We start from the raw sequence: 57,671 nt of genomic DNA, 5'->3' as shown, positions 1-57,671 counted from the left end.
ATTATTACTGTTTTACCTGAGTTATTGCGAAGCCCGTTTGAAGCTTCGATTATGAAACGTGCTATTGACAAGGGAATTGTCGAAGTTCATTTTCATAATTTACGCGATTATACAACCAATAAACAGAAGAGTGTTGATGATTATCCTTTTGGCGGTGGTGCTGGAATGGTTATGACGGTTCAGCCAATTGATGCTTGCATCACGCATTTAAAAAGCGAAAGAGAATACGACGAGATTATTTATATGTCGCCTGACGGGGAAACGCTAAACCAGAAAATGGCTAACACGATGTCGATGCTTGAAAACATTATTATTTTATGTGGTCATTATAAAGGTGTAGATCAGCGTGTGCGCGATCATTTTATTACTAAAGAAATTTCGATTGGCGATTATGTTTTATCTGGTGGCGAATTGGGGGCTTTGGTTTTATCTGATGCTTTGATTCGTTTGATTCCTGGTGTTTTAAGCGACGAGACTTCGGCTTTGACAGATAGTTTTCAGGATAATTTATTGTCTGGTCCTATATATACTCGTCCTGCCGATTATAAAGGTTGGAAAGTTCCTGATGTTTTAACCAGCGGTCACTTTGCTAAAATTGATAAATGGAGGGAAGATATGGCGTATGAACATACTAAAAACAGACGTCCTGATCTTCTTGAAGAGAAATAAGTTTTTAGTATTCAGTTTTTATTTAGTATTCAGTCTCAGTTTACAGTCAGTCAGTCTCAGTTTGCCGTTTACAGTTTACAAACTGGCGTATTAAGGATTGAGAGTAAAGACTATAAATTATATTTACGCCCAAATATTGAGAGTAAACACTACAAAATGAATACTGTAACTGTAAACTGCAACTAACTGACTGACTGCAAACTGAGACTGAATACTAAAAACTGAGACTGAACACTGTAACAGTAAACTTTAAAGAAGAAAAACTTTAAACTTTAAACATTTTTTCTATCTTTGCAGCCAAATTAGACTAACCTCTGGCGAAGTCCGTGTATGTTACTCTATTACAAAACCATAATTTAAAGATATCATGGCAGATTTAATGAAATTCGTTAAAGACGAATTTGTTACAAGAAAAGATTTTCCTGTTTTCGGAGCTGGAGATACTATCACAGTTTACTACGAAATTAGAGAGGGTGAAAAAACAAGAACTCAGTTTTTTAAAGGAGTTGTTATCCAAAGAAGAGGTTCTGCTAACACAGAGACTTTTACTATTCGTAAAATGTCTGGTGCTATTGGAGTTGAGCGTATTTTCCCAGTTAACTTACCAGCTTTACAAAAAGTTGAGGTTAACAAAAGAGGAGCTGTACGTAGAGCTAGAATTTTCTACTTCAGAGAACTTACTGGTAAAAAAGCTAAGATTAGAGACAAAAGAAGATAATTTTTTATCTCTTTACCATAAAGATCCCGATTCATTATTTGTGAATCGGGATTTTTTTTGTTCTAAACAAACTGATAAAACAGTAATTCTTTGGCTTGAAAACCATTGATTTGTTAATTATAACTCCTTAAAATGGCAATCTGTTAATTTAAGGAATTCTAATAAAAACGCAACCGTTTTCGGACTGTTTTTCTTATATTTGCTCCGCTCATTTTGAGACAACCATACCTTTTACATCGCCGTTCCTAGCGATACGATTATATTAAAAAAAAAAAAAATGACACAGAATTCAAAAATTGTTTACACCTTAACTGATGAGGCGCCTTTATTAGCGACTTATTCTTTCTTGCCTATTGTACAAGAATTTACTGCTACAGCGGGTATTGCTATTGAAACTAGAGACATTTCGTTGGTGTCTCGAATTTTATCTAATTTTCCGGAGTACTTGACCGATTCTCAAAAAACAGGGGACGCCTTGGCTGAGTTAGGGCAACTTGCTACTAAACCGGAGGCTAACATTATTAAGTTACCTAACATCTCAGCTTCGGTTCCGCAATTAAAAGCGGCTATTGCTGAGTTGCAAGCTCACGGGTATAAAATCCCTAATTTCCCTGAAGATCCTCAAAACGATACTGAAAAAGAAATTAAAGCTAAATATGCTAAAGTATTAGGTTCTGCTGTAAACCCTGTTTTACGTGAAGGTAACTCTGATCGTAGAGCTCCAAGAGCTGTGAAGAATTTTGCAAAAGCAAATCCTCACTCTATGGGTGCTTGGTCTGCTGACTCTAAAACTCACGTAGCATCTATGCCAAACGGTGATTTTTACGGAAGTGAAAAATCGCTTACTGTTGCAAATCCTACTGATGTAAAAATTGAGTTTGTTGCTAAAGACGGAACAACTACTGTTTTAAAAGAAAGCACTCCGCTTAAAGCTGGGGAAATTATTGACAGTGCTGTTTTAAACTTAAAAGCTTTAAAAAGCTTTGTGGCTGAAACTATTGAAGAAGCCAGAAAAGAAAACATTTTACTTTCGGTTCACCTGAAAGCTACTATGATGAAGGTTTCTGACCCAATTATCTTTGGTGCAATTGTAGAGGTTTACTTTAAAGATGTATTCGAAAAATACGCTACTTTATTTAGCGAATTAAATATTGATACTAGAAACGGATTGGGTGATGTTTATGCAAAAATTGCAGGAACTCCTCAACAAGCCGAAGTTGAAGCTGCTTTAGATGCTGCTATTGCTAACGGTCCTGCTCTAGCAATGGTAAACTCTGATAAAGGGATTACTAACTTACACGTTCCTTCGGATGTAATTGTAGATGCTTCTATGCCTGCTATGATTCGTACTTCTGGACAGATGTATAACAAAGAAGGAAAACAACAAGATACTGTTGCTATTATCCCGGATCGTTCTTATGCTGGTGTTTATACTGCAACTATCGATTTTTGTAAAAAACACGGTGCTTTTGACCCAACTACAATGGGAAGTGTACCAAACGTAGGTTTGATGGCTCAAAAAGCAGAAGAATACGGATCTCATGACAAAACTTTCCAAATAAAAGGTGATGGTGTTGTACGTGTGGTTGATGCTAACGGAACTGTTTTAATGGAACAGGCTGTTGAGGATAAAGATATCTTTAGAATGTGTCAGGCAAAAGACGCTCCTATTCAGGACTGGGTAAAACTAGCTGTAAACAGAGCTCGTTTATCTAGCACTCCTGCTATTTTCTGGTTAGACGAAAACAGAGCACACGATAGAGAATTAATCGAGAAAGTAAAAACTTACCTTAAAGATTATGACACTACTGGTTTAGATATTCGTATCATGAACCCAATTGATGCTACAAACTTTACTCTTGACAGAATCATTAAAGGATTAGATACTATCTCTGTAACTGGAAACGTATTACGTGATTACCTTACAGATTTGTTCCCAATTCTTGAAGTTGGTACTTCTGCCAAAATGTTATCTATCGTTCCTTTAATGAATGGTGGTGGATTGTTTGAAACTGGTGCTGGAGGTTCTGCTCCTAAACACGTTGAGCAATTTACTCAAGAAGGTTACTTACGTTGGGATTCATTAGGAGAATTCTTGGCTCTTGGTGCTTCATTAGAGCATTTAGGTCAAACATTAAACAACTCTAAAGCAATTGTTCTTGCTGAAACTCTTGATGAGGCAAATGACAAGTTCCTTGCTACAGATAAATCTCCAGCACGTAAAGTTGGACAAATTGATAACCGTGGTTCTCATTTTTACTTAGCATTCTATTGGGCTCAGGCTTTGGCTGCTCAAGATAAAGATGCTGAATTAAAAGCTATCTTCACTCCTATTGCAGCTGAGTTTGCTGAGAATGAAGATAAAATCAACGCTGAATTAATTGCTGCTCAAGGAAAACCTCAAGACATAGGTGGATACTACCAACCAAGTCCTGAATTAACTAGTAAAGCAATGCGTCCAAGCTCAACATTTAATACAATCTTGGCTAAAATAGCTAAAATATAATTTCTCATTATATTTCTCTCCTTAAAGGCAGCCCGAAACGGCTGCCTTTTTTTTAACGCATATTTAACATTAGTTTTGTAATATTTTCTATCTTCTACCGTCATACTAGGGAATTCAAAATTTAAACAATGATCACAAAAAAAGTTAGCTCGTTTCTTATTGTATTTCTCATTGCTTTTTCTTCTTTCGCACAAGAAAAATTTACCCTAAGCGGTACCATTTCTGACTCTAAAAATAATGAAACCTTAATCGGAGTCAACATTTACATCCCTTCATTAAAAATTGGCACTACAACAAACGAATATGGTTTTTACTCTATTACAGCTCCAAAAGGAGAGTATCAGGTAGAAATAAGTTATGTTGGGTATCAATCTTTTGAAAGCACCATTTCTTTGACAAAAAATGTTAAAAATAATTTCTCCTTAAAAGAAGGTGGCGAAGAACTCCAAGAGGTAGTTATTACCGATAATAGAGGAAGAGCAAATACTCGTACTCCCGAGATGAGTGTAAACAAACTTTCTATTTCGGCAATAAAGAAAATGCCTGTTGTTATGGGTGAAGTCGATGTTTTAAAATCTATTTTATTATTGCCTGGTGTTACTAATGCTGGCGAAGGTGCAGCAGGTTTTAATGTACGTGGTGGTGGTGCAGATCAGAACTTAATTCTTCTTGATGAAGCTACTATTTTTAATTCTTCTCACGTTTTTGGTTTCTTCTCTGTATTTAATCCTGATGCTATTAAAGATTTAAAATTATACAAAGGCGGAATTCCTGCTCGTTACGGTGGTAGAGCTTCTTCTGTTTTGGATATTTATCAAAAAGACGGGAATAGTAAAGATTTCCATATGAATGGTGGAATCGGATTAATCTCGAGTCGTCTTCTTGCCGAAGGTCCATTAGTAAAAGATAAAGGATCGTTCTTAATAGGTGGTAGAGCTTCTTATGCCCATTTGTTCTTAAAACTAACAGATGATATGAAAGACAATTCAGCATATTTTTATGATTTAAATGCTAAATTCAGTTATAAATTAAATGATAATAACAGTTTGTATTTATCTGGTTATTTTGGACGTGACGTTTTTAAAATAAGTAAAATATTTTCTAATACGTATGGTAACACTACTTTCAACCTGCGTTGGAATCATTTATACTCTGATAAATTATTCTCTAATCTATCTTTAATTTACAGTGATTATTATTACGGACTAGATTTAGATACAGCAGGATTTAAATGGGATTCTGGTATCAAGAATTACAACGTTAAGTATGATTTCAAAAATTATATTTCTGATAAATTCAAATTGAATTATGGTTTAAATGGTATTTACTATCAATTTAATCCAGGAACTATAAAACCAACAGATGTAACCTCTGGTGTTAACCCTGATCAATTAGATAAAAAATATGCTTTTGAACCTGCTATTTATATTGAAGCCGAAAATCAAATTGCTAAGAAATTAACCCTTTCATACGGACTTCGTTTTAGTTTGTTCTATCGTTTAGGAGCTTCGACTCTTAATCTTTACGAAAACAATAATCCTGTTCTTTTTAATCCTGCTCAACAAATTTATGAAAAAGCAACTCCTATAGGAACAGAATATTATGGCAAAAACAAATCAATGTTTAGTTATAATAATTTAGAACCTCGTTTTTCTATTGGATATCAAATCGACGAAGACCAAGCTGTAAAAGCTAGTTATAACAGAATGGCTCAGTATTTACAATTAATATCTAATACCTCATCTCCTACTCCTCTTGATGTATGGATGCCGAGTGATGAGTATATTAAACCACAACTTGCGGATCAGGTTGCTTTGGGTTATTTTAGAAACTTTAAGGATGGAGATTATTCTCTAGAAGTAGAAACGTATTATAAAAAAATTAAAAATAGACTGGACTATATTGATGGTGCAGATTTAATTGCAAATGATGCCATTGAACAAGTTATCTTAAACGGAAGAATGCGTTCTTATGGTTTAGAGTTAATGGTTAAAAAGAATGTCGGAAAACTTACTGGATGGGTTTCTTATACTTTATCTAAATCTGAACAACAAACTCCGGGAAGAACTCCAGACGAACCAGGAATTAATAACGGACAATGGTACAATTCAGCCTATGACAAACTACATAATCTAGCTGTAACAACTGCTTATACACTAAACGAGAAATGGTCATTTGGCGCTAACTTCGCATTACAATCTGGACAACCTGTAACTTACCCAACTGGGTATTATGAATATCGTGGTGTAAAAGTTCCGAGTTATGGTTTACGAAATGAAAACAGATTACCTGCTTACCATCACTTAGACATTTCGGCAACATTAACTCCTCGATCTAACAAAGACAGAAACTGGAAAGGCGAATGGGTATTTAGTATTTATAACTTATATAACAGACAAAATGCTGCCTCTATTAATTTTAGACAAAATAGTGATACAGGATACAATGAAGCTGTAAAAACTTCGATTTTCGGAATGGTTCCTGCTGTTAGTTATAATTTCAAATTTTAATTCACTTCTCTCTAAGAGAAATAAAAATATATCTATATGAAAAAAATAAGCCTATTAATTGTATTTTTCTCCGCATTATTTTTTACAAGCTGCGAAGAAGTTGTAGAAGTAGATTTAAAAACACAACCTCCTAAGTTAGTAGTTGAAGCTGATATTAGTTGGGTAAAAGGAACTACAGGAAATCAGCAAGTGATAAAATTAACCACTACAACTGGTTATTACAATCCCGTAATTCCTGTTGTTTCCGGAGCTACAATATCTATAAAAAACAGCACCAATAAAGTATTCAATTTTATAGAAATCCCTCAAACAGGAAAATATGTATGTACAAATTTTGAACCTGTACTTAACGAAACCTATGTCTTAACCGTTATTAGTGGCGGAAATACTTATGTTGCAACCGAAGTTTTAAAATCGGTATCTCCAATTACCCGAATAGTACAAACTAATGATGGTGGTTTTGCAAAAGATGAAATTGAGTTAAAAGCATACTACAATGATCCTGTAGATGAAACAAATTATTACTTATACCATTACACATATTCTAATCAGATACTATCCAGCTATTCAGCAGTTGATGATAAGTTTTTTAACGGAAACGAGTTTTTTAGTACTTCACACAGTGACGATTTAAAACCTGGAGATCAGGTTGAAATAAGCCACATCGGAATCTCTAAAAGTTATTATAATTACATGAATATATTAACTAGTATTTCTGGTGATAATAGTGGTGGACCTTTTCAATCTCCTCCAGCAACTTTAAGAGGAAATGTTATAAATATAACCAATGCAAATGACTACCCTTTAGGTTATTTCTCTCTTGGAGAGGTTGATACTAAAAAATATACGATTGAGTAATATCCTAAAAAGCTGCTTGATTTGTTAAATCCTTGCTACTTATAAGAAAGACAACCTAAAACGGTTGTCTTTTTTTATTTATTTATCTTTTAAAAACCATATTAGCTAATTCGTAATACCAATCATCTTTTAATATCATTTTGTAGTAATAATGACGTAATTTAGCCTAATTATGTAACTATAAACCTACAATATGGCTTCTAAAAAGATTAAAGCACTTATTATTGTAATTTTTACGACTTTCTCTTCCTACTCTCAAGAAAAAGTAACTTTAAGTGGCAGTATATTCGACATTAAAAACAACGAAATTTTAATAGGAGTCAACATCTACATTCCTGCATTAGACATCGCTACAACAACAAATGAATATGGTTTTTATTCATTAACTCTTCCAAAAGGAGAATATCAAGTAGAGATAAAATATGTAGGTTATCAATTCTTTGAAAAAACAATTGCAGTTACCCAAAATACAAAAACCAATTTCTCTCTAAAAGAAGCTGGCGAGGAACTCAAGGAAGTAGTTATTAACGACAATAGAAAAAGAGCCAATATCCGTACACCAGAAATGAGTGTAAATAAACTCTCTATCTCGACCATAAAAAAAATGCCTGTTGTAATGGGCGAAGTAGATGTATTGAAATCTATCTTGCTACTTCCCGGTGTTACTAATGCAGGCGAAGGAGCTTCAGGATTTAATGTTCGTGGTGGTGGAGCCGATCAAAACTTAATCTTGCTCGATGAAGCTATAATATTTAATTCATCTCACGTTTTTGGTTTTTTCTCGGTATTTAATCCAGATGCGTTAAAAGATCTAAAACTATACAAAGGCGGAATCCCTGCTCGTTACGGAGGCAGAGCATCGTCTGTGTTAGAAATTTATCAAAAAGATGGAAACAGCAAAAACTTTAGTGTAAACGGAGGAATCGGATTAATCTCTAGTCGTCTTCTTGCCGAAGGCCCAATAGTAAAAGACAAAGGCTCATTCCTGATAGCAGGAAGAAGTTCTTATGCACACTTATTCCTAAAACTTTCAGAAGAAGATAATAATAAAACAGCATATTTTTATGACCTGAATGCTAAACTGAGTTACAAATTAAATGATAATAACAACATTTATTTATCAGGGTATTATGGGCGTGACAAACTTCGTATTAACGATAGTTTTTCAAACACATACGGTAATACGACAGTAAACTTCCGTTGGAATCATTTATTTTCCAGCAACCTATTTTCTAATTTATCCCTGATTTATAGTGAATATTATTATGGTATGGATTTAGATTTAGTTGGTTTTAAATGGAACTCAGGAATAAAAAATTACAACCTAAAATATGACCTGAAAAATTATATTTCAGATAATTTCAAATTAAATTATGGTGTAAATGGTATCTATTATCAGTTTAATCCCGGAACACTAGAACCTTTAAATAATCAATCTGGAATAAATGCCGATCAGCTAGATAAAAAATATGCACTTGAACCAGCTATTTATGTCGAAGCAGAAAATAAAATTGGTGAGAAAATCACACTTTCTTACGGACTCCGTTTCAGCTTATTCTATCGCTTAGGAGCTTCAACACTTAATATCTACAAGGATGACAATCCTATACTTTTTGACCCATTATTACAAATTTACAGGAAAGCATCACCTATAGCAACAGAGTATTATGGCAATAACAAAACAATGTTTAGCTATAATAATTTAGAACCACGTTTTTCTATCGGATATCAGGTTAATGAAGATATAGCTATCAAAGCCAGTTATAACAGAATGACGCAGTATTTGCAATTAATTTCTAATACCTCATCACCAACTCCACTCGATGTTTGGATGCCTAGTGATCAATACATAAAACCACAAATTGCGGATCAGATTGCCTTAGGATATTTTAGAAACATGAGAGATGGAAAATACTCCATAGAAATAGAAACATATTATAAAGAAATTCAGAATAGATTAGATTATATAGATGGAGCAAATTTAATTGCAAACAACGCACTCGAGCAAGTTCTATTAAACGGACAAATGCGTTCCTATGGTCTGGAAGTATTATTCAAAAAAAATACAGGAAAATTAAATGGTTGGATTTCATATACATTATCAAAATCACAACAAAAAACTCCGGGAAGAACTCCTCAGGAAATAGGAATCAATCATGGGCAATGGTATAATTCAGTTTATGATAAACTACATGATTTAGGAATAACAAGTTCTTATAATTTAAATAATAAATGGTCATTTGGGCTCAACTTCGCCTTACAATCGGGACAACCAGTTACCTACCCTAAATCGCAATATGAATATTTAGGAATTAAAGTCCCTAACTATGGTTTACGAAATGAAAACCGACTCCCTGCTTACCATCATTTAGATATTTCGGCAACATTAATTCCTTTGCAAAGCAAAACCAGATCCTGGACTGGAGAATGGGTATTTAGTGTTTACAACCTTTATAACAGACATAATGCTGCTTCAATAAACTTTAAGCAGAACGCTGAAACTGGGAATAATGAAGCGGTGAAAACCTATATTTTCGGAATTATTCCATCTGTGAGTTACAATTTTAAATTTCCGGCAAACAAACCAAAATAAAACATACAGCAAAACAATCATCAATTAAAATATTGATGCTGCATTTCTAAACAAATATTTCTTGATATGAAAAAAATCAATCTAATAATCCTTTTAATCTCAACACTATTTTTTGCAAGTTGCGAAGAATCTGTAAATATTGATCTAGATACTGAACGACCAAAAATAGTTATCGAAGCTGCCATTTATTGGTATAAAGAAACCAAAGGAAATGAACAAAAAATAAAATTAACGACAACCACGGGTTTTTATGATGATGAAATCCCTGCGGTTTCTGACGCTATAATTTACATAAAAAACAAGGCTAACAAGAGATTTAACTTTATAGAAATTCGCAGTACTGGCGAATACATTTGTACCGATTTTGAGCCTGTTATTGACGAAACTTATATTTTAACAATTATTCACAACGGAAAAGTATATAAAGCAATCGAAACCTTAAAATCGATAGTACCGATTACTAAAATAACACAAAAAGACAATGGTGGACTTACACAAGATAAAATAGAAATAAGAGCCTATTTTAATGATCCTCCAAATGAACTTAATTATTATTTTTATACCTATAACTACTCCAATCAGGTAGCTGCAAGTTTTTCTGCCGAAGAAGATCGTTTTTTTCAAGGAAACGAATTCTTTAGTGTTTCTAATAATGATGATCTAAAACCTGGTGATGAGATTGTAATAAACCATTTTGGTATTTCTGAAGATTATTATAATTATATGATTATTATGGCTAGTATTGCTGGTGATGGAGGTCGTATACCGTTCCAATCCCCGCTTGCATCAATAAGAGGAAACATTATAAATGAAAACGATAAGGACAATTTTCCTTTAGGATATTTTTCGCTTAGCGAAGCCGTTACTCAAAAATATACAGTTAAGTAATATCTTTGGAGTAATTTTAAACAGATTGAAGATTTAATATGGAACCAAGAATAGAAAATTTAACCGAAAAGAAAATCATTGGAAAACAAATAACAACATCTTTCACTACCAATAAAACAAAAGAGCTGTGGCAAAGTTTTATGCCAAACCGAAAAGAGATAAAAAACAATATCGGTTCAGATTTATATTCTATTGAAGTCTATACAGAAAATCATTTTATAAATTTCAATCCGAGTAATCAATTCGAAAAATGGGCAGGTATAGAAGTTACCGACTTTCTTTCCGTTCCACAGGATATGGAAACCATCATAATCCCAAACGGACTTTATGCAGTTTTTATACATAAAGGTCCAGCGAGTAATGGTAACGAAACCTATCAATACATCTTTACCAATTGGTTACCAAAGTCAGAATATGTATTAGAGAACAGACCACATTTTGCCGTAATGGGCGAAAAATACAAACACGAAGACCCAACATCCGAAGAGGAAATTTGGATTCCGATAAAACATAAAGATTAAAACCAATAAAATGCTCTCACTAATCGAGAGCATTTTTTTATGCGTTACTCTGAAAAAAATACAATCTCTCAACATATGTAAATGTTTCAGAATTAGAATTAGCCAACCTTTGCTACAAGTTAATTCAAAATTTAAAAAACATGAAACAGATACTTATTACTTTATTTTCTCTTTGTGTCTTTAATGCAAAAGCACAAATATTCAAAAACCCAGAATCTTTATTCGATCCAGCACCTTACGGATTCAGTCATGCGGCATCGGTTTCTGCTCAAGGCGAACTTGTTTTTATATCGGGACAAAGCGGCGGATTAGGCAAAGAACATATTTTGAGCAATAGCTTTAGAGAACAAACCCAAGTAGCATTAAAAAATATTGTAACAGTACTGGAAAGTTATAATCTAAAGCCGGAAAATGTTATGAAAATTACCATCCTGATAGTAGACCATTCTCAAGAAAAACTAAAAATATGGAATGAAGAAATCAGTAAAGTATGGAAAAACAAGCCCTTTCCGGCAAGTACATTAATTCCCGTTCCTAGACTAGCCCTCGACGGAATGCTAATAGAAGTAGATGCTGTAGCTTACAAAGCAAAAAAATAAAACTTTTTATACCATTAAGTGATTAAGCTTAATTAAGAATGTGCGACAAAGAAAACTAACCATATAAGTTATGTAAGCTCATTTAAGAAAACACACAAACTTATATTTTCTTAAATAACTTATATGGTAAAAATATCACTAAAACTCTTAGACAACACAAATAGTCTTTATAATCTCGGGCTAAAAAAACTTAATCCCTTAATCGTAGAAAAATATTTACTTTTTACTTTCGTACATTTGCAGTACATTATAAATCCATACTATAAATGTCCTCACACCATATCGTACGCGACGACCAAGAACCAGCATTAATCATTGCAAATGGCGCTGCCTGCAATCCCGAGTTATTAGGACAATTGTTAGAATGGTCGCCTTTAGTAATCGTATTAGATTCGGCTATAGAGCGCGTAGTTAACCTAGGGATAAAAGTCGACGTCCTTCTTGGCGATTTCGATCGCGGATTCGACCCCGAAAAATATAAAACATCACAATATCCTATAGAGATTGTACATACTCCAGATCAGGACAAAACCGATTTAGAGAAAGCATTTGATTACTTAATCGAACGAAAAATCCCTGCTGCAAATGTAGTTTGGGCAACAGGAAAAAGAGCCGATCATACCATTACAAATCTCACCAATATCGTTCGATACCGAAACTTACTCAAGATAGTAATCCTCGATGATCATTCTAAGATATTTTTATTACCTAATAAATTCGAAAAATGGTATACAGCCAACACACCAATCTCGCTCATCCCGATTGGAGTCGTAAACGGAATCTTTTCGGATAACTTAGTATATCCTTTACAAAACGACACCCTAACAATAGGTTACAGAACTGGTAGTAGCAATGCTGTTGCCAAAGACGGAATCGTTACAATTACCCATACCGATGGCGATTTATTGCTAATGGAATGCATGGATTAATTATTATCTAAGTTAAAATAAGGAGCTATTTCCCGCTGTACACTATATCTTTTTCTGTCAAAAAAAGCCAGAAAAAGGATGCCGTTCCCATCGGGGCTAGGCCAAAATATTTCATAACAACCACTACATACATTTCCAAATTAGGATTACGTACCTTTGCACGGAAATTAAGAATAATGAAAGCTATAAACAACTCCGAGAAAACAAGTCTGCATCCTAGAAACCCGCATCGTTTGCGCTATGACTTCGAACAACTAATCACAGATTGTCCCGAATTAAAGAAGCATGTCATTATAAACGAGCATGATATCGAAACAATTGATTTTAGTAATCCCGAGGCTGTAAAATCGCTTAACAAAGCATTATTAATTCATTATTACGACATACAAAACTGGGATATCCCTAAAGAGTATCTTTGTCCTCCTATTCCAGGAAGAGTTGACTATATTCATTACCTAGCCGATTTATTAGCCACAACAAATAATGGAGTTATTCCAGAAGGCGAAGCCGTTTTAGGCTTAGATATAGGCGTTGGTGCAAATTGTATTTACCCAATATTAGGAAATGCAGCTTATGGATGGAGTTTTGTTGGAACAGATATCGATGAAAAAGCAATCGAAAATTGCAGTAAAATAATCGAAGCCAATCCAAAGCTAATAGATGCTATCAGTTTACAACAACAAACAGAAGCACGTTTTATATTCAAAAATATAATTACACCCGAAGATAGATTTACATTCACAATTTGCAATCCACCATTTCATTCTTCGTCAGAAGAAGCTAATAAAAGTGCTGTTCGAAAAGTAACAAGTCTAAATCCAAAAGCAAATAGAAAAGCTGCCCCTGTTTTAAACTTCGGAGGTCATAATGCCGAACTATGGTGCGATGGAGGAGAAATCGGATTTGTAACCCAAATGATTTACGAAAGTGCCAAATATCCAATGCAATGTTTATGGTTTACAACACTAGTATCTAAAAGAGAGAACCTTTCGAGTATCTATAAAACATTAAATAAAGTGAATGCTTCAATCGTAAAAACAATCGATATGGCACAAGGTCAGAAAACAAGTCGCATTGTAGCATGGTCTTTCCTTACCGAAGCACAACAAGGTAAGTGGAGTTTTAAAAGCGAAAATTAAATAGAATTAATTATTCTATAACATTGTAATTATGATAGATATAACTAAAAAGCTGATACTATAATCATTTGCTTTTTAGTACTTTTAAATTTAATTGAACTTAAGTCTTATGCAGAAATTATTTTTAAAAGTTATCGTAATCCTTTTATTTGCAAGTTGCAGCGCAACAAAAGAGAAAAAGATTGACGATTATATTTTCAAAACAAAAAGCGAAAAAAAAGAATACATCAATTCTTATAATGCTGCATTAAAACTTTGGGGTATTCCTTATCAGGAAGAAAACATAGAAACCAGTTATGGCACAGCTCATATAATTGTAACTGGCCCAAAAGACGGAAAAGATTTAGTATTACTTCACGGAATGGATGCCAGCTCTACCATGTGGTTTCCGAATATTAAAGCATTATCTAAAAATTATCGCGTTTACGCAATAGATTTTTTAATGGAACCAGGAAAGTCTCAAGCTCCTAAAAAATCCCTTACTAGCGAAGAAATAGTAATTTGGTACAATGAGATTTTTAATCACTATAAATTAAAAAACTTTGATGTAATTGGCGCATCACGCGGAGGCTGGATTGCTACATTATTGGCAACTCAAAAAGAAAATAAAATCGACAAGTTGGTTTTAATAAGCCCTGCACAAACATTTAAGAACATCGATAAAATGAGAAAAGCATCTTCGGCATTCTTTTTAAAAATTTTCCCAAATGAGAAAAAATTAAAAAAGACACTAGAAACCTTTTCTTATTATCCCGAAAAAATAAATCCCATTTATAAAAAGCAATTTTATTTAGCCAATAAATATGCAAGATCAAACACCAGCTTTTTGCAAATGCAACCATTCTCTGATGAAGATTTAAAAAAAATAACCATTCCTGTTTTAGTTCTTATCGGAGATCATGATGTCATCAATTCAGACGAAAGTGTAATGCGAGCTAAAGAACTTCTGAGTAATAGTAAAACTGAAACCATCCAAAATGCAGGTCATTTTTTAAGTATCGATCAAGCCGAAAAAGTAAACAAACTAATGATTGACTTTTTAAAATAATTTTCAACGCATACAAGCTCTTATTATTTATTTTTTTGCCACAAATTTCTCCAATTAGCACAAATTTTAAAACTTTGCGAACATTGGCAACCCCACGAACTTAAATTGTTTATAAAGAAATACTGATGAAGCGGATTTTAAAAAAAATAAATAAAAAATCCGTTTTATCAGTGTTTTCGCCTAAGCGAATCTGTTTCATCCGTGTTCCTTTCGCATAGAATTATAACGATTAAAACCTTTGCTACTCAGAACCTTTTTTATCTACAAATTTCAATTTAAGATTTTACTTTGTAACTTTACAATCCCAACAATTCTAAATTATATAAATGAATTTTCAAGTAGTCTCAGATTATAGCCCAAAAGGAGATCAACCGCAAGCAATTGAAAAATTGACCCAAGGTATAATTGACGGTGAAAAATACCAGACCCTCCTTGGAGTAACTGGTTCAGGGAAAACATTTACAGTTGCAAATGTTATTCAGGAAGTGCAAAAACCAACTTTAGTTTTGGCACACAATAAAACATTAGCAGCACAATTATATTCAGAATTCAAACAATTTTTCCCAAACAACGCAGTAGAATATTTCGTTTCCTATTACGATTATTACCAGCCAGAAGCATTTATGCCGGTAACAGGCGTATTTATCGAGAAAGATTTATCTATTAACGAAGAGTTGGAAAAAATGCGTTTAAGCACAACATCTTCCCTACTCTCAGGACGACGAGATATATTAGTCGTAGCTTCCGTTTCTTGTTTATACGGTATCGGAAATCCTGTAGAATTTCAAAAGAATGTTATTGCGATAGAAAAAGATCAGGTAATATCGAGAACCAAATTATTACATAGTCTGGTACAAAGTTTATATTCCAGAACCGAAGCCGATTTTAATCCCGGAAGTTTTAGGATAAAAGGAGATACTGTTGAGGTATATCCTAGTTATGCCGATGATGGATTCAGAATTCACTTTTTTGGAGATGAAATTGAAGAAATAGAATCATTTGATATAAAAACTTCTCAAGTAATCGAGAAATACAATAAACTTACTATTTACCCAGCCAATATGTTTGTAACATCTCCAGATGTATTACAAGGAGCAATTTGGCAAATACAGCAAGACTTGGTAAAACAAGTAGATTATTTTAAAGAAATAGGAAAACATCTGGAGGCCAAACGTCTTGAAGAACGCACCAATTTTGATTTAGAAATGATTCGTGAATTGGGTTATTGTTCCGGTATTGAAAACTATTCTCGTTATCTAGACGGAAGAGAAGCGGGAACAAGACCGTTCTGTTTACTAGATTATTTTCCTGATGATTATTTAATGGTAGTCGACGAAAGTCACGTAACCATATCTCAGGTTCATGCTATGTATGGAGGTGACAGAAGTCGTAAAGAAAACCTTGTAGAATATGGTTTCCGTTTGCCAGCAGCAATGGACAATCGCCCTTTAAAATTCGAAGAATTTGAAGCCATGCAAAATCAGGTAGTTTATGTTTCGGCTACTCCAGCAGATTATGAGTTACAAAAAACAGATGGTGTATATGTAGAGCAAGTAATACGACCTACAGGATTATTAGATCCTATTATCGAAATACGTCCTAGTTTAAATCAAATTGATGATTTAATCGAAGAAATCCAGATTCGTTGCGAGTTAGACGAGCGTGTTTTGGTTACCACATTAACCAAAAGAATGGCCGAAGAATTAGCCAAATACCTGACCAAAGTAAGCATTCGTTGTCGTTACATACACTCTGATGTAGATACTCTGGAACGTATCGAAATCATGCAAGATTTACGAAAAGGAATTTTTGATGTTTTAATTGGAGTAAACTTACTACGTGAAGGTTTGGATTTACCCGAAGTTTCTCTAGTAGCCATTCTTGATGCCGATAAAGAAGGATTTTTGCGTAGCCACAGATCATTAACACAAACTATTGGTCGTGCAGCGAGAAACCTCAACGGAAAAGCAATTATGTATGCCGATAAAATTACGGCAAGTATGCAAAAAACCATTGATGAAACCAATTACCGTCGTACAAAACAAATTAATTACAACCTCGAGAATAATATAACTCCACAGGCATTAAACAAAAAAATTGATAGTGCATTTACCAAAAATCCGTTGGTAGAATATGAATTAGGTCATACCTTGAGTGTAGCAGCCGAACCCGAAACTGCTTACTTATCTAAAGCCGAATTAGAGAAAATGATACGTGAGAAACGCAAATCGATGGAGAAAGCAGCTAAAGAATTAGACTTTCTTCAGGCAGCAAAATTACGTGATGATATTAAAAAGCTACAAGAACAATTGGCTTAATTATGTTGCTCCTGAAAAATTTTCAATAATACTTCAGGATCAATCATCGCATTTGGTGCATTCTTCATTAAATTAAGAATACGTTTAGTCGCTACAGGATTCAATCCCATATCTATAGAAATTTGTTGTATTGCAGCAGCCTCTTTGCTATGCAATATTCCGTCGCAATGCATGATTAATGCCAATCTATAAAATTGCTGAATGCGCTGAAACTCTGATTTTATAACCAAAGGAGGAACTTCCCGATGAAACAAATCTTTAAAAGTTGCTTCATCAATTTTTAATTCCTGAGCAACTAGCGACAAAAAATCAAATTCCCTCTTATGTAATTCTCCATCAACAGTAGAGAAAGAAATCATTTCTAAAAGTAAACTTATTTTTTCGGCATCCGTATTCATCAAATTCATATTTTTAGCTAAAATATTGTTTTTAAATTTAAAATACAAAGAAGTGATGATTCGAGGATTTTTCTTTTTTATTTTTCTGTGGATTACAATCGGAAATGCACAAGAAAGTACAGCCTCTAAGAACGTTTCTACTTTTACTATTGAAGCCCCTCAATTAAAAACCACAAAAAAAATCTGGCTTTATCTTCCTGAAAATTATTCGACTTCAGTCAAAAAAAAATACAGTGTCATTTATATGCATGATGCTCAGAATTTATTTGATGCTAAAACTTCCTATGCAGGCGAATGGAATGTTGATGAAAAACTGGATAGTTTAAAAGCACAAGTTATAGTGGTAGGAATAGAACACGGAAACGAAAAACGATTAGACGAATTAACTCCGTATAAAAATGAAAAATATGGAGGTGGAAATGCTGATGACTATTTAGATTTCATTGTTAAAACCCTAAAACCTTATATTGATAAAAACTTTAGAACCAAGACAAAAGCAAAAAACACAATCATTTTTGGGAGTTCGCTGGGAGGTTTAGTTTCCTATTATGCTATTCTTAAATATCCAGAAATTTTTGGTAAAGCGGGGATTTTCTCCCCTTCTTTTTGGTTCTCAAATAGCATTTATACCAAAACGAAAGAGATTCCTAAAATTAAAACCAAAATTTATTTTTTATGCGGCGATAAAGAAAGTGACGATATGGTAACGGATTTAAACAAAATGGAACGTTTATTAGACACGAAACGCTGCTATTGCTTACATCTCACCAAAACAAAAATTATAAAAGGAGGTGAACATAATGAAAAATTATGGCGCGACGGCTTTGTACAAGCCGTACTTTGGCTCGGTTATTGACAAAAATTTATAGAAAAAATAAGACAAATCATGAAATTAATTTTAAGAGAATACAATCTAAAACTTAAACACACTTTTACTATTTCGAGAGAATCAATTGATTTTCAACCTTCTTTGATTGTCGAATTACAAAGTGATAACTTTTCTGGTTTTGGAGAAGCTACTTCAAACCCTTATTATAAAACAACGGTTCCGATGATGATGGAAGATTTAGAAAAAATCAGAAATATCATTGAAGCAACAGAGAATGAAACTCCTGAAGAATTTTGGGCAAAAATGCATCCGTATTTAAAAGATGATATGTTTGCTTTATGCGCTTTAGATCTTGCTTACAACGATTTATATGCACGCAAAAAAGGCAAAAAATTATATGAATTATGGAATTATACTACTGATAAAAATCCATTAACTGACTATACGATAGGAATTGCTTCTATTGAAAAAATGGTTTCAAAAATGCAAGAGTTACCTTGGCCAATTTATAAAATTAAACTCGGAACCAAAGAAGATATTGCAATTGTAAAAGAACTCAGAAAACATACCGATGCCATTTTTAGAATCGATGCTAATTGCGGCTGGGGAGTTGATGAAACTATTAATAATGCAATTGAATTAAAAAAACTAGGCGTAGAATTTTTAGAACAGCCTATAAAAGCTGATAATTGGGAAGCTCATGCAACTGTTTTTAAGCATTCTGTTTTACCTATAATTGCTGATGAAAGCTGTATTATTGAAGAAGATGTTGCTAAATGTTTCAATCATTTTCATGGTGTAAATGTAAAATTGGTAAAATGTGGTGGCCTAACTCCTGGCAAACGCATGATTGAAGAGGCTAAGAAATTAGGCTTAAAAACAATGGTAGGCTGTATGACTGAATCAACTGTTGGGATTTCTGCAATTGCTCATTTACTACCTCAACTTGATTATGTTGATATGGATGGCGCATTACTTTTAGCAGAAGATATTGCAACTGGTGTAACAATAAAAAATGGTGTAATAAGTTATCCAGAGCTTAACGGAACCGGAGTTACTTTAATATAACAGCATCCATGAATGTCAATCAATTCCCTGATAGAATTATCGAGATTAACCAAGAACAATATTTGTATTTTGGCGGAACAGCCTATTTAGGTTTACCTACAAATAGTGCTTTCCAGGAATTGGTTATAAAAAACATTTTAAAATGGGGAACTACTTATGGAAGTTCCAGAAGTGCCAACATAAAACTTACGGCTTATGAGAATGGCGAAACTTTTTTAGCCAATTTTATAAAAGCAGAGGCTGCTGTCACAGTTTCTTCTGGTATGCTTGCAGGAAAAATGGTTATAGATGAAATAGGGAAACAAACAGATTTATTTTTTCATTTCTCAGATATTCATCCTGCAATACAGAAAAATAGTAGCTTACCTCTTGTAATAAACAATAAAATAAATCCTCGTTTATTAGATGCTGAAACGGAGAAAATTACAATTTTAGTAGATGGAGTTCCTTCTTCTGAAACTAAACCAATTGACTTATCTATTTTAAATCAAATTCCGAAACATAAAGAAATTACTTTAATCATTGATGAATCTCATTCTCTTGGTATTTTAGGTAAAAATGGTTGTGGAATTTATTCTGAAATTAATCTTCCGATTAAAAGAAAAATCATGGTTTCTTCTTTAGGAAAAGCTATGGGCCTAACTGGTGGTGTAATTGCAAGCGATGCTTCTTTTATCAATCAAATAAAAAAACTAGATACTTTTGTTTCTGCCGCTGGGATGAATCCTGCTTTTGTTCAAACATTGGCAGATGCTGCTCTTATTTATATTTTACAACATCAAAAATTAATACAAAATCTGGATTACATCAGCACGAAACTAATTCCTAAGAACACTATTAATTTTAGTAGAACATATCCTTTAATTTATTTAAAATCAAATGGCAGAAATAATGTGTTGCAAGCAAACAAGATTATCATTGCTAATTTTAAATATCAGGAAAATGCAGAAGACCTAAATAGAATTGTAATTACAGCTAATCATACAGCCGAAGATTTAGACAAAATAATTGATATCCTGAACAATTATTAATCTATTATTTTTTTCAATTAAAACTATAAAAAAGAGGAAATCTCAATATGCTTAGATTTCCTCTTTTATGTTTTTAAGGATCAATACGAAAACCTGTAGAGAGAGAAAACTACCACGGAGAACGCAAAGTTTTTAAATATGCTAAGTTTAGTAAAACCACAAAGTTCACAAAGCTTTGTGTACTTAAATTGTGTAAACACAACTTAAACCTTAGTGAACTCTGCCAAAAATCTTTGCGTTCTCTGCGGTGAAAAATAATTAATGAGTATATTTTTTTATGTTTCTCCACAACATTTAGCGTTGATCCATTTTTAACTATGCAACAATTTCTATTGTTTTATATATCCCATAGTTAATTAGCCCACCATAATTTAGTTTCCATTCTATCAGCGCCCTGAGCAGCAACTGCCGCATCATAATTAACCGCATTTAATGTTTTTACATTAGCTCCATAAGCTTGCCTTTGAGGAATTGTTGTAGAACCAATAGCACCAGCAGGAACGGTTAGTGGTACTGCATTAGCTCCAAATCTTCTCCACTCGCACCATCCTTCATACCCTTGCATATATAATGCAATATATTTTTGATAAGCAATCGATTTTATGCCTGCATAAGGAAATTGTAATACATAAGCATCAGCTGCTGCAGTGGTAACTCCCCATTGCGTCATCGAGGCTTTTATTCCATCAGTGTAAAAACTAGTTGCATTACCAGAAATCCAACCTAAAGAAGCTGCTTCTGCTTTCGCAAAATTAACCTGAGCGTACGTATAGAAAAAGGCAGAAGCTGTTTTGTTTTTTATAATCGTATTAGTAATAAAAGAATAATTTGCTACTGTAACATTCCCTACAGAAGAGGTAAGCCCTCCTTTGTATATTCCTCCATTAGTCGATTTTTCAGCAAATTTCTCCAATCTCGGATCTTGTGGTGCAACATTAGTTCCCGTACCAATTAGCATGTTTACAAAAGGCTCACTTACAAGATAATCTGTTCTGGTTTCAAAACGATCTTCCCATGGATTGTCATAAGCCTCATCTGTAATATATGGAAATGTTAAGTTTTGCACATTCGAAGCAATTGTTCCCGCATTCATCGCTTCAATAAATTTTGTTGCAGCATATCCGCCTGCAGCAGGAAATCTATTAGACAAACGTAAAGCCATTGTCATTTTTAAGGTATTTGCAAAACGTTTCCATTCTGACATTTGTGTTGCTTTTACCGTAAAAATTATATCTCCTTTTGGCCCAGCCCCAGCATCTATTAAAGCAAGTGCATTATCAATATCTTTAAATAAACCATCGTAGATTTCTTCCTGAGTATCAAATTTAGGAAACGGAATAGTTGCTACTTGCAATGCCTGAGAATATGGCACCATACCCCAACGGTCTGTGATATGCTGAAAAATGTAGGCTTTAAGAATCATTGCAACTGCAATCTGATTATTATTAGATCCATTTCCTAAAGCAGAAACTGCCGTAGTTGCATCTTTATTTACATTTATGACTGTTTGTAAATTGTTTAAAATCGATACATAACCTATGGTATATTCAAAATTGGTTACGTCATAAATTGTTTCTTTAGGATATTGCCCATTAGTTATATACTGTACATAGCAAAGTGGTTCTGTAGCATTAAGCAAAGAAGACATCGACCTTTCTGCCCCTGTTAATAAGGAAGCGGTATTGGCTATATTTGGATTATTTGGATTTAAATTAGTATCTCCAAAATCGGCATTATCGCATGAAACCGAAACTATGGTCGCTGTTAGCGCTATAATTGATGTTATTATTTTTTTCATTTTTAATAATTATAAAGTTAAAACAACATTTAAACCAATAGATCTGGAATTCGGTAATTGAGCCGTTTCTATAAATGGGGTACTTGTCGTATTATACGATTGTAGTTCGGATGGATCGATATTACGGTTTGCTGCATAAATTAGCCAAAGATTATTGGCATAAACCGCAACATTAATTTTTTGAAAAGGCGTATTTTCTAGCACACTTCTATTCATAGTATAACCTAATCTAAGAGTTCTTAATTTTACATAAGAAGCATCTTCTAGAAAAGGCTCTGTTATTGCTCTAATATTTGCCCAATATGTTTTTGTATTTACACGGTAAGCAACATCATTACCCGTTACAGCATCTACACCTTCAACCAAAAGTCCTCCAGAATTTGGAGCCGCTGTCGAATTAAGAATCGTAGCTGTTGGGGAACTTACACCTGCCAAGTTTACTACAGGATCTCTTTTTGGGTTACCCAAATCATTATTACCAACCGTTTCGATACCAACACCAGTTCTATTAATCAATGAATTAGAAAGGGAATAATATTTTCCTCCTTGCTGAAAGTCAAAACCTAAACTCAAATCAAAATTTTTCACTCTAACAGAAGTTGTTAAACCTCCTGTATATTTTGGTAAAACATTTCCTAAATACACTCCTAACTCTCTCACATAAGCACCAGAAGCATTCAGTTTTGCTTTTCCGTTTGCATCTCTCTCAATTCTACTTCCGTAAATGGCTCCCCATTCCTGTCCTACTTGTTCAACTAACTGAACATTCCCCATGTTTGAATTTCCAGATTGAATAATATTTCTTGTTATTCCTGGTGCAATAGCGACCACTTGCCTATCTAGAGTTGCAAAATTGGCCCCAATATTCCATTCAAAATTAGTAGTCTTGAGTGGTGTTCCAGATAACGCAAGTTCAAAACCTTTGTACGTTTGCTTCCCTCCGTTTTGATACGTTCCCGTTGTTCCAGTAGAGGCATCCAGAGTTATAAGAGAGGGTAATTTGTTATCCAATCTATCAAAATAAGATATATCTAATGAAAGCCTGTTATTAAAGAATTTTAAATCCAGACCATATTCTTTTTCTTGGCGGTTACCTCCTTTTAATCTTGGGTTACTAGGTATAGATTGTGTAGACGAAGTAGGATAAGTGCCATAAGTTGTCCCGACTACATAAATAGGACTCGTTTGATATATTGCTGGAAATTGCGGTGCCATTGCAAATCCTGCTCTAATTTTTCCGAATGAAAAAATACTATTTTCAGGAATGAATTTAGAAAAAACAAAACTTCCAGATATTCCATAAGTCGCTAATTTATTGTCATTAATATCTGCCGTTGATGCAAAGTCATTACGATAAGAAGCATCAACGTATAAGAAATCATCGTAGCCAACTGATCCTGTTAAGAAAGCAGCGCGATTTTGTGACTTAAATCTTTTATTATCTATTAATGGAGCACTAACCGAAGTACTTATGCTATAAAAACCTTCTGAAACCAAACCTCCAACAGTACTATTTTGCATATAAGTCCTGTTGTAAAATTGATATTCAAAACCTAGAGTCCCATTAATATCAAACTTATTAATTTTCTTTTTATAGGTTAAAATCCCTGAAACTTCATCTTTATTAATTATCTGAAGACTTTCTGAATAAGCCGGAATAGCAACTCCTCCCCAAGCGTTGGTAATATCATAATAATCGGTTCCTATATATGTTTTTCTGAGCTCAACACTTGCTATAAAGTCTTTAATGATTTCATAAGAGCCGCCTATTTTCCCATTAAAGGATTTATAATCTTCCTTATTTGGTTGTTCGTATTGATCAAAGAAAGGAGAGTTCCATCCAACTGATTTTCCATTAGTAGGACTCATTCTGTTCCAAGTTACAATTTTACCATTCATGCGATAATCACGTAAATCGTCCATGTTTAATTGTCTTTGAAACCATTGTCTCAAACTAGCTACGGCTGGCAAAATTAAGTTATTACGATTGTATCCTGTAGTTTGCCTGTCCTGGAACAATATCGTAGAAAACACTTTGAATTTTTTACCCAGATTAGCTTCTGCTGTAAGGTTAATATCGTATTGTGTTCTTGCTGTGTTTGGCACAATACCTTCTCTATCTGTTTTTGTCAAACCAAAATTTATAGAGAAATCTTCTCCTCCTTTACTTACGGATAGACTTGCTCTTTTTGTTACTCCTGTATCGTAAAAATTCTTAATATTATTAGGATTAGGTGCGTATGGGGTTAGCTTTCCAAATTCAGGAGTACCTTCTTCCCAACTGTTCCAAGCTCTAACCATTTGCCCTTGCATTCTTGGTCCCCAACTTTCATCAGCAGCATAATCTACAATATCCTGACCATTAAAACTTGCAAAAGACGCTGGGTCTGTTGCTGGATTATAAGTGTATTTTGGAAACGTTTGTGAATACCCACCACCATATTCATTTTGGAATTTGGGAAATAAATAAGCATTTTCTAATGAAGAGCTCAAATTAAACACTACTGAGGTAGCACCTTTTTTTCCTCTTTTAGTAGTAATTACAATAGCTCCATTCCTACCCTCTGGACCATATAACGCAGTTGCCGAAAGTCCTTTTAAAGTATTAATACTTTCAATACTCTCTGGATTAATATCGCCAATTGAGGCTACTTTTATATTATCAACAACATATAATACTCCTGTATTCCCCCTGAGTCGTAGTTCTGATGTTCTAAAATCTCCACTAGGAGAACCTTGAAACTGAACACCCGCAACTTTACCTGCTAAGGCATTATTAATATCTGTTTCTCTAACCGTAACAACATCTGCCACCCTAACTTTCTGGGTAGAGTAACCCAGAGATTTTTGATCTCTTTTCAGTCCTAATGCAGTAACGACAACTCCATCTAGTTCGTTTGCACCAGAATTCATCTTGACATTTAATACCTCATCGGTTACAGTAACTTTAGAAGTTTTATATCCGATATATGAAAAAACTAAAACAGAACCTTTATTGGCGCTTATTTTATAATCTCCATCTAATCCTGACGAGGTTCCATTTGTCCCGCCTTCTTCCTGAATATTTACACCCGGTATAGGCATACCTTGTTCATCAGTTACAATTCCTTTTACCGTTAATTTTTGCGCAAATAAAATTGTTGTCGCAAATAAGAACAAAACAAAGGAAAAAATGATTTCTTTCTGTTTCATAAAACTTAGTTAAAATTGGTTAATAGTTTGGTTTTATTTTAACGCAATTTAACACTTTACACTTACAAAGTGATTTTTATTATAACAACATATAGAACAATTCTTATTTTATAAGCATTATATTGTAATAATTATCTACTAACTAAAATGCTAATAGATAATTTTATAGTTATACTGTAAGGCTAAATAATTTTGATTCTTCTGGAATTAGAGAAATCCATTCGATTAGATTAAAATTTTGAGACCAACTATAATTTAAAAGATATAGAAACGTACCTTTGTAAAAAATTAAACGATGACAAATAACGATATCCTAAAAAAACTACGCGTGGCCTTAATGCTCCGTGACGACCAAATAGTTGAAATATTAGAATTGGTAGATTTTAGAATTTCAAAATCAGAGTTGGGTGCTTTTTTTAGAGCCGAAGACCATGAGAACTATATGGAGTGTGGGGATCAGGTATTGCGTAACTTCTTAAACGGATTAGTAATTCATTTAAGAGGAACAAAAGAAAATCCTAAAAACCCTAATGAGGTTTTAGCTAAACACAAAGCAGAAATTCCTGCAAAAGGTAGCACAAAGGAAAGACCAGAGTTTAAAGCAAAACCAAAAGATGAAGAAGGTGCCAGAGGAGATCAAAGGCCATCTAAATCTGGAACTGGTGCTAAAAAGCCATTCAAAAAGAGTAATAGTAAGTCTACTCCAAAAATACAAGTAGTTGAAAAAGTAAAATTCAACTTCGGTAAAAACAAAAAATCCTAAGCTCACACTTAGGATTTTTTTTATACCATAATGTTAAAGTAAAATCATTTCTGTGTTTTCAATCCCAATTCTGAATTCTTTTTGAATTTGAATCTGTATTTTTGTCTAAAATTAGATATTAAAACATGAAAAGACTTATTTTATTTTTAGCATTCGTATTCGTTACCCAAATACATGCACAAGAACGTCCAAAACTAGTAGTTGGTATTGTAGTGGATCAAATGAAGATGGAATATCTCTATCGGTTCTCAGATGACTTTAGTCCAAATGGATTCAAAAGGCTTATGAATAATGGATACACGTTTCAGAACATGCATTACAATTACATGCCTACTTACACTGCTCCAGGACATGCATCTATTTACACTGGAACAACTCCTGCAACACACGGAATTGTAAGTAACGAATGGTTTAGCCGAAAATTAGGAAAACAAATGTATTGTACTGATGATGCAGGTGTAGTAACTGTAGGTGATGGTACAAAGGAAGAAGGCGCAATGTCTCCAAAAAACTTATTAAGCACAACTATAACTGACGAGTTAAGAATGGCTACCAATTTTCAAGGAAAAGTAATTGGTGTGAGTCTTAAAGATCGTGGGGCTATTTTGCCAGCAGGACACTTTGCTAATTGGGCTTTTTGGTATAGCAAAACAGGATCATTTATTTCTAGTACTTTTTACGGAGATAAATTACCTGATTGGGTAACTGAATTTAATGGTGAGAAACGTTATTTATCATATATAAATAAAGGTTGGGATCTTTACAAACCTCTTTCTGTTTATACTAGTAAAAGTTTACCAGATAATAATCCATACGAAGGAAAATTATACAATAGTGCCGCACCAGTTTTTCCATACAACTTAAAAGATATGTATGATAAAAATGATGCAGGAATTATTCGTTCTACTCCATTCGGAAATGACTTACTTGCCGATTTTGCAAAAAGAGCAATCGAAAAAGAAGAATTAGGAAAAGATAATATTACAGATTTCTTAACTGTTAGTTTCTCATCTACAGATTACGTTGGACATTTATTAGGACCACGTTCTATGGAATTACAAGATACTTACTTGCGTTTAGATCAAACTATAGCCGACTTTTTAGCTTACCTTGACAAAACTGTTGGTAAAGATAATTACCTACTTTTCTTAACTGCTGATCACGCAGGAGCAGAAAATGTAAATTACCTTAAAGATCGTAAATACAATGTAGACAACGTTAGTCCAAAAGATACTCGTAAAAATCTAACTGATTTTTCAGTAAAAACTTTTGGTGTAGATTTAGTTTTAAACTACTCTAGTTTCAACTTATTCTTTAATAAAGAAATAATCAAAACCAAAAAACTTGATTTAGTAAAAGTTAAACAAGCTTTCAAAGATTATTTAATGACTCAGGATTATGTAAAAAGAGTATATACTGAAGAAGATATTTTAAATGCTACAGGTAATGATTACTATTTAAACTTTATTGTAAAAGGATATGATGTAACTCAAAACGGAGATTTAATTGTTCTTGACAAACCTGGTTATATCGAATATATGGGAACAGGGACATCTCACGGAACACCATATACTTATGATACACACGTTCCTGCAATTTTTTACGGTTGGCATATTAAAAAAGGAGAATCATACAATAAGAAAACGATTACTCAGATTGCACCAACAATTGCACAAAAAATAAAAGTAACGTTCCCGAACGGAACTGAAGCAAATGTTCTGGAAGAAGTTTTAGATAAAGAAAAAAAATAATCTTTTTTCATACTCATAAAAAAGGGCTGTATTTAATAAATACAGTCCTTTTTTGCTATATCCTATTTTCTCTTTTACCTCTCATATTGTTCGTTTTTATATCACCACCTCTTAATTAAAGACATTTTTCTCCTTTATTTTGTATTAATTTATTAGCACTTTTAAAACTTCGCAAACAAACCTTACAAGTAAATCTCTTAAACTAAAAAAACAATACTCCAATAAATTGTTAAAACACCTCATATTACCTTATATTTAAGATAATTTACCTCATTATACATCAAACTTTACTATCTGATAAATATCATCATAATGTAGGTATTAAGTAAATAAATTTAATACTACAATTAAGGGATATTATTATGATTAAGATTTTAAATTATTTATTACCACCACGTAAATGGGTACCCTTTGTTATAATGGCAGTGGGAATAGGGATGGGATTATTTGCTTATTTATTGTATGTATCTAATGCGGTATCATACCTCTCCGACGATCCTAAAACATGCGTTAACTGCCATGTAATGACTCCTTTTTATGCCACTTGGCAACATAGCTCACACGCTAGAGTTACCAATTGCAATGATTGTCATGTACCACACAACAATGCTTTTAACAAATACTTTTTTAAAGCAAAAGATGGGATTTATCATGCAACCATATTTACATGGAGGGCAGAGCCACAAGTTATACATATAAAGGAAGCAGGAACAGATGTAGTTCAAAAAAACTGTCAGCGTTGTCATAGCGATCTTAATGCAAATGTGAGTACAAAAGGAGTTACTCTAGAAAGCAAAAAACATGGAGAAGGAAAATTATGCTGGGATTGTCATCGCGAAGTTCCTCACGGCAGAGTAAATAGTTTATCGTCTGTGCCAAATGCAAGAGTTCCTTTATTAGAATCTCCTATTCCAGAATGGCTACAAAAACAAACCGACAGTACAAAAACTGCAAAGAAAGAAGAATCGAATAAACCAAAATAGAATTAAAATTTTCAATTAAATACAGATATAATTATGGCACCTCTAAAAGAAATTATAAAACGCAAACCTTGGTTAGGATGGGTAATGTTTGGCATCACCATGTTAGTAGTGTTTATGCTTGGCTTATTAGTTAATAGCGTAATGGAACGTCGTACAGAAGCTTTGTTTGTTAATAAAGTATTAGCTCCTGTAGGCGAGTTTGAATCAAGAAATGAAGTTTGGGGAGCAAATTATCCTCGTGAATTTCAAACCTACTACCAAACTGCCGATACAAGTTTTACAAGTATGTATGGTGGCGGAAAAATGAGAGATATGCTACATGAAGATCCACGTATGGTAGTTCTTTGGGCAGGTTATGCTTTCTCTAAAGATTATAATCAAGGTAGAGGTCACTTTTATGCATTAGATGACATTAATAATACCCTAAGAACCGGAGCTCCAAAAGGCCCGCAAGACGGACCTCAACCCTCTAGTTGCTGGGTATGTAAATCTCCAGATGTACCCCGTATGATGGATAAACTAGGTATAGATGAATTTTACAAACAAACTTGGGCAGCTTTAGGACCTGAAATTGTAAATCCTATCGGATGTGCCGATTGTCATGATTCTAAAACAATGAACCTAAAAATTACACGTCCTGCATTAATCGAAGCGTTTAAAGAGCAAGGAAAAGATATTACCAAAGCAACACATAACGAAATGCGCTCATTGGTTTGTGCACAATGCCACGTAGAATATTATTTTGATAAAAAAACTGTAGAAGGAGCTGTTAAAGTAAAATTCCCATGGAAAAATGGTATGACTGTAGAGGATATGGAGAAATATTATGATGATATCGATTTTACAGACTTTACCCATGCACTAAGTAAAGCACCAATTCTTAAAGCACAACATCCAGATTACGAAATTCATCAAATGGGTATTCACGGACAAAGAGGTGTTTCTTGTGCCGATTGCCATATGCCATACAAAAGTGAAGGTGGACAAAAATTTACCGATCATAAAATACAATCTCCACTTAATAACGTAGCAAATTCTTGTCAGGTTTGTCACCGAGAAGAAGAAAAAACATTAGTTGCAAACGTAAATGAACGTCAGCAAAAAATTCATCAAATACGTATTGAGCTAGAAGATCAATTGGTAAAAGCACATCTAGAAGCAAAACTAGCTTGGGACAAAGGAGCTACAGAAGCTCAGATGAAAGGTATCTTAAAATTAATACGTCAATCACAATGGCGTTGGGACTATGCTGCAGCATCACACGGAGGATCATTTCATGCTCCATTAGAAACGGCAAGAGTTATTACAAATGGTTTAAATAAAGCAGCTGAAGCAAGAATAGGTTTAAGCAAAGTATTAGCTTCATTAGGACAAACTGGACCTATTCAATATCCTGATATTTCTACCAAAGAAAAAGCACAGAAATTCATAGGACTTGATATAGACAAAGAAAAAGCCAATAAAGCCGAATTCAAAAAAACAGTTTTACCAAAATGGCTAGACGAAGCTAAAAAAAAGCAACTGTTATATTCTGATCAGGCCAAATAAAACCAAATAAGTTTAGAGAGGGTTCGTATATGTTATTATCAACCATACAGAACCCTCTTTAATTAAAAGTTCCAAATTAAAAATAAGAATGAGATTAGTTAATTTTGAAAAACATAAAATGCCTAAAAGAAAGCTCTGGCAATATCCCTGGGATTATAAAGAATCTTTTATAATCGCTGCCGGATTATTACTAACTGGTTATTTGCTACAAATAACAACCAGAACTAGTATTAAAGCCATTGGAGCACCTACAAATTACATTATAGGAGGTTTATTTATTGGTATGTTGCTTTTGTTACATTTTACCAGTAGGACACATCCTTGGGTAAAATGGCTGAGGTCAGTACCAGCATCCGTTAGTGCGATTGTCTTGGTTTTAATACAAGCCGTTATTATGGGAACACTACCTCAACAAAATTTTGTCGAGGGAGTAAAACCAGATTTATTCGGATTTTCGTTTGTATTAACCAGTTGGCCATTTATCATAGCACAATTGTATTTTCTTATTACACTTGGTCTCGCAACTCTTAATAGAATGACGCCTTGGCAATGGAAAAACTGGGGATTCATATTAAATCACTTAGGACTTTTTATCGCAATGACAGCAGGAATTTTGGGTAGCGGAGATTTACAACGCTATACCATGAAGTTATACGAAAACCAATTGGTTTGGGGAGCCGAAAATGAAAAAGGAGACATGATACCAATGCCTATTGCCTTTGAACTCACGAGCTTTGATATGGAAACCTTTGCTCCAAAACTTGCCTTTGCCGATATTACAAACAATAGCATTGAGACAAAAGGAGTAAATGCACTTAGGATGATTAATAAAGGAGATAGCTATGATTACAAAGGCTATAAAATTAAAATCATCAATTATATAGAAAACAGCAAGTTTACAGGCAATGGTTATTTTCAGGTAAATGAAGAAGGTGCAACTCCTGCAGCATTAGTCGAAGTAAAATCGGCCACAATAGATACTACAGCATGGATTAGTTGCGGAAGTTTTGCAACCGAATATTCCTATTTACAATTAAACGATAAAGAAGCAATCGTAATGCTGCAACCCGAAGCAAAAAAATACAGTTCCCACGTAAATGTGTTTGTTAAAGACCAAAAAAATGACAAAACAGTAATCGAAGTCAATAAACCATATAGAGTAAACGGATGGAAAGTGTACCAATTAAGTTATGATGAAAAATTCGGAAAATGGTCTAAATTAAGCGTTATAGAATTAGTTCGCGATCCATGGTTACCTATTGTTTACTCCGGAATTTTCATGATGATAATTGGGGCTGTTTACTTGATATTTAAAGGAAGAGGAACGGTAGTTTAAATAACTACCTCCTTAAATGAATGTTTGGAATTGTATATAAATAAAGATTTTTAAATGAATTATTGGATCTATTTTTCTCACTATGCCATTGTGGCGATTATCTGTTGGATAATCTGCATGCTCTTACAAGTTCCTAAAAGTACTCGTAATAAAACTGCGCCTATACTCCTTTTTGCAATATTAGGAGGTTTGGCCATGGTTGTATTTACCTATAACTTATGGCAACATTTAGGACGACCACCTATGCGTACACTTGGCGAAACAAGACTATGGTATGCCGTATTCTTACCAATTATAGGAGTCATAACCTATACCCGTTGGAAATACAAATGGCTATTAAACTATAGTTTGGTTATGGCAACCGTGTTTTTAACCATCAACTATCTTAATCCAGATACATACAATAAAGCCCTAATGCCAGCTTTGCAAAGTATTTGGTTTGTTCCTCATGTTTTGGTCTACATTTTTTCTTATGCCTTACTTGCTGCATCATCAATTGTAGCTTGTTATGGATTATATGAATATTACAGAGGCAATTACAAAGATGCGATATTACAACTGGCAAACAATCTAGTATACGTAGGTTTTGGATTCCTCTCCTTAGGATTATTGTTTGGTGCCTTATGGGCAAAAGAAGCTTGGGGACATTACTGGACATGGGATCCTAAAGAAACATGGGCAATGCTCACCTGGTTAGGATACTTAATTTATATACACATGCGTTACCGATACCCAGATAGCATTAAACCAGTTTTAATAACCTTGGCGCTAGCATTTGTTGTATTATTACTTTGCTGGTTTGGTGTAAATTATATGCCATCTGCAGCACAAAGTGTCCACACCTACTCCAACACATAAAAAAAGAGCAGAAACTAAAATATAGTTTCTGCTCTTTTTTACTTTTATAAAGTACTATCACCTAAATCTATTCCGAACAATGATATCTTTAAGCTTGGCTTTTAAATCCTCGCCCGTATCATAAACCATTTGTTCGTTATTAGGAAAAGGCACAGCACGTTTATTAAAATAACTTATATAACTATCCTCACAAGCATTTCTATCCCCTTTGTACGTTGCATAAGTATAATCAAAAATAAACTCGCTCGTTATAGGAAACGATTGTATTAACTGATTCCCTTTTAAATCTATATAGTCAACCTTTGCCGTAACCTGACAAGATTTAAATTGTCTGAACTCATATATATTCGCACGAAGTGTTCTAAAATTATCCACTTTTATTTCGCGACCTAAACTATCCTTAACAGGTCTTCCTCTACCATCCAAAAGAGTTCTTACACCGTCCTTAACTTGTCTTTCTTTAATAAACTCTTTTTCTTTAATTTGCTCAGGCGAAATAAATATCTCTCTAAAATTCAGTACCAAACTATAATCATAAACAACATTTTTTTGTCTGGCATTATGATAAACAGTCCACTTATCATTTAATCCATAAGTACTAAAATCTAATAAATCATTTTGAAGTTGTCTTGGGATAACCATATTCGTTTCGTTTTTAGCATAAACATCCACAAAATCAGTTCCTTTAAACAATGCTTCATCCATAAGCTTTTTAGTATTCTTATACCCCGGATTTATACTTTCCAGATAAGCAAAATCATCATAAGCTTTTCTAAAATCAAGTTTGTTTTTAGATTTTAAAAGAGTCGAAGCGTTTTCATATAAGTATTTAGACAACGCATTTTTACTACTTACAATTTGTTCCGAATAATTATCAAACGGGAAATAAGCATTCTTCCCCTGTTTCATTAATTGCAATGGCAACAAAGGTCTTATTTTTTCCTGACGGTTATTTAATTGTATGTAAGTATTGTAAACACGCTCAATATTAGCAGGATTAGCTTCCTTAGCCATCATATCAAGATTGCGTAAATCCCTTTCTTTAGCTTTAGCAAAAGCCTCTTCAAGCAAATAAACATAATCTTGTTTCCCCTTAGAATCCTTTTTATTCCTTAATCCTTCAACAGCACGATTTATAGCTCCATCATAATCACCATCACTTAACAACGATTGAGTAGTTTTTACACCACACGAAAGCACCAAAAACAATATTGAAAAAAGTATTATAATCTTTTTCATTCCTTAATTTTTTTAAAGTGCAAATATATCTGTTTTAGATCAAATGAGATAAACAGCAGCATGATTTAAAATTTTAAGAAGCAAAAACTCTCATTTTCATAACAACCAACCGTCCCGCTGTACGCTAAATCTTTTTCTGTCTAAAAAAGCCAGAAAAAGGATATCGCTCCCATCGGGGCTAGATTAGAGGTATATTTTTTCAATATGAAGATGCTGCGGTAATACGTTTCTTCAGATTCCAATCAAGAACCGATTTTATTCAGGCCAATATAAAACATTAAATTTATGACCATCCGGATCAGAAAAACCAAAAAAATAACCTTTTCCATAATCTTGTGGTTCAGCAAAAATTCGTCCTCCAGCCTTTTCTACAATTTTCACCCATTCATTTACTTCATTTTTGCTTTCGGCAGAAAGTGAAAATATAATTTCATTACCGAGTTTTAAATCAGTCATTTCACCATCAACAGCCCACTTGAATTGTTCTTTTATAAAAAAATGAATTATAAAATTATCGTCTCCAAAAATAAAACTTGTTAGCTCTTTAGACGCATTGTGTCCGTTTCGTTTAAATCCTAATTCGCTATAAAATTTGGTTGTTCTTTCTAAATCCTCCACTCCCAAATTTGCCCATATTTTTTTAGTTTTCATAAGATTCATTTTAAAGAATTAATTGTACACTAAATTTATGAATTTTTAAATTAAAAAAATAGAGGCGCACTATTGTGCACCTCTGATTAAGATCGGATATAAGATAATGTTTGTTTTGCGTAACAATGTACACACCTAACACAAAGTTCTATTTTAATTGTTTTCTACTTTTAATTTGATACACAATTTCCCAAAACAAAATAGACAAAAAAGTATAAGTCATTAATGCCGTTTTAATCCCATAAGGATCATATTTTGAAAACAGGTGTAAATCACCAAACTTCAATGATAAGAATAAGGCTAAAGATGCAATTACAACAGAGCACACTATATTTAATAAAGGAGTCCATTTTAATACCCTGAAAGAGAAAATTAAATTGATAAGAAGAAAACCACAGCCTAAAGTTATAAATCTATGATCTTTCAATTTTTCGCCCAACGTCAATAAAAAAGAAGTTGAAAAACTATATGTAAAGAATAATATCGAATAAATCAGAATGCGTATTTGTAATTTCATTTTTTGTTTATTTTTTTTGATTCGCCGAAATTACAAATTAAAAATGAAGCTTAGATTAGGTTAGACTTTATAATTCATGTTACTAATCTGAGTTACTACTCTTGCTAACGCGAGTGTCCCGCTCGTAAATATAAATGATATAGATAAAAAACGGAAAATAGATTGTGGGCACGAGTGGGACACTCGCGCCAGCGGAGTTACCACTTTTATTATGATTATTACCTACTGCTATATTTCTTTTCCGTTTGTTTTTTCATGGTATAAATAAAAGTTCTATCATTTTCAAATAGCGATTTATCAAATAAAGAATCTACTAATTTATTACCTACATATCTTAAAACTTTTCTTTTTGGATTGAAAAGAATCACATACGTTGTATCAGTCTTTTTTTCAGTTTTAAGATTATTAATATCATCCCATTCAAACGAAATTTTTCGTCTAATAATTTTCTGAATTGAATCAGAAGATAAATCAAAGAAAACCATTGACTCTATCGAACCATTTTCGGGACCATGACGAAAAGTTAAATACTTTATTTTACCATTTACTAAATACGAACTTTGAGGGACAAGTCCGTCATATTGATATTCAAATTTTTCAGCTTTATGTTTTGATATTGAATCTTTGAACTCTCCTTCAAACTTTTTAATTAATTCATTGTTATTCTCTTTCGTGCAACTGAATAAAATAATTAATAAGAGAGCTAAAGAAATATTTTTTAGAATTTTCTGATTAATGTTCATTAATTTAATTTTTCTATGATAACAATTAGTAAAAAATAAATCTAGTCTAATCTCTTTCAGCTATAGATAAGTTTCCATTTGTACTCAAGATTATTACTTTTTTATTTTTAGGATTTATGATAATATTTGATTCATCATCGTATAAAAATGAAATCCAATATTTGCAAATTATCCTCCATTTAGATTCTATTCCTGAATATTTATTCCAAAAAAACATAACCTCATCATCTTCCTCCCAATCAATTAATGACTTTACGTTTTCGCTGAAAGCTTCTGTATTAGTTTCGTTCCAGTCATTTTGCCAATTATATTCTTTTTTAATCTCATTTTTTATTTTCCATTCTTCAGGATTATTTATGAGCATAAGATGTTTTTTACTTTCCGAAACGTATTTATTCCAAAGTTGGGAACAGTAATTATTTGCAAAAGCATTTATTTCTAATTTATCAGAATCACTTAAAGTCGGATAACAATATTCATTTTCAAAATAATAGAATTTATTCAGAGAATCATATTTCTTATTTAAATTCGCTTTTTCTTCATCTTCAATTTGTTTTTGCCAAGACGCAATAGCCAAATCAATATCACTAAATTTCTCAATTAATTCTTTTGCAACACTTAAACCTATATTTAGTTTCGATCTAACTAGATTTATTTTTTCCAGATCTTTCATATTTATCTCTTAATGTTGCAAATTGTTGTTAGCAAAGTTTCATTTTAATAAAAACAAAAATGTGTAAAGTCAAAGAGACATTTACACATTTTACTTTATAAAAAATCTCATTAGAGACTATTATTTTCCTTTTAGTAATTTTTCTAAATATTCATTTTTTTCTTTCTCAACCTGAACCAAACGCTCATAAAGTTCAACAACTTTATCAAGAGGATTAAATGTACAAGAATTATTTGTTATAAAACTTCCTGAAACAGACTCATGAAAAGTATTAAAATAATTAAACACATTTTCTTCCGAAAAACTTTCAATAGCTTCTACTGTTACTCCAAGTGCCTTTGCAATTTCTACAAGTTTTTTAGGATCAATTTCTTCGCTTCCTTCAATTCCAGAAATAGCTTGTTGGTTTGAACCAATCGCTTGTGCAAGTGCTTCTTGTTTCATACCACGAAGTTCTCTGATTCGGCTGATGTTTCTGCCGATATGTTTAGGTTTAGTTGCTGTACTCATAATTCAAAGGTATTTAAAATTCTTTTATAAAATGAAAGTTGGTAAAAAACATACCTTTTTGGTACGATACTGTTTTTATGTGTTTTTTGTGCAGAACAAAAATACGTTTTTTCAGACAAAAAATAATTTTCTTTGCTTCGCTAATTCATCTTTACAAAAACAAATTCATAGTCTTTACCTAGCATTGTACTCCTAACTTTAATGTATTCACATTGTGTTTGTAATATTTTTGTGGTCAAAAAATCTCCTACTTTAGCATAGTAATTAGGTATTGTAACTTCTAGAATTGTGGTTTTATATTCACAGTCATTTAAAAACTCCATTTTTGATTTAACATATTGACCATTTTCAAGATATTCCGTTTGTATTCCGTCCTTAACAATCATATAATATTCTTTTGGACTATAACTTATGCTTGCAAATTTTCCGTTCTTCAATTCTTCACAATTTGGCTCTTTATCTGGATCAAGAAATATATTTTCTTGCGCAATTAAAACATTACTAAATAGTAAAAATAGAATTATTATATTTTTCATTATGATGGAATTTATTCGGTTTTATTTAAATAATGCTAACTAGTGTAAATGTGTCATAAAAGGTCTTAATCGTTCACTCAAATTCTTCATGAAATGAACAGTCACCAAAACATATGCCGATATCCATAAGTTCTATGACTACATTATTTAAAGATTCTAAATCAGATTCTTTAAACTCAATTACTACTTTTTTAGAATCTAATAAAATATCATATAAATAAGAAAGTTCTTTTGTATCAAAAATACTTCTGTCTTTTAATATATTTATAAATTTAATCTTAAAATCTTTATTAGTAGCTTTCAATAACTCAATGTAATGCATATTTTTCTGTTTAATTTCTCAATCCTGTAACTCGTATATGAGATTGAATATAGACCACAATGGTGGGGGATTTTTCTTTACCCAAAATTTATATCAAAACAAGAAGACCTATTTTTTTATCGTTTAGGACAAAGGATGTAATCCTTGCTAATTAATTTGCTATATAATAAAAAAAGTTATCATTAATCTTTTCAAACCTCTGAATCTGGAATAGAAAATTATCTGTTTCCATTTCTTCTTTTGAATTGAAATAGAATCCATATGAATTATCTGTAAGCCCGTCGACTAGATAAAAAATTCCTTTTTTTGTTTTAACAGCAGAATAAATATTTAATTCCTGAAGTAAATCAAGAATCTTAATTTGTTCTTTAGAAAAACCATCATTTACGTCACTTTCAATTTTATTCGATAGAGGAAAAGGAGAGTCTATGGGAATTATATATCTCCAATACAATTCCTTTTCTTTATATAAATTATCAACTCTTTGGATTCTTTCGTAAAATGTGAAAATTTCACTTTTATTTGCAGAAATAAGTGTAGTAAGCTTCTTGAATTTTTTCAAATTTTCCTTTAAATAATTCTCCAAAAAGTCTTTTTTATCATGCCCTTTTGCTAAAAACTGATTAGGCATATTCATTGCCGTTTTCTGGGCTATATTATATTTGTTAGAGAACGCTCCAAAAATAAAGTTAGGTACTTGGTTTGCATTATAAAAAGTATCTAAAGCCCAAACTTGTTCTCTTTTTAAAGGTCTGATATCCCATTTTGAAAATGGTTTACTGTTAATCAAAAATGTTTCAAATGAGACAGAATCTTTTTCGACAGATTTCATTAAAAATTCATATATATCGACGTCGTATTTTTTCTCTTTTTCAGGAAATTCTTGGCTAAAACAGATTCCTGTTAAACATAATAGAAAAAGTGTAATGTTCTTTTTAAGCATGATTGTCATGTCAGATTTTGTTCATTAAAAATTCACCCAATCCTAATTTTAATATCAACTCAGTTTTAGTTAGTTTAAGAATAGACAACTCAAATTTTCCATCTATTGAATTTAGAATTATCACTTTTGAATTTTTAGACAACGTCCATTTTCCATTCGCATTTTGCCCCATTAAAAACGCAACAAATTCATCATTACTTTTAAATTCAAAAGTCATTTTATTAATTATGTCTGAATTTAAAGTTTTTTTTCCAAGTTCATCAACTTCTTTATTTAGTGCCTTTTTAAAAACCCATTTTCCTTTTAAAAGATCAGAATTTTGAGCATTTATAGCTATGCTTGATAAAAAAAGAACAAATATTGCAATTGTTTTGATTATGTGATTTGATTGTTTCATTTCTGTTTTTACTTCGATTATATCTTTATAAATAGTTTAATTATGTTTTATGGATTATATCTGTAGTTCTCTTATTATGCAGAGTATCCCGACTTCGTACCCATTCCTAATATTCTTTTTAATTTTTGTTATGTCTCATAGTGGTCGCTACGAAGTCAGTAGACCTCAACTATCCTTTACTTTCTTACTTCTAATTTCAGAATTTGATTTTCTTTCTTTTCTTTAATATAATCTATCCTTACATATTTATTTTCGTCTATCGCTCCTCCATGTGACTTAGCATTATTGTATCCAAACCCAGATATATCAAAATCTGAATATTCAAATTCTACTCCGTTAACAATAAATCTTTCACTATCATGACCGCCAGATGGCATTGGATGAAATTTTGTAACAAATCCTTCTGTTTGTAATTTGGCATTATTGTATAAATCATTTGTTTTGTAATATCCGTGGGCAAATAAGACTGAGAATAGTAAAAAAAAGAATATCGATACATACTGGAATATTTTTACCATGAATTTTTGGTGTTCAGGATCTTTAAATAAAAATTTTTCTTCATCGTTTTCAATCAAGAATAAAAAAAATTTTAAAAATATAAAAATACCAATTGGTATAAATAATGTCCAGATTTTTTTGATTCCATCTCCAGATGAAAAATCATAAATTGTTTCAAAGGAATTCATAGTTTTAAAATTTTATTACAAACTGATATCTATAGGAGCTTTCCCTCAACTTTAACATCGAAAATTAGCTAAGATTAGTATACATCTTTTTCAAATAGAGTAACTTCCCAATACTTATTGACCAAATTAGTTCTAATAGCAAAAGTGAATAATTATTTATTTAATTTATATAGATTTTCTAAAAAAATTATCTTTTCATCTTCGCTCCAAATATTTGTATAAACAAGTAGATTTAAAAAATTATCTTTAATCGAACCGAATAGAAATACATTATCGAGTTTCTTATCATTATATTTCCAAATTATATATTCTAATTTAGAATTTTCCTTAATCTTTTGGATTTTGAATTTATTTTCTTTCAAATAATCTGAATCCCAAACATAAAACAACTTTACGTTTTCAAAATCTGATTTATTACTTTTGAAAAAAGGATACGAATTTTTAGGATTTTGGGCAATTGCAATAATTACTCCATCTTTATTTTTTAGATAAGTTTGACCTGAATCATCCACTCTATTCAATTCTTCCCAATTTCCAGGTATTTTTACTTCACCTGATTTCGTTTTTACATTAGAGTAATCTATAATATCTTGGCTAAAAATAAAATTTGGCAAGAGAAAAAGTAGCACGAACATTAAATTTACTTTATTCATATTTTTGGTTTTATATTTATATTCAACGTTTCTGTGTTGTGTCTCAATGTTTTTGCCACGAAGTCGAGAAACTTCGCAGAGTGGTGCAAAAGTGTCTTGCGCCCGTTTTTTTTATTTATGATTCCTTAAAGTTTCCATTTTTTTTAATTCCTTACTTATTCTTCTTTTCCCCCAAAAAGATCTCCAATTATGAATAATTCCTCCTAAATGCCAATTAATATCAAATTTCTCTTTGTCATTTTTTCGATATGGTGGAAGTATAATTTTACAATGAAGCATTGCAGGATTATTTATAACAGTTTTTAAAAACTCTGTTTCTAATTCAGTTTTTAGATAGTATCTTATTTCAATTATTGTCCTATTCTTTTCTGATTTAAAAACATAAAGATTTAAATCATATATTTTTTCGTATAAATCCGATAATTCTTTGAATATTTCAGTGATATTTTTGGGCTGCTTTTTTAAATTTATTTTTACTCTTTCTTTTCTAATAATTTCGAAATTGTCTGCTTGTACCTCATTTTCATTAGATAAAATGAACATTAGATTTTCAGAAATATTATTCCTGCAACTTTCATTTACCATTTTTAGCAAACTTATTGTTGCTTTTTCAATTTCATTTTCCATTTATTTTAATATTTTTTCAAGCAACATTATCAAAATCGTTATCCCGATAACAAGTCCTGTTACTTTAAAATAAAATACCATACTTTTTTTGCCATCTTGATAATCAGAAATCCTTATCGTTTCTGTACTAGCAATAATTTTATTTTCTTTAAATATTGTATCAACTTGTACTCGATTACTTTCATTTATAAAATACCTTATACCACTCTCAAAGTTTGGTTGATTTTCTATGTCACAATAATATTCAATATTTTGCTTTTCTAATTCACTCTCAAATACTATTTTATCTTTAAACAAAACATAAATCTTAAAATGATTCTCGAATAATATTCCAGCGTTTTCCATATCATTTTTATTTTTTGTTATACCCTTTGTTGTCGCTACGAAGTCCGGAGACTTCGCAGAGCAGGTTCCGTGATGGTGAAAATCTCCCAACTTCGTACACGTTCCTATATTCTTTTTAATCTTTGTAATGCCTTGTTATTGTCTCTACAAAGTCGGGAGGCTTCGCAGAGCAGGTAGCGGATTAATTATTATTCAAAAACTTCTTTAATTTCATTCCATTTATACACTTTCTCTCTAAAATTTAAATATCTAGCATAGTTTTTATCAAAATACGTTGGATCGCTCATATTATTTTCCTTAAAAGATACGGCAATATTTTTACCTTTTCGTGGCAACGCAATTGTAAACTGAGATTGAGACAAGTCCCCCTTAACCGATTGACTAGTATTTTTCTTAGTGAATTCACCAACAAGGTTATTTATAAAAACCTCAAAATTTGAAGTATAACTTTTTAAATAGCCATTTCTTACTTCTGATAAGTTCTCGTCTTTGTATTCAAAAAACTTAAAATTATTTTGATGAAATCCTCCATTACTTCCCAAAACACTAGAAACGGCAATCAACTTTTTATTTTTAACATTCCAATATACTATTTCGTAAATTCCATATCCTGATTGTCCTTCAGTATAACTTTGTTCTAACCGCAAATATCCATTTTTAATATCATACTCTACTGTGTATAACATATCGTATTTTTCAAGTCTTTTATTTTTAATCAAACTTTTTCTTTCAACATAACTTAAACTATCTAGGTATTGTGCTGGAATCGAATAAAAGAAATCTACAATATTCTGAGCACATAAATTTTGAATTGATAAGAATAGGATACTCAGATAAAATACTTTTTTCATTGGTGTAATTATTTATAAATTATATTTTTTTAGGCTTATGCGTTTTATTACATCTTTATTTTGAAGTATCATTACTAGCATATTCTTTTAGTAATTCTTCACTTTTAGCATCTCCATGTTCGATAAAATATTTTAATATGCCGTTAATTAATTCTCGAGATCCTAAATCAATAATTCCGTATTTTTCTTGTAAATCATACTCTTCCATAAATTGATTGTAGGTTACAATTCCTTTTTTCTCAAAATCTAATGTAATCCAAAATAAAAACACAGCATCATTTTCGTAAGCTGGATAATTAAAAGTGTAGAGTTCTGCAACATCGCTAATATCAATATTCGAATTATTGTCTAAAACATTTTTAAACACTTCATTGCTATTACTCCCTTGATATGATTTAGAATCTGCTTTGTAATTATTTAAAGCTTCTTTAATTTGTATGTCATTCAAATTAAAAATAAGATTTGAATGGGTTCGTAAATGAATAACATAATTTAATATTTCTTCATCCGTCATTTTTGCATTGATATGATCAGTGATTGTTTTTAATAAAACATTATTTGAAGGGGAAGTAAAGCCTAAGATATCCTTTTTACTTAAACTTGCTAAATGAGACTCTTCAATATAATTCCTGCCTCGGTGTGACATACAAACAGGATCACATAATTCTGTTGCATTATGTTTCGATAAAATTCGTTCAAAATAAATTATCGCTAAATATTTTACACAATTTACATTCCCTAATTTTGCTCCTTTTTTAAAATGATTTATAGGGTGTCCATCGGCAATACTAAAGTAACCATAAGATTCCATTAATCCCGCAGTATAAAAACTTTCAGGCATTTTTAAATCATTTTTACTCTCAATAAAACTGACTAATTTGTCGTTTATATCTACAAAATCTGAATCTTTAAGTGCATTATAATTAGCATATATTTCCATTGCAGCTTCTACTCTATTGTTTAAAGTATCAATGGATTGTTTGGACTCTTTTTGATTTAAAAAATCGGTTAAGAAAGCTATATATTTTTTCCTCGCAGCAATTTCGTCTTCACTACTATGATCTACTGAATCATCACTTTGTGATGCTATAGTATCTGATGTTGGATTCTTGTGTTTTTTTTGAATATTACTCTCTTTTGTTTTGCAATTAAAAAATAGCAAGAATAACAAACAAAGCATGTGTGAATATTTTTTGCTACTTTGAAAAAAATTATTGAATTCAAATTTCATTTTTTGGTTTTGGTTTTTATTGAGTTTTTATATAATTAGTTCTAATATTTAATTCTGAAAAGACCTAGCTTGTCTTGCGAAAATATTAAAATAATACTTACAAATCTTTAATTATTTTATATTTTTCTGATGAAAACGATGCTGCGTGAAAGATAGAGGCGATATCCTTTTGTGAAGAGAAACGGAACAAAAGATAAAGCCGAAAGCCTGACCCGGAGGGACACGTCCGAAATATTAAAAGTTTTAAAATTAAACTGGTTGGTTAAAGATTATACGTTATCTTTTCTGTCAAGACAACGCTAAGGCTTCGACTCCGCTCTGCCTGACAATTGGAGTATTTATAAAACAAAAAATCCCATTCACCTTTTGAGAATGGGATTTTTAAAATTTATATTCTTTTTTTTATTTTAAACTACTGCAGCAAATGTAGTAAGAAATAAAAGTCAAATTTATTCTGGAATTTCTATTCCAAAGCTTTTTAAAGGGAATATTGCCCATCTGCCATTTAATTTTATGGCTTTATTTATTTTGATGAAATATTCTTTTTTGTCATTTAATTTCAAAATGATTTTTAGATCATAGATGTCTGAATCTACTTTCTGTTTATTCTTTAAATTAGTAACTTGCCTCTTTTCTACCAAAACAGATTCTGTTTTAACATATTTTACTTGTTCCCAGTCATGCATTGTTTTAAAATGCGAAATGTATTGATTTATCGTTTTGATCTCAAAGGGCTTGTTTTTTTTTCCTTTTTCAATAATTAAATCCATTAGTTGTTGGGGTGATTGTAGATTTGACATTTCGTCTGAACTGACAGAACCATCTAAAAAACCGTACAATGCTGTTTCGTCAGGAGATAAAAAGAGAGAGTACATTTTTTCAGCATCATTATTTTTAATATTAGTAATGATTTCTTGAGAGAAGTCATCAAGGGATTCAGCATTGTTTGAGCAAGATGATAGTACTATAAAGCTAAATAGGATAATAATTCTTAAAATTTTCATAGGTCTTAATATAGGTTTTTTTAAATTCGCATAAAAGTATAAAAAAAATCCCGCCTCAATTAAGAAACGGGATTAACAAGATATTCTCTTTTTTTATTTTAAACTGTTGCTGCAATTTCTTGTGGCAACGGAATTTGATTTTTAAGTAAATCTTCGAATGTTTCGTGTTGTCTAATCAAGATTCCTTTTCCGTTCATCCAAAGAACTTCTGCTGGTTTGTATCTTGAATTGTAGTTTGAAGACATAGAGAAACAATATGCTCCTGCATTTCTGAAAGCTAGAATATCACCTTCGGTAATTTCCGAAATTCTACGGTTGTTTGCAAAGGTATCTGTTTCGCAAATGTACCCTACTACTGAGTAAAAACGCTCTTTCCCTTTTGGGTTTGAGATGTTTTCGATATGGTGTTGTGAACCATAAAGCATTGGACGAATTAAGTGATTAAAACCACTATCGATTCCAGCAAATACAGTTGATGTTGTTTGTTTTACAACATTTACTTTCGCTAAGAAGAAACCTGCCTCACTTACCAAGAATTTTCCTGGTTCGAAAATCAACGTTAAATCTTTCCCGTATTCTGCACAGAAAGAATTGAATCTTTTTGATAGTTTTTTACCTAATTCTTCAATATCAGTTTCGATATCATCTTTTTTGTATGGTACTTTAAATCCGCTTCCGAAATCTAGAAACTCTAAGTTTTTGAAGTGTTTTGCTGTATCAAACAAGATTTCGGCAGCATACAAGAATACTTCGATATCAAGAATATCCGATCCTGTGTGCATGTGAATACCTACAATACTCATTTTTGTATTCTCTACAATTCTTAATATATGAGGAATTTGATGTACCGATATTCCAAATTTACTATCGATATGTCCCACAGAAATATTAGCATTTCCTCCTGCCATTACGTGCGGATTGATACGAATACAAACTGGTGTATTAGGATATTTGGTTCCGAATTGCTCCAGAATAGATAAGTTGTCGATGTTTATTTGCACACCCATTGCAGCAACTTCTTCAATTTCTTCTAAAGAAACTCCGTTTGGTGTGTAAAAAATTCTCTCAGGCTCATATCCAGCGTGAAGTCCAAGTAATACTTCTTGAATAGATACTGTGTCTAATCCAGACCCCATATCCTTTAACAACTGAAGTATTGCTACATTAGACAAAGCCTTCATGGCATAGTTAATTCTAAGATTCTCTACTTTAGAGAACGCTTTAGTTAACCTGTTGTATTGTGATTGGATTTTTTCAGCATCATACACATATAATGGACTTCCAAATTGGTCTGCTAATTGCAGTAAATCTTTTGATTGCATTGTTAAACTATTTTTGACAAATTTATTACTCTTTTGAATACCCACCAATAAAATGCAAAATAATAACAAATTATAACAATTTGTTTAAAAACAAACATTTTGTGCACAATATTAGAAATTAGTTTCTAAGGTTCTCAGTTGCTAAGTTACTAAGTTTTTTTCAGAAAAAACCTTTGAACTTTAATGCCTTACAATCTTATAACTTAAAACCAAAAACCCTTGAATAAATAACATTCAAGGGTTTTCTTTTGTTGTGTTGTTTGTTGGTTTATAGACTTGGTAAGTCTCCGCTTCCTTTTGTTGGTAAATTTGTAGATCCCATTAAATATAAATCTACTTCTCTTGCTGCCTCACGGCCTTCGGAGATTGCCCATACAATTAGGGATTGTCCTCTGCGCATATCACCAGCTGTAAAAATATGAGGAACATTTGTTTGATAATTTGTTGCTTTGTAATTGCTTCTCATATCCAACTGTAATCCTAATTGATCGCTTAATGTTTTTTCTGGTCCTGTAAATCCAAGTGCCAATAAAGCTAAATCACATGGCCAAATTTTCTCTGAACCTTCTTTCTCTATAAGTTCTGGTCGTTGTCCTGGTGTCATTTTCCAAGCTACTTCGACAGTTTTTAAACCTACTAATTCCCCCTTTTCGTTTGCAAGAAACTCTTTTGTATTTATTAACCAGTTTCTGTCACAACCTTCTTCATGAGAAGATGATGTTTTAAGTTGCAACGGCCAAAATGGCCAAGGTGTAGTTTCGCTTCTTCCAACTGGTGGTTTAGGCAAAATCTCAAAATTAGTAACCGATTTTGCTCCGTGTCTGTTTGAAGTTCCGATACAATCTGATCCTGTATCTCCACCTCCAATAACAATAACGTCTTTGCCTGTAGCTTTTACTTGGTTTGGAATTTCTTCTCCAAATAAAACTTTTGTTTGTTGTGTTAAGAAATCCATTGCTTGAACAACGCCTTTGCTTTCGATTCCTTTTGTTGGTAAGCTTCTTCTTTCGGTTGCTCCTCCACATAAAACAATCGAATCGAATGCATTTAGTTCTTCGATACTATAATTAACTCCAACATTTACATTGGTTTTAAATACAATTCCTTCGGCTTCTAATATTACTACACGTCTGTCGATTATTCCTTTTTCTAATTTAAAATTTGGAATTCCGTAACGCAATAATCCACCTATTGCATTGTCTCTCTCAAAAACGGTAACGGTATGACCAGCTCTGTTTAATTGTTGTGCCGCTGCCAAACCTGCAGGACCTGAACCAATAACAGCAACTGTTTTTCCTGTTCTCTTTTTTGGTGGTTGTGGTTTAATCCAACCTTCAGCAAAACCTCTTTCGATAATATTTTTTTCGATATTTTCTATCGCAACTGGTTCTTTGATAATTCCTAATACACATGATTTTTCACATGGAGCTGGGCATAAACGACCTGTAAATTCAGGGAAGTTATTTGTAGACTGCAAAATTTTTAATGCACTCTCCCACTCTTCCTGATGTACCATGTCATTAAAATCAGGAATTAAATTCCCTAACGGACATGCACTGTGGCAAAACGGAATACCACAATCCATACATCTTGAACCTTGTTCTTTGATCTTATCTTTTTCTAAGGTTATCGTAAACTCATTATAGTTTGAGATACGTTCCTTAACAGCAATATTACTTTCGTCTGCTCTATTATATTCTTTAAATCCACCTATCTTACCCATGACTTTTTTATTAAATTTAGTAGTGAGATGTGAGAAGTAAGTTGAAAAAATCAAACTTAGTACCTCTGCACATTTGTAACTCAGAACCTCTTAATCAGCTATTAATTCTTCAATTTGCTTTTCTTCTGCTATTCTCTGTAATGCCTTTTTATAATCTGTTGGCATTACTTTGATGAAATGTTCCTGTTCGTTTTCCCAGTCTGCCAAAAGTCTTTTTGCTAATGGACTATTTGTGTATAACGAATGGTTCTTGATTAAACGTCTTAACTTGATAAAATCATCTTCTTCCATAGGATCAAATGCAACCATTTCCATGTTACATAATGTAGAATCGAATTTTCTATTCTTGTCGTAAACGTAAGCAACACCACCGCTCATACCTGCAGCAAAATTTCTTCCGGTTTTACCTAAAACAACGACAGTTCCCCCCGTCATATACTCGCATCCGTGATCTCCAATTCCTTCTACAACAGCAGTTGCTCCAGAATTTCTCACACAAAAACGTTCTCCAGCCATACCATTAATGTATGCTTCACCAGTAATAGCTCCGTAAAGGGCAACGTTTCCAATAATGATATTGTCTTCAGGTTTGAAAGTCGCCGTAGGAGGTACTTTTACAATTAATTTTCCTCCAGAAAGACCTTTACCTAAATAATCATTACAGTTTCCGTGAATTTTAAATGACAATCCATTTGTTGCAAAAGCACCAAAACTTTGTCCGGCAGAACCTTCAAAATCAACTAAAATAGTGTCATCGGGTAATCCTTGTGCACCATAGATTTTTGAGATTTCATTACTCAAAATCGCACCTACAGAACGGTCTGTATTTTTAATCTTAAAAGTTACTCTTGTTTTCTCTTTTCTATAGATAGACGGAATAGCTTCTTTAATTATGTCAAAATCCAATACATTTTCAAGTTGGTGATCTTGAGTTGTTGTATTATGATTTGGTTCTGTTTTTGCTTTTTCTGGTTTGTATAAAATAGAAGACAAGTCTAATCCATTAGCTTTATAATGTTTGATAGCTTTGTTCACATTTAATTTTTGTGATTGCCCTACCATTTCTTTTAAAGTTCTGAATCCTAATTGTGCCATGATTTCTCTTAACTCCTCTGCAATAAAATACATAAAGTTGATTACATGCTCTGGTGTTCCTTTGAAATTTTTTCTTAATTCTGGATCCTGTGTAGCAATACCAACTGGACAAGTATTTAAATGACAAGCTCTCATCATGATACATCCTGAAGCTACAAGTGGCGCCGTAGCAAAACCAAATTCTTCCGCTCCTAATAAAGCTGCAATAGCAACATCACGTCCCGTTTTTAACTGACCATCACACTCTAATACTACACGACTTCTTAAATCATTTAAGATCAAAGTTTGTTGGGCTTCCGCCAAACCAAGTTCCCAAGGAATACCTGTATGTTGTAAAGATGTTAATGGTGCAGCTCCAGTTCCTCCGTCATAACCAGAAATCAAGATCACATCTGCTTTTGCTTTGGCAACACCAGCAGCGATTGTTCCTACTCCTACTTCCGAAACTAATTTTACGTTAACACGCGCTTCACGATTGGCACTTTTTAAATCAAAAATTAATTGAGATAAATCTTCAATAGAATAAATATCGTGGTGAGGTGGTGGAGAAATAAGCCCAACATAAGGTGTTGAATTTCTAGTTTCAGCAATCCAAGGCACTACTTTTTCGCCTGGCAATTGTCCTCCTTCTCCAGGTTTAGCACCTTGAGCCATTTTTATCTGAATCTCTTTAGCATTTGTCAGGTAATTGATAGAAACACCAAATCTTCCTGAAGCAACTTGCTTGATAGCACTATTTCTAGAATCTCCATTAATTTCTTTCTGGAAACGTTTAGGATCTTCTCCTCCTTCTCCCGAATTACTTTTTCCGCCAATTCTATTCATAGCAATTGCTAAATTCTCATGTGCTTCTCTACTAATAGATCCATAAGACATTGCGCCCGTTTTAAATTTTTTTACAATTTCTGTCCAAGGCTCTACTTCATCAATAGAAATTGGATCTAGGTTATTAAATTCAAATAATCCTCTAATTGTCATAAGGTTTGAGCTTTGCTCATTGACCATATTAGAATATTCCTTATAACTTTCTGGGCTGTTTAAACGAACTGCTTGTTGTAATTTGGCAATTGTAGTTGGGTTGAACATGTGTTTTTCACCTGATCTTCTCCATCTGTAAATACCTCCAATTTCTAATGGCAATAAATTGGCAATTTTAGAATTTGGAAATGCTTTTTGGTATCTTTTCTTAACTTCTTTTTCAATTTCCATTAAACCGATTCCCTCTATTCGAGATGGTGTATATGGGAAATATTTAGATGAAAAAGTTTTATTTAAACCTAAAATTTCAAAAATTTGTGCAGCTCTATATGAGTGTAATGTAGAGATACCAATTTTATTCATAATCTTAAGAATACCTTTTGCAATAGCTTTATTATAATTTGCAATAGCATAATCGGCTTTTATTCCTGTAATAAAACCTTGTTCAACTTGATTATGAATAATTTCATTTACCATATAAGGATTAATAGCACTTGCTCCATAACCAAATAATAATGCAAAATGATGTGGCTCACGTGGTTCTGCCGATTCGATTATAATTCCGAATTTAGAACGAACCTGCAAAATATTCAATGAATGATGAATATAAGAACAAGCCAATAACATAGGTATTGGTGCTAATTCTTTGCTCACTCCTCTATCAGACAGAATGATAATATTGTGTCCTTCGTTTACAGCTTTAAAAGTTGCCTGAACACATTTTTCTAAAGCGCGCTCTAAACCATTTACTCCTTTTTCTATTTTATACAAAGTAGAAATTGTTGCTGTTTTAAAATCTGCGTGGTCTATATTCTTGATTTTATCTAAATCCTCTTTTGAGATAACTGGATTTTGGATTTTTAATTTTTTGCATTGTTTTGATTCAATTTCAAAAATATTAAAATCTCCTCCTACTGCTAAACTGATATCTGTGATAATTTCTTCACGAATACCATCTAAAGGCGGATTGGTTACTTGAGCAAACAATTGTTTGAAATAATTATACAATAACTGTGGTTGCTCCGACAAAACTGCCAATGGAGTATCATTACCCATAGAGCTAATTGCCTCTGCTCCCTGAGATCCCATTGGGTTAATGATTGTTTTTAAATCTTCGATTGTATAACCAAATAATCGTTGTCTTGTCTCGAAATCAATACTCTCGATAGGAGTAGGATTATTAGTATAAGGTACCTTAGCTAATGGCAATAAATTATCATTTAGCCATTCTTTATAAGGTCTTTTTGTTACAATATCATTTTTAATCTCATCATCTTCTATAATACGACCTTCATTCATATCTACCAAGAACATTTTTCCTGGCTCTAAACGACCGTGCTGTATTACATCTTCTGGCTTAATATCAAGAACACCAATCTCTGATGACATGATTACGAAACCACTTTTTGTTAAAGTATAACGAGAAGGACGCAATCCATTTCTGTCAAGCAAGGCTCCAATTACATTTCCATCTGTAAACGGAATAGAAGCTGGTCCATCCCAAGGCTCCATAATACAAGCATTATATTCGTAAAATGCTTTTTTATCTTCAGACATTGTTTGGTGTTTCTCCCAAGCTTCTGGTACAACCATCATCATGGCTTCAGGCAGTGATCTTCCAGTCATTAACAGTAATTCTACCACCATATCCATAGAAGCTGAATCTGATTTCCCTTCTAAGATGATAGGAAATAATCTTTTAATATCATCTCCAAAAATATCACTTTGCATCAATTCTTCACGAGCTCTCATTCTGCTAATGTTTCCGCGAAGTGTATTGATTTCTCCATTATGACACATATATCTAAAAGGCTGAGCCAACTCCCAAGATGGGAATGTATTTGTAGAGAAACGTTGGTGCACTAATGCCAAACGTGTAACTAAGTCAGTATCTTTTAAATCGGTATAATATCCGCTGATATCTTCTGGCATCAACAAACCTTTATATATAATGGTTGTTGTAGATAAACTAGAAAAATAAAACATATGACTCTCAGAAGTCTTGGAATTTCTGACAGCGTGTTCTGCTATTTTGCGAGCTGCAAACAACTTAGCGTTAAATTGTTGTTCTGTTAGTTCTTGCCCATTTTTACTAACAAACACCTGCTTAACGGTCGGTTCTTTTTCTGCTGCAATTTCTCCTAAACTATTTACATCAACCGGGACATCTCTCCAGCCTAAAATAGCTAAGTTTTGCTCTTTAATGGTTGTTTCAAATGCATTTATACAAAATGCTACTTGATTTTTACTTTTAGGTAAAAAAACCATTCCTACTCCATACTCTCGTGTTTCAGGGATTTCAAAATCACAAACTTTCTTAAAAAAATCATGTGGGATATCAAATAAAATTCCAGCACCGTCTCCAGTTCTTCCATCAGAACTAACTGCACCACGATGTTCCAATTTTATTAAGATATCCAATGCTTTATGAATGATGTCATTAGACTTAATACCATTCAAATTACAAATAAATCCTGCACCACAATTGTCGTGTTCAAATTCGGGCAGATATAGCCCTTGTTCTTTAACTTTCATTCTTGATATTTTTTTTACAAAAATAAAGATTCTGTTAAACATACTTTATCAAATAAAGCATATCACTTACATTTTTATACTAATAATAGAAAAACAATCCTAAATTATCAATAACATTATTTAACCCACCCCGAATTGACAAAATCATAATTGGAATTTCATTTTTATAGACAAAATCCCGATTACGCACCAAAAACAGCAACATTTTATGTTAAATCTCAAACGATATAGTGTCTTTGAATTAACATTCATTGCACAATTATTTAACTCAAAATTTTAATTAATTTTAAAGAAAAAGCATTGCGAAATAAGTCTTGCTTTTTATTCCAAAAAGATTTCTTTTTAAAGTTGATTTTTGCTATTTTTGTCCCACTTTTATTCTGAAATTAATTCAGAACCAGACAAATTCTATATTATGAACATACACGAATATCAAGGAAAAGAAATTTTAGCTAGTTACGGAGTACGCATCCAACGCGGAATTGTAGCTAATAATGCGGTTGAAGCTGTAGCTGCTGCAAAACAATTAACTGCTGAGACTGGTACAGGATGGCACGTTATTAAAGCACAAATTCACGCAGGTGGACGTGGAAAAGGCGGTGGAGTTAAGTTAGCTAAAAACTTACAACAAGTTGAAGAAATAGCTGAACAAATCATCGGAATGCAATTGATTACACCTCAAACTTCTGCTGAGGGTAAAAAAGTAAATAAAATTTTAGTTGCTGAAGATGTTTACTATCCTGGTGAAAGCGAAACTTCAGAATTTTACGTTTCTGTTTTATTGAATAGAGGTACAGGTCGTAACATGATCATGTATTCTACTGAAGGTGGTATGGACATCGAAGAAGTTGCTGAACACACCCCACATTTAATCTTTACAGAAGAAGTTGATCCATCTGTAGGATTACAAGGTTTTCAAGCAAGAAGAATTGCCTTTAACTTAGGTCTTTCTGGAAATGCTTTTAAAGAAATGGTAAAATTCATTGACTCATTATACAATGCTTACATTGGTTCTGATGCTTCTATGTTTGAAATTAATCCAGTTTTAAAAACATCGGATAATAAAATCATGGCTGTAGATGCTAAAGTAAATATCGACGATAATGCTTTATACAGACAAAAGAAATATGCTGAAATGCGCGATATTCGTGAGGAGAACCCAATCGAAGTTGAAGCAAAAGAGGTAGGATTAAACTATGTAGATCTTGACGGTACTGTAGGATGTATGGTAAACGGTGCTGGATTAGCAATGGCTACTATGGACTTAATTAAGTATGCTGGTTTCGAACCTGCAAACTTCCTTGACGTAGGTGGAACTGCTGATGCTAAACGTGTTGAAACAGCTTTCCGTATCATTTTAAAAGATCCAAACGTAAAAGCCATCTTAATCAACATCTTCGGAGGAATCGTTCGTTGTGACCGTGTTGCTCAAGGAGTTGTAGACGCTTACAAAAACATGGGAGACGCTATTAAAGTGCCAATCATTGTTCGTTTACAAGGTACAAATGCTGCTATTGCAAAAGAACTAATTGACAATTCTGGAATGCCAATTTTATCAGCAGTAGAATTTCAAGAAGCTGCTGACCAAGTTAAAGCTGCACTTTCTTAATCAAATAAGAAATCAATTATATAGAAAATCCTTCCGATATTATCAGAGGGATTTTTTTTTGTTTTATAAAGTCGTATGTATAATAGAGATAAACTGCAGTGCGTACAACCTTTCGTGTAATCCATACTATTTTTTAACTAAGAAACACACTAAAGTTCCCTCTAGCCTTATGATTAAAACGCAAAGTTCACAAAGCTATATGAATATAACTTTGCAAACTTTGCATTTATTATAGAGTTCTTACTATGTAAAAAAACTAAGTATGTTTTGCTAGTTAAATTAATTATTTCAGAACAGTAGATAATTCCACAAGTTCAAATGTTGGATCATTTACAATAAACTGTCTAAACATTGCAGCATGACCAGCACCAACTAAAACCATTATTTTATCATCTTTGCTTTCAGTTAACTTTTGGATTAAAGAATACATATACAAGTTTCGTTTATACCAGTTTGCTACTAAAGAAGCTCCTGTAAAATCATCTGAATTTCCAGTTCTATTTGCTACTTCAAAGTACCATTGTAAATTATCTTTATCAGCTTCTTTTTCATTGTAGTATAATATAAGTTCAGTCAAAGTACTTTTTGAGATTCTTTCATTTTGATCATTCTCAAATTTTTTCATCAATTCCGCAGTCCTTTCCTTTAAATCCTTTTGATTAGCTTTATCCATACTTATCATTAAACTGTCATAAGAAAAGCGGTTACGATAATCGATTCCGTATAATTTTTTATGATTTAGTTTTTTAGCAGTGCGAAGTGCCAGTTGCGTAATTTCGTTTGCGTCTTTTTTAAAAAGACTATCTATGTTTTTATTGTAAAACTTATCTAATTCGGCTTGTTTGGTAAATTTCCATTCAACAAAAATTTTATCTGGTCCAAATTTCTTGATTTTGTCACTAATAGTTTCAAGCTCTTTTTGACTTTTTTCAGACATAACATTAAACGTTTTTGTTTTAGCAATATCATTTCCAGGATTTGCAAAATGAAAAGTTCCAATTAGCAAGATTTGTTTCTTTTTTGTTTGAGCAGAAGATAGATTAAACGTAATAAGAGCTAGTAATAAAATAATTTTTTGCATGATGATTTTGTGTTTAAATTCATTGCAAATGTATGAGCAGATTTCAAGCATTTTTTTCAGTTTTGATGAACACTAAGTTTCACTTGACCAACTGCCAATATTCTGCTTTCAAAATGTTCATATAATGTTTTTCAAGGTTCGTCATTAAAAAACAAGATTTCATATAAACATCATTTCCATTTAAAGTCATAATTGTATTTTTGAGCTTATAACTATCATTTATGAAACTTAAAATACCTTTTTACTACCATATAATCCTTTTCTTTGGATTATTCCTAACCTACTGTCTTTGGGATTATGGAATTAATAATCGATCAGTAATGATAGAGCAGTCCAAGCTTTATTTCTGGATGACATCAACTTTCATACTTTCTGTTTTTGTGGTATATATTGTAAATTTTTATACAGTCTGTGATTGGTTTTTAAATAAAACGAAAATCCATTATTACTTTATAAGCATTCCTTTTTCATTGACACTTTTCGCTGGTGTCAGATATTTATTTCAAGAAGTAATTATGTTTCATATTATTGGAGTACACAACTATGCTATTGGCGATTTAGAATGGAAGTTTTACATTCCAGATAATTTCTTTTTTGGTTTACCTGCTGTTATTTTTAGTGCTTTAAGCTATTCTTTTTGGCAATTTCAGAGTGCACAACAGCAAAATCAGGAATTACTTTTAGAAAACAAAAAAGCAGAATTTCAAATATTGAAAGCTCAGGTGAGTCCTCATTTTTTATTTAACACATTGAATTCTTTTTACAGTCAGCTAATTTTAAAAAATGATGAAATGGCTTCGGATATTTTAGTACTTTCCGATTTACTTCGTTATGTTATTACAGAAACAGACAAAGATCAGGCAGTACTTTCAAAAGAAATTCAGTTCATCCAGAACTATATTCATTTACAGAAAAAGCGATTTGAAGATCAGTTATATTTAGATTTTACCATTGAAGGAAATTATTCGAATGAAAGAATTCTTTCATCAGCCTTAATTCATTTTATAGAGAATGTTTTTAAACACGGAAAATTCAATACTGAGCAAGAAAAAGCAGCTATTACAATCAAAATAAAAGAAGATTTTTTAGAGATTTCAACTTTCAATCACACCGTTGAAGGTGAAAATTATTCTTCAACCGGAATAGGCTTTGATAATTTAACTAAAAGACTAGAGTACATGTATAAAAGCAAATTTACTCTTGAAAAAACCGAAGGAAATAATATCTTTAAAACCTACTTAAAAATACCTCTAAATAAATAATTTATGGCTTTAAAATGTATTATTGTTGATGATGAACCACCAGCAACACGTATTCTAGAGAATTATATCGATAAAGTTCATTTTCTTGAAAAAACTGGTGTTTTTAATGATTCATTAAAGGCTTTAGAGTTTTTAAATACACAAACAGTTGATGTCATTTTTTTAGACATTCAAATGCCTCAATTAACAGGTTTACAAATTTCAAAAATTATTTCAAAAGATATAAAAGTTATTTTCACAACAGCTTATCCTGATTTTGCATTAGAAGGATTTGAACTGAATGCAGTTGATTACTTACTAAAACCCATAGCTTTTGAACGTTTTTATCAAGCAGTCTCCAAATTAAATACTGACTCAAAAACAGAATTCTCAAACAATAACTCCACTGACTTTATTTTTATAAAAACTGATGGTAAAAATAAATTTCATAAGTTATTTTTAAATGACATTTTATATATAGAGAGTCTACAAAATTATGTTTGCATTCATACCGCAAAACAACAAATTATCACGCATTCATCTTTAAAAAACATAATTGAATCACTACTTGGAAATAATTTTATTCAGATTCATAAATCATATATAGTTTCCCTAAAACAAATCGAATCAACAGATAGCTTTTCTGTTTTCATCAATGCAAAAGAATTACCCATTGGAGCTACTTATAAAGATTCATTTTTTGAACAAATTGATAAAAACAGAGTCTAATAAATTAAATATTCACTATAACACACATAATCCATCAAAACCTACATTTCTAAAGACTTAATCCTAATTTTAAGAATTAACCTTTAAATCAAATAAATGCAAAGTTAAATCAAGGCGCTGAGTCTACGATATGCTATTTAACAGCAGTTTACTCATGGAAAATAATATTGTTTCTAATAGTAAGATTATAAAACTACAGACAGCAAAAGAAAACTTAGCTTATAAATCAATCTAGATTACATTAACTCATCGTAACTATAAATAAAACTTTACCGCAAAGAGCGCAAAGATAAGAAGCCACAAAGGTTCGCTAAGTCTATTAATTAAACTTTGCGAACCTTTGTGTAATCTTTTGCGCTCTTTGCGGTAAAACCTTTTTGCCTATTTCTCCTCCAAAAAGTAAGGCACAAAAAAAAATCCTCACCAAATAAATGATGAGGATTCTAAAGAAAGGCGACGACATACTCTCCCACATAACTGCAGTACCATCTGCGCAGGCGGGCTTAACTACTCTGTTCGGGATGGGAAGAGGTGAGCCCCGCCGCAATAACCACCTTAAGGTCGTTAGTTGCTTTAGGC

49 protein-coding genes and 1 rRNA gene (1 of these 50 running past the window's edge) are annotated in these 57,671 nt (G+C 32.3%); 25 read left to right on the top strand and 25 right to left on the bottom strand.

The window, feature by feature from the left end; genetic code table 11:
• The 13 genes from trmD to uvrB all read left to right on the top strand — a co-directional run.
• Positions 1–669, top strand: partial view of a tRNA (guanosine(37)-N1)-methyltransferase TrmD gene (gene trmD, locus IW20_RS11800; protein WP_035622360.1) — the 3' portion only. The gene continues 12 nt to the left of window position 1, outside the view; the window shows 669 of its 681 coding nt (coding positions 13–681); its start codon lies off the left edge, out of view; its stop codon occupies positions 667–669.
• Positions 670–1,036: 367 nt separating this feature from the next.
• Positions 1,037–1,387, top strand: coding sequence for a 50S ribosomal protein L19 (gene rplS, locus IW20_RS11795; protein WP_035622357.1), 351 nt, complete (start codon positions 1,037–1,039; stop codon positions 1,385–1,387).
• Positions 1,388–1,664: 277 nt separating this feature from the next.
• Complete coding sequence (locus IW20_RS11790; RefSeq protein WP_035622355.1) at positions 1,665–3,893, top strand: NADP-dependent isocitrate dehydrogenase; 2,229 nt, start codon at positions 1,665–1,667, stop codon at positions 3,891–3,893.
• A 128-nt stretch (positions 3,894–4,021) separates the two neighbouring features.
• Positions 4,022–6,403, top strand: a complete 2,382-nt coding sequence (locus tag IW20_RS11785) for a TonB-dependent receptor (protein ID WP_035622352.1) — start codon at positions 4,022–4,024, stop codon at positions 6,401–6,403.
• A gap of 36 nt (positions 6,404–6,439) precedes the next feature.
• On the top strand, positions 6,440–7,261 hold the full coding sequence (locus IW20_RS11780) for a DUF4249 family protein (protein WP_035622351.1): 822 nt from the start codon (positions 6,440–6,442) through the stop codon (positions 7,259–7,261).
• 193 nt (positions 7,262–7,454) lie between these two features.
• Positions 7,455–9,854 carry a TonB-dependent receptor gene (locus IW20_RS11775; protein ID WP_035622348.1) on the top strand — a complete coding sequence of 800 codons (2,400 nt, stop codon included), beginning with the start codon at positions 7,455–7,457 and terminating at the stop codon, positions 9,852–9,854.
• A gap of 66 nt (positions 9,855–9,920) precedes the next feature.
• Positions 9,921–10,742 (top strand): DUF4249 domain-containing protein, encoded by an 822-nt coding sequence (locus IW20_RS11770; protein ID WP_035622347.1) that lies wholly within the window; start codon positions 9,921–9,923, stop codon positions 10,740–10,742.
• 38 nt (positions 10,743–10,780) lie between these two features.
• Positions 10,781–11,263, top strand: coding sequence for a GyrI-like domain-containing protein (locus tag IW20_RS11765; RefSeq protein ID WP_035622344.1), 483 nt, complete (start codon positions 10,781–10,783; stop codon positions 11,261–11,263).
• A 140-nt stretch (positions 11,264–11,403) separates the two neighbouring features.
• Positions 11,404–11,862, top strand: coding sequence for a RidA family protein (locus IW20_RS11760; protein ID WP_051885711.1), 459 nt, complete (start codon positions 11,404–11,406; stop codon positions 11,860–11,862).
• Between the two features lie 266 nt (positions 11,863–12,128).
• Complete coding sequence (locus IW20_RS11755; RefSeq protein ID WP_035622340.1) at positions 12,129–12,791, top strand: thiamine diphosphokinase; 663 nt, start codon at positions 12,129–12,131, stop codon at positions 12,789–12,791.
• 176 nt (positions 12,792–12,967) lie between these two features.
• Positions 12,968–13,930, top strand: a complete 963-nt coding sequence (gene rlmF, locus IW20_RS11750) for a 23S rRNA (adenine(1618)-N(6))-methyltransferase RlmF (protein ID WP_035622337.1) — start codon at positions 12,968–12,970, stop codon at positions 13,928–13,930.
• A 109-nt stretch (positions 13,931–14,039) separates the two neighbouring features.
• Positions 14,040–14,978 carry an alpha/beta fold hydrolase gene (locus IW20_RS11745; protein ID WP_035622335.1) on the top strand — a complete coding sequence of 313 codons (939 nt, stop codon included), beginning with the start codon at positions 14,040–14,042 and terminating at the stop codon, positions 14,976–14,978.
• A gap of 326 nt (positions 14,979–15,304) precedes the next feature.
• A complete protein-coding gene (gene uvrB, locus IW20_RS11740; RefSeq protein ID WP_035622332.1) occupies positions 15,305–17,296 on the top strand; it encodes an excinuclease ABC subunit UvrB in 1,992 nt (663 codons plus the stop codon).
• Here uvrB and IW20_RS11735 read toward each other — a convergent pair.
• Positions 17,293–17,703, bottom strand: a complete 411-nt coding sequence (locus IW20_RS11735) for an excinuclease ABC subunit B (protein ID WP_316930663.1) — start codon at positions 17,701–17,703, stop codon at positions 17,293–17,295. The two genes, uvrB and IW20_RS11735, sit on opposite strands and share 4 nt — an antisense overlap.
• Positions 17,704–17,749: 46 nt before the next feature.
• Between IW20_RS11735 and IW20_RS11730 the strand changes: the two genes are divergently transcribed.
• Genes IW20_RS11730 through IW20_RS11720 form a run of 3 tightly spaced genes read left to right on the top strand, consistent with a single transcriptional unit; the run spans position 17,750 to position 20,622 of the window.
• Positions 17,750–18,550: an alpha/beta hydrolase gene (locus IW20_RS11730; RefSeq protein WP_035622329.1), complete on the top strand. Its 801-nt coding sequence runs from the start codon at positions 17,750–17,752 to the stop codon at positions 18,548–18,550.
• A 30-nt stretch (positions 18,551–18,580) separates the two neighbouring features.
• Positions 18,581–19,591, top strand: coding sequence for a dipeptide epimerase (locus IW20_RS11725; protein ID WP_035622327.1), 1,011 nt, complete (start codon positions 18,581–18,583; stop codon positions 19,589–19,591).
• Between the two features lie 8 nt (positions 19,592–19,599).
• On the top strand, positions 19,600–20,622 hold the full coding sequence (locus IW20_RS11720; RefSeq protein ID WP_035622325.1) for an aminotransferase class I/II-fold pyridoxal phosphate-dependent enzyme: 1,023 nt from the start codon (positions 19,600–19,602) through the stop codon (positions 20,620–20,622).
• A gap of 352 nt (positions 20,623–20,974) precedes the next feature.
• On the opposite strand, the gene IW20_RS11715 is transcribed toward IW20_RS11720, so the two are convergent.
• Positions 20,975–22,420, bottom strand: coding sequence for a SusD/RagB family nutrient-binding outer membrane lipoprotein (locus tag IW20_RS11715; protein WP_035622323.1), 1,446 nt, complete (start codon positions 22,418–22,420; stop codon positions 20,975–20,977).
• 9 nt (positions 22,421–22,429) lie between these two features.
• A complete protein-coding gene (locus tag IW20_RS11710) occupies positions 22,430–25,612 on the bottom strand; it encodes a SusC/RagA family TonB-linked outer membrane protein (RefSeq protein WP_035622318.1) in 3,183 nt (1,060 codons plus the stop codon).
• Between the two features lie 295 nt (positions 25,613–25,907).
• On the opposite strand from IW20_RS11710, the gene IW20_RS11705 reads away from it, so the two are divergent.
• The 6 genes from IW20_RS11705 to IW20_RS11680 all read left to right on the top strand — a co-directional run bounded on the left by IW20_RS11705 (position 25,908) and on the right by IW20_RS11680 (position 32,851).
• Positions 25,908–26,375: a DUF1456 family protein gene (locus tag IW20_RS11705; protein ID WP_035622315.1), complete on the top strand. Its 468-nt coding sequence runs from the start codon at positions 25,908–25,910 to the stop codon at positions 26,373–26,375.
• 125 nt (positions 26,376–26,500) lie between these two features.
• Entirely contained in the window at positions 26,501–28,126 is a 1,626-nt protein-coding gene (gene pafA, locus IW20_RS11700; RefSeq protein WP_035622311.1) for an alkaline phosphatase PafA, read from the top strand.
• Positions 28,127–28,488: 362 nt separating this feature from the next.
• A complete protein-coding gene (gene nrfH, locus IW20_RS11695) occupies positions 28,489–29,109 on the top strand; it encodes a cytochrome c nitrite reductase small subunit (RefSeq protein ID WP_035622308.1) in 621 nt (206 codons plus the stop codon).
• A gap of 54 nt (positions 29,110–29,163) precedes the next feature.
• On the top strand, positions 29,164–30,657 hold the full coding sequence (gene nrfA / locus IW20_RS11690) for an ammonia-forming cytochrome c nitrite reductase (protein ID WP_205625910.1): 1,494 nt from the start codon (positions 29,164–29,166) through the stop codon (positions 30,655–30,657).
• Between the two features lie 88 nt (positions 30,658–30,745).
• A complete protein-coding gene (locus IW20_RS11685) occupies positions 30,746–31,993 on the top strand; it encodes a cytochrome c biogenesis protein ResB (protein ID WP_035622302.1) in 1,248 nt (415 codons plus the stop codon).
• Between the two features lie 54 nt (positions 31,994–32,047).
• The gene (locus IW20_RS11680) at positions 32,048–32,851 is read left to right on the top strand and encodes a cytochrome c biogenesis protein (RefSeq protein ID WP_035622299.1); all 804 of its coding nucleotides are present in this window, start codon (positions 32,048–32,050) and stop codon (positions 32,849–32,851) included.
• A 57-nt stretch (positions 32,852–32,908) separates the two neighbouring features.
• Here IW20_RS11680 and IW20_RS11675 read toward each other — a convergent pair whose 3' ends face one another.
• From IW20_RS11675 to gltB, 20 genes are all read right to left on the bottom strand, one after another.
• A complete protein-coding gene (locus IW20_RS11675; RefSeq protein WP_035622296.1) occupies positions 32,909–34,090 on the bottom strand; it encodes a hypothetical protein in 1,182 nt (393 codons plus the stop codon).
• 255 nt (positions 34,091–34,345) lie between these two features.
• The gene (locus IW20_RS11670; RefSeq protein ID WP_035622473.1) at positions 34,346–34,741 is read right to left on the bottom strand and encodes a VOC family protein; all 396 of its coding nucleotides are present in this window, start codon (positions 34,739–34,741) and stop codon (positions 34,346–34,348) included.
• Positions 34,742–34,889: 148 nt separating this feature from the next.
• On the bottom strand, positions 34,890–35,258 hold the full coding sequence (locus tag IW20_RS11665) for a hypothetical protein (RefSeq protein ID WP_035622294.1): 369 nt from the start codon (positions 35,256–35,258) through the stop codon (positions 34,890–34,892).
• 218 nt (positions 35,259–35,476) lie between these two features.
• Positions 35,477–36,001, bottom strand: a complete 525-nt coding sequence (locus IW20_RS11660; RefSeq protein WP_035622291.1) for a hypothetical protein — start codon at positions 35,999–36,001, stop codon at positions 35,477–35,479.
• Between the two features lie 46 nt (positions 36,002–36,047).
• Entirely contained in the window at positions 36,048–36,674 is a 627-nt protein-coding gene (locus tag IW20_RS11655) for a DUF2947 family protein (protein WP_035622288.1), read from the bottom strand.
• Positions 36,675–36,794: 120 nt separating this feature from the next.
• On the bottom strand, positions 36,795–37,184 hold the full coding sequence (locus IW20_RS11650; RefSeq protein WP_035622285.1) for a helix-turn-helix domain-containing protein: 390 nt from the start codon (positions 37,182–37,184) through the stop codon (positions 36,795–36,797).
• A 140-nt stretch (positions 37,185–37,324) separates the two neighbouring features.
• Positions 37,325–37,720 (bottom strand): hypothetical protein, encoded by a 396-nt coding sequence (locus IW20_RS11645; RefSeq protein WP_035622282.1) that lies wholly within the window; start codon positions 37,718–37,720, stop codon positions 37,325–37,327.
• Between the two features lie 73 nt (positions 37,721–37,793).
• Entirely contained in the window at positions 37,794–38,042 is a 249-nt protein-coding gene (locus IW20_RS11640) for a hypothetical protein (RefSeq protein WP_035622280.1), read from the bottom strand.
• Positions 38,043–38,193: 151 nt separating this feature from the next.
• Positions 38,194–38,994: a hypothetical protein gene (locus IW20_RS11635; RefSeq protein WP_035622279.1), complete on the bottom strand. Its 801-nt coding sequence runs from the start codon at positions 38,992–38,994 to the stop codon at positions 38,194–38,196.
• A 1-nt stretch (position 38,995) separates the two neighbouring features.
• On the bottom strand, positions 38,996–39,382 hold the full coding sequence (locus IW20_RS11630; protein ID WP_081912476.1) for a lipocalin family protein: 387 nt from the start codon (positions 39,380–39,382) through the stop codon (positions 38,996–38,998).
• A gap of 176 nt (positions 39,383–39,558) precedes the next feature.
• Complete coding sequence (locus tag IW20_RS25345) at positions 39,559–40,068, bottom strand: hypothetical protein (protein WP_051885710.1); 510 nt, start codon at positions 40,066–40,068, stop codon at positions 39,559–39,561.
• Between the two features lie 152 nt (positions 40,069–40,220).
• Positions 40,221–40,721: a hypothetical protein gene (locus tag IW20_RS11620; protein ID WP_035622276.1), complete on the bottom strand. Its 501-nt coding sequence runs from the start codon at positions 40,719–40,721 to the stop codon at positions 40,221–40,223.
• A gap of 111 nt (positions 40,722–40,832) precedes the next feature.
• A complete protein-coding gene (locus tag IW20_RS11615) occupies positions 40,833–41,348 on the bottom strand; it encodes a hypothetical protein (protein ID WP_035622273.1) in 516 nt (171 codons plus the stop codon).
• Entirely contained in the window at positions 41,349–41,693 is a 345-nt protein-coding gene (locus IW20_RS11610; protein ID WP_123869579.1) for a hypothetical protein, read from the bottom strand. It lies immediately after the preceding gene.
• A 188-nt stretch (positions 41,694–41,881) separates the two neighbouring features.
• Entirely contained in the window at positions 41,882–42,544 is a 663-nt protein-coding gene (locus tag IW20_RS11605) for a hypothetical protein (protein WP_035622267.1), read from the bottom strand.
• A 55-nt stretch (positions 42,545–42,599) separates the two neighbouring features.
• A complete protein-coding gene (locus IW20_RS11600) occupies positions 42,600–43,775 on the bottom strand; it encodes a hypothetical protein (protein ID WP_035622266.1) in 1,176 nt (391 codons plus the stop codon).
• A gap of 449 nt (positions 43,776–44,224) precedes the next feature.
• Complete coding sequence (locus IW20_RS11595; RefSeq protein WP_035622264.1) at positions 44,225–44,779, bottom strand: hypothetical protein; 555 nt, start codon at positions 44,777–44,779, stop codon at positions 44,225–44,227.
• A 98-nt stretch (positions 44,780–44,877) separates the two neighbouring features.
• Entirely contained in the window at positions 44,878–46,101 is a 1,224-nt protein-coding gene (lysA, locus tag IW20_RS11590) for a diaminopimelate decarboxylase (protein WP_035622262.1), read from the bottom strand.
• 268 nt (positions 46,102–46,369) lie between these two features.
• Positions 46,370–47,824, bottom strand: a complete 1,455-nt coding sequence (locus IW20_RS11585; RefSeq protein ID WP_035622261.1) for a glutamate synthase subunit beta — start codon at positions 47,822–47,824, stop codon at positions 46,370–46,372.
• Positions 47,825–47,914: 90 nt separating this feature from the next.
• Complete coding sequence (gltB, locus tag IW20_RS11580; RefSeq protein WP_035622259.1) at positions 47,915–52,432, bottom strand: glutamate synthase large subunit; 4,518 nt, start codon at positions 52,430–52,432, stop codon at positions 47,915–47,917.
• A 415-nt stretch (positions 52,433–52,847) separates the two neighbouring features.
• Here gltB and sucC point away from each other — a divergent pair, with 415 nt between their 5' ends.
• Positions 52,848–54,041: an ADP-forming succinate--CoA ligase subunit beta gene (gene sucC / locus IW20_RS11575; protein ID WP_035622256.1), complete on the top strand. Its 1,194-nt coding sequence runs from the start codon at positions 52,848–52,850 to the stop codon at positions 54,039–54,041.
• A 283-nt stretch (positions 54,042–54,324) separates the two neighbouring features.
• Here sucC and IW20_RS11570 read toward each other — a convergent pair whose 3' ends face one another.
• Positions 54,325–55,122, bottom strand: a complete 798-nt coding sequence (locus tag IW20_RS11570) for a DUF5694 domain-containing protein (protein WP_035622253.1) — start codon at positions 55,120–55,122, stop codon at positions 54,325–54,327.
• A 221-nt stretch (positions 55,123–55,343) separates the two neighbouring features.
• Between IW20_RS11570 and IW20_RS11565 the strand changes: the two genes are divergently transcribed.
• Positions 55,344–56,384, top strand: coding sequence for a sensor histidine kinase (locus tag IW20_RS11565; RefSeq protein WP_035622251.1), 1,041 nt, complete (start codon positions 55,344–55,346; stop codon positions 56,382–56,384).
• A gap of 3 nt (positions 56,385–56,387) precedes the next feature.
• On the top strand, positions 56,388–57,092 hold the full coding sequence (locus IW20_RS11560) for a LytR/AlgR family response regulator transcription factor (protein WP_035622249.1): 705 nt from the start codon (positions 56,388–56,390) through the stop codon (positions 57,090–57,092).
• A gap of 448 nt (positions 57,093–57,540) precedes the next feature.
• On the opposite strand, the gene rrf is transcribed toward IW20_RS11560, so the two are convergent.
• Positions 57,541–57,650 (bottom strand): 5S ribosomal RNA (rrf, locus tag IW20_RS11555).
• Positions 57,651–57,671 lie beyond the last annotated feature (21 nt).

This window comes from Flavobacterium hydatis, assembly GCF_000737695.1.
GTDB lineage: Bacteria > Bacteroidota > Bacteroidia > Flavobacteriales > Flavobacteriaceae > Flavobacterium > Flavobacterium hydatis.
Note: the sequence above shows the minus strand (reverse complement) of the source record. Positions and strands in the feature narration are given on the sequence as shown.

Bases quoted from the DNA above. Each gene is read 5' to 3' on its own strand.
- IW20_RS11755 (WP_035622340.1), top strand. From the start codon at position 12,129: ATGTCCTCACACCATATCGTACGCGACGACCAAGAACCAGCATTAATC.
- IW20_RS11600 (WP_035622266.1), bottom strand. From the start codon at position 43,775: ATGAAATTTGAATTCAATAATTTTTTTCAAAGTAGCAAAAAATATTCA.
- IW20_RS11680 (WP_035622299.1), top strand. From the start codon at position 32,048: ATGAATTATTGGATCTATTTTTCTCACTATGCCATTGTGGCGATTATC.
- IW20_RS11745 (WP_035622335.1), top strand. From the start codon at position 14,040: ATGCAGAAATTATTTTTAAAAGTTATCGTAATCCTTTTATTTGCAAGT.
- IW20_RS11770 (WP_035622347.1), top strand. From the start codon at position 9,921: ATGAAAAAAATCAATCTAATAATCCTTTTAATCTCAACACTATTTTTT.
- IW20_RS11605 (WP_035622267.1), bottom strand. From the start codon at position 42,544: ATGAAAAAAGTATTTTATCTGAGTATCCTATTCTTATCAATTCAAAAT.
- IW20_RS11660 (WP_035622291.1), bottom strand. From the start codon at position 36,001: ATGAACATTAATCAGAAAATTCTAAAAAATATTTCTTTAGCTCTCTTA.
- IW20_RS11615 (WP_035622273.1), bottom strand. From the start codon at position 41,348: ATGGAAAATGAAATTGAAAAAGCAACAATAAGTTTGCTAAAAATGGTA.
- IW20_RS11685 (WP_035622302.1), top strand. From the start codon at position 30,746: ATGAGATTAGTTAATTTTGAAAAACATAAAATGCCTAAAAGAAAGCTC.
- uvrB (WP_035622332.1), top strand. From the start codon at position 15,305: ATGAATTTTCAAGTAGTCTCAGATTATAGCCCAAAAGGAGATCAACCG.
- lysA (WP_035622262.1), bottom strand. From the start codon at position 46,101: ATGCAATCAAAAGATTTACTGCAATTAGCAGACCAATTTGGAAGTCCA.
- IW20_RS11675 (WP_035622296.1), bottom strand. From the start codon at position 34,090: ATGAAAAAGATTATAATACTTTTTTCAATATTGTTTTTGGTGCTTTCG.
- IW20_RS11725 (WP_035622327.1), top strand. From the start codon at position 18,581: ATGAAATTAATTTTAAGAGAATACAATCTAAAACTTAAACACACTTTT.
- IW20_RS11665 (WP_035622294.1), bottom strand. From the start codon at position 35,258: ATGAAATTACAAATACGCATTCTGATTTATTCGATATTATTCTTTACA.
- IW20_RS11775 (WP_035622348.1), top strand. From the start codon at position 7,455: ATGGCTTCTAAAAAGATTAAAGCACTTATTATTGTAATTTTTACGACT.
- IW20_RS11790 (WP_035622355.1), top strand. From the start codon at position 1,665: ATGACACAGAATTCAAAAATTGTTTACACCTTAACTGATGAGGCGCCT.
- IW20_RS11765 (WP_035622344.1), top strand. From the start codon at position 10,781: ATGGAACCAAGAATAGAAAATTTAACCGAAAAGAAAATCATTGGAAAA.
- rplS (WP_035622357.1), top strand. From the start codon at position 1,037: ATGGCAGATTTAATGAAATTCGTTAAAGACGAATTTGTTACAAGAAAA.
- gltB (WP_035622259.1), bottom strand. From the start codon at position 52,432: ATGAAAGTTAAAGAACAAGGGCTATATCTGCCCGAATTTGAACACGAC.
- sucC (WP_035622256.1), top strand. From the start codon at position 52,848: ATGAACATACACGAATATCAAGGAAAAGAAATTTTAGCTAGTTACGGA.
- pafA (WP_035622311.1), top strand. From the start codon at position 26,501: ATGAAAAGACTTATTTTATTTTTAGCATTCGTATTCGTTACCCAAATA.
- IW20_RS11640 (WP_035622280.1), bottom strand. From the start codon at position 38,042: ATGCATTACATTGAGTTATTGAAAGCTACTAATAAAGATTTTAAGATT.
- IW20_RS11570 (WP_035622253.1), bottom strand. From the start codon at position 55,122: ATGCAAAAAATTATTTTATTACTAGCTCTTATTACGTTTAATCTATCT.
- IW20_RS11715 (WP_035622323.1), bottom strand. From the start codon at position 22,420: ATGAAAAAAATAATAACATCAATTATAGCGCTAACAGCGACCATAGTT.
- IW20_RS11730 (WP_035622329.1), top strand. From the start codon at position 17,750: ATGATTCGAGGATTTTTCTTTTTTATTTTTCTGTGGATTACAATCGGA.
- IW20_RS11610 (WP_123869579.1), bottom strand. From the start codon at position 41,693: ATGGAAAACGCTGGAATATTATTCGAGAATCATTTTAAGATTTATGTT.
- IW20_RS11720 (WP_035622325.1), top strand. From the start codon at position 19,600: ATGAATGTCAATCAATTCCCTGATAGAATTATCGAGATTAACCAAGAA.
- rlmF (WP_035622337.1), top strand. From the start codon at position 12,968: ATGAAAGCTATAAACAACTCCGAGAAAACAAGTCTGCATCCTAGAAAC.
- IW20_RS11620 (WP_035622276.1), bottom strand. From the start codon at position 40,721: ATGAATAAAGTAAATTTAATGTTCGTGCTACTTTTTCTCTTGCCAAAT.
- IW20_RS11780 (WP_035622351.1), top strand. From the start codon at position 6,440: ATGAAAAAAATAAGCCTATTAATTGTATTTTTCTCCGCATTATTTTTT.
- IW20_RS11670 (WP_035622473.1), bottom strand. From the start codon at position 34,741: ATGAAAACTAAAAAAATATGGGCAAATTTGGGAGTGGAGGATTTAGAA.
- IW20_RS25345 (WP_051885710.1), bottom strand. From the start codon at position 40,068: ATGAATTCCTTTGAAACAATTTATGATTTTTCATCTGGAGATGGAATC.
- IW20_RS11710 (WP_035622318.1), bottom strand. From the start codon at position 25,612: ATGAAACAGAAAGAAATCATTTTTTCCTTTGTTTTGTTCTTATTTGCG.
- IW20_RS11630 (WP_081912476.1), bottom strand. From the start codon at position 39,382: ATGAAACAATCAAATCACATAATCAAAACAATTGCAATATTTGTTCTT.
- IW20_RS11645 (WP_035622282.1), bottom strand. From the start codon at position 37,720: ATGAAAAATATAATAATTCTATTTTTACTATTTAGTAATGTTTTAATT.
- IW20_RS11705 (WP_035622315.1), top strand. From the start codon at position 25,908: ATGACAAATAACGATATCCTAAAAAAACTACGCGTGGCCTTAATGCTC.
- IW20_RS11595 (WP_035622264.1), bottom strand. From the start codon at position 44,779: ATGAAAATTTTAAGAATTATTATCCTATTTAGCTTTATAGTACTATCA.
- IW20_RS11585 (WP_035622261.1), bottom strand. From the start codon at position 47,824: ATGGGTAAGATAGGTGGATTTAAAGAATATAATAGAGCAGACGAAAGT.
- IW20_RS11565 (WP_035622251.1), top strand. From the start codon at position 55,344: ATGAAACTTAAAATACCTTTTTACTACCATATAATCCTTTTCTTTGGA.
- IW20_RS11650 (WP_035622285.1), bottom strand. From the start codon at position 37,184: ATGAGTACAGCAACTAAACCTAAACATATCGGCAGAAACATCAGCCGA.
- IW20_RS11735 (WP_316930663.1), bottom strand. From the start codon at position 17,703: ATGAATTTGATGAATACGGATGCCGAAAAAATAAGTTTACTTTTAGAA.
- IW20_RS11760 (WP_051885711.1), top strand. From the start codon at position 11,404: ATGAAACAGATACTTATTACTTTATTTTCTCTTTGTGTCTTTAATGCA.
- nrfH (WP_035622308.1), top strand. From the start codon at position 28,489: ATGATTAAGATTTTAAATTATTTATTACCACCACGTAAATGGGTACCC.
- IW20_RS11655 (WP_035622288.1), bottom strand. From the start codon at position 36,674: ATGAAAGATCTGGAAAAAATAAATCTAGTTAGATCGAAACTAAATATA.
- IW20_RS11785 (WP_035622352.1), top strand. From the start codon at position 4,022: ATGATCACAAAAAAAGTTAGCTCGTTTCTTATTGTATTTCTCATTGCT.
- IW20_RS11560 (WP_035622249.1), top strand. From the start codon at position 56,388: ATGGCTTTAAAATGTATTATTGTTGATGATGAACCACCAGCAACACGT.
- IW20_RS11635 (WP_035622279.1), bottom strand. From the start codon at position 38,994: ATGACAATCATGCTTAAAAAGAACATTACACTTTTTCTATTATGTTTA.